Here is a 57,026-nt window from a genome sequence, read left to right as displayed (position 1 = left end):
CGCCGGAGAGACGCTCCTCCCCTTCGGCATGGTCTTCTTCGCGATCTGGTGGGCCTGGATGAACTTCACCTGGTTCGCCTCCGGCTACGACACGGATGACGTGCCGTACCGCCTGCTGACCCTCGCGCAGATGGCGGGCGTGCTGGTGCTCGCCGCGGGGGTGCCGTCGGCGTTCGAGGAGGGGGACTTCACCGCCATCACCGTCGGGTACGCCGTGATGAGGCTGGCACTGGTCGCGCAGTGGGTCCGCGTGGCGATGTCCTCGGCGGCCGATCGACGATCGGCCCTCCGCAGCGCGGTCGGCTTCACCCTCGTCCAGGTCGGCTGGCTGCTGCGGCTCCTGCTCCCCGAGCAGGCCGAGGTCGCGAGCTTCGTCCTGCTGGCGGCGCTCGAGCTCTGCGTCCCCCTGTACGCCGCCCGGGCGGGCGAGCCGAGCTGGCATCCGCACCACATCGCCGAGCGGTACGGGCTGTTCACGATCATCCTGCTGGGCGAGGGCGTGCTCGCGGCGGTGACCGGGATGCAGCGATCACTCGCGGAGCGCGGGGTCAGCTCACCACTCGTCCTCGTGTCGCTGGCGGCCCTCGTCCTCGTCTTCGCCCTGTGGTGGCTGTCGTACCTGCACCCGTCGGGCGAACTCCTCGAAGCGCGGCGGAGCCTGTCCTACCGGTGGGGCTACGCCCACTTCCTCGTCTTCGCGGCGCTCGCCGCCCTGGGGTCCGGTCTGGAGGCCGCGGTCGCAGCGACGGCGGGGCATCTCGAGGCGTCCGAGGTCGTGCTCGGGGCGGCGGTCGCCGTGCCCGTGGCCTCGTACCTGCTCCTGATGTGGCTGGTGCACGCTCCGCTGGGCAGCAGGCAGCCCCTGCACGCCGGGGTCGTGCTGCCCGCCGCGGCCGCAGTGCTCGTGGCGCCGACCCTCGCCCCGTCGATCGGGCCGGGAGGCACCGTCGCGGTGATCGCGGTCGTGTGCGCCGGACTCGTGGCGGTCGTCATCGGCCGCGAGCGAGCGCGCCGGCGTCGGTCGCCGGAGGAACGGCCCGGAGCGGCGGCCGACGTGCCGACCGACGGCACCGGGCGCACCTCCGGCTAGTCGATGCCCCTCGCCCGCGGAACCTCGGCTGCGCGGCCGGGATCCGTCGGCCGCCGCCACCCTCGCCCAGCCGAGGTTCTGCGAACCGGAGTGTGCTCGCGGCCGGGCGATACGCTCGAGGCCGCGGGCGCCGACGCGCCGCGGACGGGAGCGGCATGGCCACGGTGGACTCGGCGGAGCGGCGAGCGCGCCTGATCGGGCTCCTCGAGCGCGACGGCGCCGTGCGGCTCGACGAGGCGGCCGCCGAGCTCGACGTCTCGACCATGACCGTGCGCCGCGACCTCGCCGATCTCGAGGCCGAGGGCCGGCTCAGCCGGGTCCGCGGAGGGGCGGTGCCTGCTCTGCGTCCGCGCCCCTTCGCCGAGCGCCTCGCCGCCGGAGCCGCCGCCAAGCGCGAGATCGCGAGGAAGGCCGTCGACCTGGTGCCCGCCACCGGCGCCATCGCCGTCGACGCCTCCTCCACCGCGGGCACCCTGCTGAGCGCCGCCGCCGAATCCCCTCGACTGCTCGTCGCCACCAACTCGCTCGAGAACCACGCCTCGGCCCGCACCACGAGGGCGCGGGTGGTGCTCATCGGCGGCGAGCTGGAGGAGGAGACGGACAGCTTCGTCGGACCCCTCGCCTGCTCGAGCGCCGCCGAGCTGCACTACGACCGCTTCTTCACCTCCGCCTCCGCCGTCTCGACGGAAGGCACCAGCGAGGTCACCCTGCAGGAGGCGCAGGTCAAGCGCGTGTTCGTCTCCGCGTCGACCGAGACGGTGCTGCTGGTCGACTCGACCAAGCTCGAGCGCTCGGCGCTCGCCCGGGCGCTCGACTGGGACGCGATCAGCGTCATGGTGACCGAGCTCGCTCCGTCGGACGCACGGCTGGAGCCGTTCCGCGCACTGGTCGAGCTGCGCTGACCCGATCCTCGAGGGAACCCCGGATGGTCGAGACAGCCAGGAGCAGCGGGACGTCTCGACGGTCGGGGGTTCCCTCGACGGCTGCGCGCCGGTTCCACGGCGCCGGGCCGTTGACCCGGACCGCGCGTCCTGTTAGCTTCTGTAACAGTTAACAAGTTCGTTCAATCAGACGGAGAAGTCATGGCCTCGTCCTCGACCGCCGCGGAGCTCATCGCCCGCTCGAACCGCCTCGGCGCCGATCCGAAGAACACGAACTACGCGGGGGGCAACACCTCCGCGAAGGGTGTCGAGACCGACCCCGTCACCGGCGAGCCCGTCGAGCTGCTCTGGGTCAAGGGCTCCGGAGGAGACCTCGGCACCCTGACGGAGTCCGGCCTCGCCGTCCTCCGCCTCGACCGCCTGCGCGCGCTCGTCAACGTCTACCCCGGCCTCGACCGCGAGGACGAGATGGTCGCCGCGTTCGACTACACGCTCCACGGCAAGGGCGGCGCCGCCCCCTCGATCGACACCGCCATGCACGGCCTTGTCGACGCCGCGCACGTCGACCACCTGCACCCCGACTCCGGCATCGCCTTCGCGACCGCCGCCGACGGCGAGAAGCTCACCGCCGAGGCCTTCGGCGGCACCGTCGCCTGGGTCCCGTGGCGCCGCCCCGGCTTCCAGCTCGGCCTCGACATCGCCGCCATCAAGGACGCGAACCCCGGAGTGATCGGCGCGATCCTCGGCGGCCACGGCATCACCGCCTGGGGCGACACGAGCGAGGAGGCGGAGGCGAACTCGCTCCGCATCATCGAGACCGCGGCCGCCTACATCGCCGAGCACGGCGCTCCGGAGCCCTTCGGCCCCGCCCTCGAGGGCTACGCCGCCCTGCCCGAGGAGGAGCGCCGCGCCAAGGCCGCCGCCCTCGCCCCGCACCTGCGCGCCATCGCCTCGCACGACAGCCCTCGGGTCGGCCACTTCACCGACTCCCCCGAGGTGCTCGACTTCCTCGCGAGCACCGAGCACCCGCGCCTCGCCGCGCTCGGCACCTCCTGCCCCGACCACTTCCTCCGCACCAAGGTGAAGCCGCTGCTCGTCGACCTGCCGTCGACCGCCTCCGTCGCGGAGATCCTCGAGCGTCTCCCCGCGCTGCACGAGGCGTACCGCGCCGACTACCAGGCCTACTACGACGCTCACGCGACGCCCGAAGAGCCCTGCGATCCGCGGCGCCGACCCGCTGATCGTCCTCGTGCCGGGCGTGGGCATGTTCTCGTACGGAGCGAACAAGCAGACCGCCCGCGTCGCCGGCGAGTTCTACGTCAACGCGATCAACGTGATGCGCGGCGCCGAGGCCATCTCGACCTACGCGCCCATCGACGAGGCCGAGAAGTTCCGCATCGAGTACTGGGCGCTCGAGGAGGCGAAGCTGCAGCGGATGCCGAAGCCCAAGCCGCTCGCGTCCCGCATCGCACTGGTGACCGGAGCCGCCTCCGGCATCGGCAAGGCCATCGCCGTGCGCCTGGCCGCCGAGGGCGCCTGCGTCGTCATCGCCGACCTCGACCTCGCCAAGGCGCAGGCCGCCGCGGCCGAGCTCGGATCGACGGACGTCGCGATAGGAGTCGCCGCGAACGTCTCGGACGAGGCCGCCGTGCAGGCCGCGATCGACGCCACCGTGCTCGCGTTCGGCGGGCTCGACCTCGTCGTCAACAACGCCGGGCTCTCGCTCTCGAAGTCGCTCTTCGACACCACCGTCGCCGACTGGGACCTGCAGCACAACGTGATGGCGAAGGGCTCGTTCCTCGTCTCGAAGGCCGCGGCCCGCGTGCTCGTCGACCAGAAGCTCGGCGGCGACATCATCTACATCTCGTCGAAGAACTCGGTCTTCGCCGGCCCGAACAACATCGCGTACTCGGCCACCAAGGCCGACCAGGCCCACCAGGTGCGCCTGCTGGCCGCCGAGCTCGGCGAGCACGGCATCAAGGTGAACGGCATCAACCCCGACGGCGTCGTGCGCGGCTCCGGCATCTTCGCGTCGGGCTGGGGCGCGAACCGCGCCAAGACCTACGGCATCGAGGAGGAGGACCTGGGCAAGTTCTACGCCCAGCGCACGATCCTCAAGCGCGAGGTCGTCCCCGAGAACGTGGCCAACGCCGTGTTCGCGCTCTGCACGTCCGACTTCTCGCACACGACGGGGCTGCACGTCCCCGTTGACGCTGGAGTCGCGGCGGCGTTCCTCCGATGACCGCCACCGAAGGGCTCCTGCGATGAAGGCCGTCGCCGCTGTCGACCTCGGGGCGACCAGCGGACGCGTGATCCTCGGCTACGTCGGCCACGACGAGCTGCGGATGCGCCACGTCGCGCGGTTCCCGAACCAGCCGGTGCGCACCCACGAGGGCGACTCCTCCGCTCTGCACTGGAACATCCTGGAGCTGTACCGCTCGCTCACCGCGGGGCTGACGAACGCCCTCCGCGAGGAGCCGGAGGTCGTCTCGATCGGCGTCGACTCCTGGGCCGTCGACTACGCGCTGCTGCGCCAGGGGCGGATGCTCGGCGCCCCGTACCACTACCGCGACGAGCGGACGGCGCGCGGCGTCGCCGATGTGCACTCCCGCATCGGCGCGGAGGAGCTCTACCAGCGGAACGGCCTGCAGCACCTGCCGTTCAACACGCTGTTCCAGTTCGCGGCGGAGCGGGACGTGCTCGCGCTCGCCGATCAGGCGCTGCTCGTTCCGGATCTCATCGGCTACTGGCTGACCGGGGTCGCGGCGACCGAGATCACGAACGCCTCGACCACGGGCCTGCTGAGCCCGCACACCCGCGCGTGGGACGACGACCTCCTCACGCGCCTCGACCTTCCGCGCGGGATCCTCGCGCCGCTGATCGAGCCGGGCTCCCGGCTCGGCTCGCTCCTGCCCTCCGTCGCCGCCGATCTCGGCGCGCCGGAGAGCCTGGGCGTCGTCGCCGTCGGCTCCCACGACACGGCCTCGGCCGTCGTCGCGGTGCCTTCGACCGACGACAACGTGGCGTACATCTCGAGCGGAACCTGGTCGCTCGTCGGCGTCGAACTCGGAGAAGCCGGTGGTCTCGCTGGAGGGTCGGGCCGCCAACTTCACCAACGAGGGCGGCGTCGACGGGCGCATCCGCTACCTGAAGAACGTCTCGGGTCTGTGGCTGCTGTCCGAATCCATCCGCACCTGGGAGAAGCAGACGGGCGAGCGCATCGAGCTGCCGCTGCTGCTCTCCGAGGCCGCCGCGATCCGCGGGCCGATCACCACGTTCGACGCCGCCGACGAGCGCTTCGTCGCCCCGGGCAACATCCCGGGCCGCATCGTGGAGTGGTGCGTCGAGCGCGGCCTCGCCCAGCCGCGCACCCGGGCGGAGTTCGTGCGCTCGATCCTCGAGTCGCTCGCCGAGGCGTACGCGGTGACCCTCGAGCAGGCCTCGGCGCTCTCGGGCGTGCGGATCGACGCGGTGCACGTGGTCGGCGGAGGATCGCAGAACGAGCTGCTGTGCCAGCTGACCGCCGACCGCACGGGCCGCACCGTGCTCGCCGGCCCGGTCGAGGCGACCGCGATCGGCAACATCCTGGTGCAGGCGCGGGCGCAGGGACTCGTGACCGGGTCGCTGGAATCGCTTCGCGCGATCGTGCGGACCGCGTTCCCTCCGGTGCGGTACACGCCCCGAGCGCACTGACCCGTCTGCGCACGCGGACGCGGCGCCTCCGGATCACCTCCGGCTCGCAGGAATCCGTTCGGCTCGTCGGAGTCGGGGGATCCTGCGAGCCGGACGTGTTCCCGCGAGCCGGACGTGTTCTCACGAGCCGAACGTGCCCCCAGGAGCCGGAATCCGGCGAATCGGCGATCCGCCGCTCCCAGGCTCTTGCCAGGTCCGCACCGGTCCCGCTACGGTCGACGGAGCCGAACCAACGAAAGGAGCCAGGCATGCCGCACTTCGCGCACTTCACCGCCGGCTTCTCCGGCGTCCACTCCGCCTGACCGGTCGAGCCCCGCGCTCGTCATCGCTCAGACGGTGACGACGCTCGAGGCTCCCGGTCCCGCGGGTCCCCCGCACGGACCGTCGTCCCGTCCCGGACCTCCGCTGGTCCCGCACCGCCTCCGCGGCGGTGCCTCCGCGCGCCCTCGAGCGCGCTCCTCCTCGCGCCCTCGCGGCGCTCTTCGGCGCGCCCGCGCGCCTGCACGGCAAGGACACCTCATGAACACCGCACTCCGGGCGACCCGGTACGCCCACCCCCTCACCGCCGCCTCGCCGGCCTGCTCGACCGGCTCGCTCTGCGGGTCGGAGTCGCGCTCGTCGCGTGGAGCAGGCGGGAGCGCCGCCGGCCTCTCGACCACGCCGACGTCGCCGCCCTCCGCCGAGAGCGCGCCGACCTGCTCGAGCGCGAGCGGAGGCAGCAGCTCCTCCGCCTCGGGCGCTGACCGCGGCGCGGCTCCGGACGCCCGAGCGGCGTCCGGAGCCAGGGGCTGCCTCGCGCAGAGCCCTACCTGCCCCGCCGATCCCGGAGAGATCCGGGAGCGCTCGCCGAGTCGACGCAGTCCGGGCGCTGATCCTCCGCCGCACCCCGTTCGGCGTCCTGCCGCCCGCGCCGCTGCGCGCGAGTGGACGCGGAACGGGCCCGACGTCCCTCCCAGGGGCCGCGGAGTGACGACAGCCCGACCGCCCCCGAGGCGGCCCCGGGCACCCGCCCCCGGACCTACCCTCGGAGGATGCGCTCCCCTCGTCTCCTGCAGCAGGTCGTCGGCAAGCTCAGCGGGCAGACCCCCGCCGCGCCGGTCAGCCGGCGCACCCAGCGGGCGCTGCTCGCCGAGCAGACCGTGCGCGGCGTGCTCGACCTCGCCGTCCGGCTGGGCGAGACGCTGCTGTCGCTCGGGTCCGCGGCGGCCGAGGTCACCGAGACGATCCAGCGCGTCTGCCGCGCGTACGGCATCGAGGTCCAGGTCGACCTCACCTTCACGTCGATCCTCGTGGTGCACGACGGAGGCGAGGACTCGCCCAGCGTGAGCGTGCTGCGCGTGGTGCAGACCCGCAGCGCCGACTACGAGCGGCTCGCCCGGGTCACGGCGCTCGTCGCCGCGATCACCGAGGGCTCGCCCGAGGTGAGGGTGGCCGACGCCGTCGACTCCTCCGACGCGCGCGACGAGGCGCGGCACCAGTTCGAGGCGGCGCACGACCGGCTCGACGCGATCCTCGTGCAGCCGCACCGCTACCGCCGGGGCGTCGTCACGCTCACTCTGGCGCTGATGGCGGCGGGAGTCGCGCTGCTGCTGGGAGGCGGACCGCTCGTCGTCCTCGTCGCCGCGGCGACCGCCGCGCTCATCGACTCCGCCGGCCGGCTGCTCGGGCGCTGGGGGCTGCCCGCCTTCTTCCAGCAGATCGCCGGCGCCGCGATCGCGACGGGGGTCGCGGTGCTGCTGCTCGCGGTCGTGCCGCAGCTGCCGATCGAGCTGGCCGTGCTGCCTCCGGCGCTCGTCGTCGCGTCGGGGGTGGTCGTGCTCCTGGCCGGGCTCTCGTTCGTCGGCGCCGCGGACGACGCGATCAACGGGTTCCCGATCACCGCGGGCGGGCGGCTCCTGGAGGTCGGGCTGCTCACTCTCGGCATCGTGGTGGGCATCGCCGCGGTGCTCGACGTCGCGCGCACGCTCGGCGTCGACCTCGTGCTCGTCGACTCCTACGCCCGTCCCTGGCCGGCCGAGGTGCAGGTGCTCGGAGCGGGCGTCGCCGCCGGCGCCTGGGCGCTCTCGTCGCACACGCCCCGCGCGCGGCGCTCCTCACCGCGATCACCGGCGCCGGTGCCTGGCTCGCCTCCGACACGCTCCTCGATCTGGGCGCCGCACCCCTCATGGCCAGCGCCGTCCCCGCCCTCGCCATCGGCCTGCTGGGCGAGGCGCTGTCCGAGCGGATGCGGATTCCCGCCGTGGTGACCACGGCCTGCGCCATCGTCCCCCTACTCCCCGGCCTCACGCTCTACCGCGGCGTGCTCGACCTCACCTCGGGCGGCTCGCCGACCAGCGGGATCGACCTGCTGCTCCAGGCGGGCATGATCGCCGTCGGCCTCGCCGGGGGCGTCACCCTCGGCCGCCTCGCGTACCGCCGACTGCGCACCCCGGTCGTCCGCGCCGTCGCTCCCGTCCGCGCACGCACGCGCCGGGACCGCGGCCTCGAGGAGGCCCTGGCCGCCGACGTCCTCTACGCCGACGGCACCGCCTCCGCCGCCCCGGCGCCGGCCGGCGCCTCCGGTCCGCCCTCGATCGCCGCGGAGCCCCTCCCCCGCACGGGCACCCTTCCGATCGTCAGCACCATCGGACTCGCGGAGCCGCAGCCGTCGCCTCCGGACACGGGCGCGCCTGCGCGGGACCGCCCCTCGTCGAGCCGCCTCGACTCCGACGCCTAGGGCCCGGGGGAGACCGACTCGCGTGCTCCGCTCGCCCTGATCGCGCGTGCTCGCCGCGTCGATCCCGTGCCCACCAGGCCTCAGCGCGCCGGTCGGGGCGCCAGCAGGTCGGCGCACTCGCGCCCGGTCAGCCGGCGGACCCGGCGGCGGCTGACGCCGCCTACGCGACGGAGACGCCTCGTTGACAGGTGAAGGTCGGCTCACACCGTCCGGTCGTCGACTCGATCACCATGAACCGCCGCTGCTCGGCGCGGAAGACGAGCAGGTCAAGCAGGAGATGTCCTCGCCATCGACGCCGACGCGCATCCGGCGGCCGACGAACGAGAAGCGAGCGCCGAGTTCCCGGAGGGCGCTCGGGTCGGAGCGACTTCCTGCCTGTGAGCAGCACGCATTCTTCATCCGCGGACACGAGAACTCCGGACGATTCGAGCGCTTCGGGTGAGCAGGTCAGCTACATCGCACCACTCTTCTCCAAGCTTTCCGTTGAGTGGTTCTCCCTTGTTCACGCGCGGTCCCACTCCACGTATTCGGTGCCCCTTCGGCTCAAGTGCGTCGCTTCGAGGAGCCACCCGACGACCCGCGAGCGGCCGCGGTCGTCGGCACAGTCTTCGCTCTGTATGCAGGCCGCCCGCGCCGCCTGGCTCGAGAGCGACCAGCAGCGCCGTTCAGCACCTACCCCGCTCCGAAGTCGTCGTTCGACGTGCGCTCGCCCTGGGTTTCGCGACGCCCGAGGCGCTGGAACTTGGCGAACATGTCCTCGAGGAGGAAGCGGACGTCCACCGAGTCGGCTACGGCGACCGTCCGCCCTCGACCGAGCGGTTGGTCATGCGTCCGGGTTCCTCGAAGTGGCGCACCGGGTGGTGACGCCACCGTACGCCCACGGGGTGGAGCACGACGCCGATCGCCGGTGAGTCTCCGAGTGAACGCACTTCGTCTCCGAACTCGCTGCTGTACTCACGCACCTGCCCGACCAGGTAGTCGCCGATGGCGCCGAAGGGCGCGATCTTCTCGTCAAGTTCAGCGAAGCCGACGCCAACCATCGAGTACACCGTCCACGGAATCTGCTGGACGCGGATCCCTGATTGCAACACGATGTTCGCGGCGATCACGTCGTTGCTGAGGTTGTACTCGTAACCGAGACCCGCCGCATGGACCTCGTCGTAGGGGTCGCCGCCGATCCAGACGATCGTAACTTCCGGGTTCTCGACGATTCGCGGCTCCAGCAGGATCGCCGCGGCGACGTCGGTGAGCGGTCCCAACACTGCCACGAACAGCGGCCCCGGTCGCAGGCACTCGCGAGCGATCAACTGGGCCCCGTCGGACGGCAGCGGAGTCGCCGCATCCGTCATCGCTGTCGCGGCCCCGTTCTCGACGACGATGTCGCCGGTCATGTCGAGCAGACGCAGGAGCAGGTCCACCTCTGCTCGGCTGTCGAGCATGCTCGTGGCGGATGTCCGCTGACCGAAGTGCGCGGGCACGATGCCGACGATGTCGATCGAGGGCGAGAGGAGTGCGTGGACAATGGCGAACTGGTCGTCGACTTCGTTCTTCGCGTCTGAACTGATCAGCAGTCTTCTTCTCATGGTGTTTCTTCCGTCTAGTAGGGGTGTTTCGAGGAGACAGTGGATCGGTGGGTCACGAGGGCTGAACGACCGAGGATCGCGAGAAGTGGATACGGAGCTCCCGCTTGATTTCGTGGCTCGGACCAGCAACCACGACATGAGTACGCCGGGAGTCGTCCTCCGCATGTAGACCGACGACGACGTCGATGTCGACAGGGTCGACGACGAGCCGCAGGTCCGGTCGAGTGTGAGCGAGCTGCGAGGAGTCGACCATGAACCTCACTCGCGCCGCGGCGCCGCGTGCGAGTGACACCTCCTGGAAGCCCGCGAGCTGCTGGAAGGGCCGGGTCAGAGCCGCTTCCGCGGACGCGGAGGTAGAAGCTGCACGATCGTCGCGCCGTCCCGAGCACCCGTGTTCCGGATGTCGACCGCGACGGAGAGCTCGTCGCTGGTGCCGATCCGGGCTGGGACCTGAAGCTGTCCGAGCTCGAACGTCGTGGTGCTCAGACCGGATCCGAATGGATGAGCGGGCGTCGCCGGCATGTCGAGGTAGGCGGGCTGGTGCAGCTCCCCGGTAGCGGGACGGCCGCCGCTCCCGGTCGCGCGGTGGTGATAGATCGGGATCTGGCCGCCGTGCCGGGGGATCGAGTAGGGCAGCCGGCCGATCGGCAGGACGACTCCGGTGAGGATGTCGACGACGGCGCGAGCACCGTGCGGGCCTCGAAGCTCGAGACGATCAAAGCGCGGGCCTGCGTTGAGCTCGCGGGAGGGTGTACGGACGTCCTTGGACCAGCACGATCGCGAAGGGCCGGCCGGTCTCGGCGATCCGGTCGACGAGTTCGGCCTGGGCAGCGGGAAGGGCGATGTCCGCGGTGTCGCTGGCTTCCTCCGTCCGCTCGCCGCTGAACCACAGGCTGGCGCCGCCGAGGGCGAGGATCGTCAGGTCTGCCGCCCGAGACGCGTCGACCGCCTCCGCGATCACGGCGTCGCCCAGCCGCTCGGTGATGCCCGACCCTGTGGCGTGCACGACCTCGGCGCCGGCAGCGGACAGCGCCTCCGCGAGCGACAGGGTCCCGAGGCGCTCCCGGGCGAGGTGCTGCGCCTCGCCGGCGGGGAGGAGAGCCTGGTGCCAGGCGTCCGCGCGCTCGTCGACGCCGACCATCGTGATCTCGCCGCCGAGGTGTATCGCGTCCACGGCCTGGCGCCAGGACGGGTAGCTGTAGGCGGCGAACTGCAGCTCCGGTGCGTCCGCGTGCGGTCCCACGATCGCGATTCGCCGGCCACGCGGTTCGAGCGGCACGAGGCCGTCGTTCTCGAGGAGGACGACGCTGCGGCGGGCCAGCTCGAGGGAGAAGCTCATCACCTTCGGCCGCGATGGCGGGGAGGTCGATGACCTCCTGCGGATACGGCTGCTCGAACAGCCCGACGCGGAACTTCGCCGCCAGGACGCGGGCGACGGCGGTGTCCACGACGTCGACGGCGAGCCGACCGGACTCGACCTCCTCGACGAGTCGGTCGCCGTAGGCCGCGGGGCGGGGGAACTCGACGTCGAGCCCGGCCTCGATCGCGAGGCGGCCGGCCTCCGAGAGGTCCCGCGCGACGCCCTTGACCGTCATGAGCTGCTCGACGCTGGCGTAGTCGGCCGAGACGAAGCCGTCGAAGCCCAACTCGTCCCGCAGGAGACCCGTGAGGATCTCCCGGGAGGCGGCGACCGGTGCGCCGTCGATGTCGGAGTACGAGTTCATGATCGAGCCCAGCCCGGCGAGCTGGATGGCGGCTTCGAAGGGCACCGCGAACAGGTCCCGGAGTCGACGCGGCCCGACCGGGATGGTCGCGGCGTTCAGTCCGGCCTCAGGGGCCGCGTAGCCGAGGAAGTGCTTGCCGGTCGCGATCACGCCGTCGCGGAGGTCGTCGCCCTGCATGCCCCGGACGTAGGCGACCGAGTTGGCGGCGACGAGGTAGGGGTCCTCCCCGTAGGTCTCGTGCACCCTCCCCCAGCGCGGGTCGAGGGCGACGTCCATCACCGGGGAGAGGACGTGGCGCATCCCGACCCGACGCAGCTGATGCCGCATGAGGCGAGCCATCTGCTCGACGAGCTCGGGCTTCCAGGCTGCGGCCAGCCCGATCGCGGTGGGGAAGGTCATGTGGCCCCCCGCGAGCAGTCCGTTCAGCGCCTCCGCGTGGAAGAGCGCCGGGATGCCGAGGCGGGTGCGCTCGAGGAAGCGTCGTTGCAGTGCGATGACGTCGTCGGCGAGGAGACGCGGGTCGTCGCGGATGAGCTGCGCGACGTGACCGGGCGGGCGAGTGAGCACATCGTCGGCGGTGTCCAGATCCGATCCGTCGGGCCGGATCAGGTCGAAGGCCATGATGCCGGTCAGCTGGTGCGTCTTCTCGGGAAGTGTCATCACGCCCAGAAGGGCTCCGACCCGCTCGTCGACGGTCAGCGTGGCATCGAGGTGGTGCACGACGGCTCCTTCATCGGAGAGTGGGCCGCGGAGGCGGGAAGGTGCGCTCCGCTGTCCCGAGCGGAGCAGGGCCGACGGTGACGCCTCTTCACCCTGAAGGGCTGCTCGTTCGAGAGCAAGAGACGGTGCTCGAGGTGGGCATATTTTGCGCAATAAAGTATTCCGCCTTGCCCGCTCGGACCGGCTTTGACAACGTGAAGACGGACCGGATGACCATGCTGGCCGCCGAAGGAGTCGCCATGTCGCGCACGTCGTTCAACCAGGACTGGACGGTCCGGCCGAAGGTCAGCATCTTCAGCCAGCTCAACGACGATCCGGACGCGCGGACGCCGGTGACGCTCCCCCACGATGCGATGCTCGCGCTTCGTCGCGATCCCGCACTGTCGGAGGGGTCGGGGTACTTCCCCGGCGGAGTGGTCGAGTACCGCAAGGTGTTCTCCGTCCCCGACGAGTGGAGTCGCCGCCGCATCACGCTCGAACTGCAGGGCGTCTACCGTGACGCCGTCGTGCTGGTCAACGGCGCGTTCGCCGCCCAGCGGCCGAACGGCTACTCCGTCTTCCACGTCCCGCTGGACGCCTTCCTCCGCTACGGCCGCGAGAACGAGATCGTCGTCGAGGCACGCGCCCACCAGGACTCGCGCTGGTACTCGGGCTCGGCATCCACCGGGACACCGTCCTCTGCGTCACGGACCTCGCGCACCTCGCGACGGACGGCGTCCGGATCACCACGCCGGAGATCGACGACGACCAGGCCGTCGTGTCCCTCGCCGCCGCCGTGCAGAACGAGGACGTCGTCACACGGTTCTTGACGCTGCGCTCCTCCGTTCTCGACGGGAACGGGAAGGAGGTCGCGACTGTGTCGTCCCCGGTCACCGTGCAGCCCGGTGACTCCGCGGTCGCGCGCCAGAAGGCGTACGTGGCGCATCCGCTGCGATGGAGCGTCGAGCACCCGAACCTCTACCGTTCCGTTACCGAACTGTGGGACGGCGACGCCCTCATCGACTCCGTCGAGACCCCGTTCGGCATCCGCAGCCTCACCCTGGACCCCGTCCGCGGACTGCGCATCAACGGCGAGACCGTGAAGCTGCGCGGAGCCTGCATCCACCACGACAACGGCCTCCTCGGCGCGGCCGCGATCGGCCGAGCGGAGGAGCGCCGGATCGAGATCCTCAAGGAGGCCGGCTTCAACGCGATCCGTGCGTCCCACAATCCGCTGAGCATCGCGATGATCGAGGCCTGCGACCGCTTCGGCATGCTCGTGATCGACGAGACCTTCGACATGTGGACGACGGCGAAGAACGCGTTCGACTACTCCCTGGCGTTTCCCGAGTGGTGGGAGCGCGACGTCGAAGCCCTCGTCGCCAAGGACTTCAACCACCCGAGCGTCATCGTCTACTCCATCGGAAACGAGGTGCTCGACGCCGGCAACCCGCACGGCGCGCGCTGGGGACGCGCCCTCGCAGAGAAGGTCCGCGAACTGGACCCGACGAGATACACGACGAACGCCGTCAGCGGCTTCGTCGGGACGATCACCCAGCTCCTCCCCGAGCTGAAGAAGCGCGCCGGGGATCTGCGCGGGAAGGTCGGCGTGAACGACCTCCTCGGCGAGATGCATCACTTGTTCGACGAGATCAGCCTCTCGGAGCAGGTCACCGACCTGACCGAGGAGTCGCGCTCCGTGGTCGACGTCGTCGGCCACAACTACGCGCACAGCCGCTACCGTGACGACCTCGCGCGCTTCCCCGACCGTGTGGTCGTCGGCTCCGAGACGCTCGCGAACGAGATCGACGAGCTGTGGGCCCTCGTCGCCGAGAACCCCCACGTGATCGGCGACTTCACCTGGACGGGCTGGGACTACCTCGGCGAGGCGGGCATCGGCGGCACGCGCTTCGACGACGACGCCTATGCTCCGGTACCCCTGGCTGACCGCCTGGTGCGGCGACATTGACATCACGGAGCCACCGCCGCCCCGCCTCCTACTACCGCGAGATCGTCCTCGGGCTCCGCGACGAGCCCTACATCGCCGTCGACCGACCCCGCGGGTACGGCCGCACACCGCAGCGACTCGGCTGGGCCTGGACCGACTCGCTCTCCACGTGGGATCTGGGGGTGTCCGACGGAACGCCGGTCCCCCTCGAGGTTTACAGCGCGGCGGACGAGGTCGAGCTGCTGCTCGACGGCCGGCCGGTCGGCCGGGCAGCCGCCGGCCCTGCACAACGCTTCCGAGCGGCGTTCGAGGTCCCGTACGAGCGAGGAGAGCTGACCGCCGTCGCCTTCGTCGACGGTGTGGAGATCGGACGGACGGCCGTCCGATCCCCCCGAGGTCCTATCGTCCTGACCGCGCAGGCGGATCGCTCGAGGGATCAACGCCGACGACACGGACCTCGCGTACATCGCCGTCGAGCTGAGGGACGCGTCCGGCGTCCTGTCGACCTCGGCCGGGGCGAGCGTGCGCGTCGAGATCGAGGGGCCGGGCGTGCTGCAGGGCCTCGGTAGCGCAGAACCCGGTGACGGAGGAGGGTTTCCTCGCCGCGAGCACGAGCACGTATGAGGGCCGTGCCCTCGCGGTCGTCCGGCCGACCGAGCACCGGCGTGCTCCGCATCACAGTGAGCGCGGAAGGATTCGAGGACGTCCGGCTCGAGGTGCAGGCCGGCTGAGCGCGGCGAGTGCGCGCGGTCCTGGAGCGCCGCTGAGGTCCGGGCGGGAGTGCATCAGGGCTCGAAGCGAGCGGTCGTATTTGCGCAACGAGATCGGTCGCGAGCGAGCATCGTGCAACGCCGTGGACGGGCTACTGTCCCGCCCGGTTCCGTCCCGGAAACTCACGATTTTCCGGAAGAGGCATCCACGTGTCTGCAACGACCGCGTCCAACGCGCCCACTGAGCGAGGTCCCCGCCACTCTGATCGTCCTCCTCGGACTCCTCGCCGTTCTCGGTCCGCTCACGATCGATCTCTACCTCCCGGCCTTCCCCGAGATGCAGGGCGACCTGGCGACGTCACCCTCGCAGGTGCAACTCACGCTGACCGCCGCGACGATCGGCTTCGCGCTCGGGCAGCTCGTCGTCGAGGCCCTGGAGCGATGCGATCGGAGCGGCGACGACCGCTGCTCGTCGCCACATCCGCGCACGTTCTGGCGAGCATCGCCATCATCGCCGCGCCCGACATCACCTGGGTGCTGATGCTCCGAGTCGTCCAGGGGGCGGGCGCAGCGGGGGCGGCGTCGTCGCGACGGCGATGATCCGTGACGTGACCGAGGGTCGACAGCTCATCCGGGGACTCGCCAGGGTCGCGCTCTTCACCGGTATCGCGCCGATTGCAGCCCCGTTCGTCGGCGCGCAGCTGATGAGCGTGACGGACTGGCGTGGCATCTTCGCGGTCGTCGCGGTCTACGGAGCGTCGGTGGCCCTGCTCTGCCTGGTCCGGCTGCCCGAAACCCTTCCGCAGCACCGCCGGGCCGAGGCGATCGACCACGCAGGCGGTCTGGCACAGCTATCGGACGCTGCTGAGGAACCGGCTGATTCGTCGGCATCGCTCTCATCGGCGGGCTGATGGTGTCGTCGGTGTTCGCCCACCTGTCCAGCTCCTCGTTCCTCTTCCAGGAGGAGTACCGGCTGTCGCCGCAGAGCTACGAGGCGATCTCCGCGGTGAACGCGGTCGCGTTCGTGGTCGGCACCCAGGTCGCGGCGTTCTTCGCCCAGAGGGTACTCACCGGTCCGAGGTGCTGTGGTGCATCCTCCCTGATGGCGACCTCGGGCTCCTCCTCAGTCTCGTCTCGATCGGCTCGACCGAAGTGGCGCCCCTGGTCGGCGTGATGATCGTGTTCTTCACCCTCGCAGGCGGCTGCGGTCCCTGCTTGGGCGCGATCGCTCTCGCCGATCAAGCGGAACGGGCAGGGACGGCTGCAGCACTCCTCGGTGCGGCGAACTTCGGCCTCGCCGGCATCGCGGCTCCGATCGTCGGCGCGCTCGGACTCACGAGTGCGGTGCCCCTCGGGCTGGTGATCTCCTCTGCGATGACCCTCGCGACCGTTCTACTCGGAGCACTCGTGAGTCGTAATTCTGCAGCGACGGCTTGCGCAAGCCGTGACCACGCCACAGTGCGATCGGACGGGGGCCACGAGCTGCCGCCTTCCACCGCGGCCCTGAGTCTTCGCCGATCCTCGCCGCCCTTCTCTCTTCTTCCCTCTCTAGGAGCATCACCATGAACGACACCCTGCACCGCCGACTCGTCAACGGCCGATACCTGCTGCACGGCCGCCCCTACCTCATCGTCGCGGGAGAACTTCACAACTCGGGTGCGAGCGCACCCTCTCGTCATCCGGGAGTCCCTCGACGCAGCCGTCCGCCTGGGAGTGGACACGGTTCTCGCCTCGGTCGCGTGGGAGGACGTGGAGCCCGAAGAGGGTCGATTCGACTTCTCCCTCGTCGACTCTCTGCTGGACGCCGCCCGCGAGCGCTCTCTGCGCCTCGTCCCCCTGTGGTTCGGCACCTGGAAGAACGGGATGTCGACTTACGCGCCCTCGTGGGTCAAGCGAGACCGCGAGCGCTTCCCCCGCATGGTGAACTCGGTCGGCGAAGTCCTCGAGTCCCGTCTCTCCGTTCTGCGACGCCGCCCGCGATGCGGACGGCCGTGCCTTCGCCGCGCTGCTGCAGCACCTCGCCTCCACCGATGACGGCGAGACCGTCCTGATGGTGCAGGTCGAGGAGCGAGGTCGGCGTCCTCAGCGACACCCGCGACCGGAGCGAACTCGCCGAGAAGCACTGGAACCTGCCGGTGCCCGCCGACGTGCGTTCTGCCGTCCTGAACGGCGGCGAGGGACGACTGCGTGACGCGCTCGAGGCCTCGACCTCGGGAGCAGAAAACTGGCTCGGCCTCTTCGGGGCGGAAGCGGAGGAGGCCTTCATGGCGGCGGCCTACGCGACCTACGTCGAGAGCGTCGCGTCGCAGGGCAAGGCCGAGTTCGACATCCCGCTCTTCGTCAACGCATGGGTCGATGTCGACCCGGCCGGCGGCAACACCGGCGGGGCCGGAGCCAACGCCCTCGCCGGCGGTGCTCAGCCAGGTGTCTACCCGAGCGGTGGACCGCTACGGCACACCGCCGTTCTCTGGCAGGCGCTCGCGCCGTCGCTCGACTTCCTGGCGCCCGATCTCTACTTCGGCGACTTCGACGCGATCGCGAGCGAATACCGCGAGCAGAACGGCGTCCTCTTCATCCCCGAGCTGCAGTGCAATCGCACCGGCGTCGAGCAGCTCTTCCGCGCCGTCGGAGAACTCGGAGCCATCGGCGCCGCGCCTTTCGCGTTCGATCTGATGACGCCGGACGACCCCTCTTACGAGGCCTTCCAGGACACGTTCCGACTCCTCGGCGCCCTTCGGACGGTCCTGGCCGATCACCCGGAGGCTGAGCTCCGCGGCTTCACTCTCTTGGAGGGTTCGGCGACACGGCAGCTCTTCGACGGACGACTCGAGGTCTCGTCCGCGCACATGACCGACGTCTTCCCCGCCGAGCAGAACGGAGTGGGCTGCATCGCGACGTCTGACACCCGACTCCTATGTCATCATCGGGCGGGGCTTCGCGGTTCGACCGCTGGATGCCGAGGGAGCGCGGGCCGGGTGGCTCTCGGTGGAGGAGCTGACACTGATCGACGATCAGCTGCTCGTCCGCAGGCGCTACAACGGGGACGAGACCGGGAGCGGCGAATGGGTGCGGCTCCCGACGCTCCACCAGCAGCAGTCCGAGCTGTTCCCCATCCGCCAGAACATCCGCTCGACCGGGGTGCTCCGAGCGGTCACTTACACGGGCTGAGAGGACTGGATGATCGCGCCCCGACCGAGGAGGGCCGCGGTCCTGCTCCGTCTCGGCCGTCCGCAGGGTACGAGGACATTCGGCTCGGTAGAGAGGCCGGATCCAGTGGCGCAGGCTTCGTGGTCCGAGAGCGGAGAAATGCGGCCGGGATCGTCCGCCGTCCGCGCTCGGCCGCGGGATCCCAGGGACCTCGCACTCGAGGACGAGCCTGATCGCCATCCACGGACGAGCCGGCAGCGGGACACGTACCGTTCCCTCGTGTCGACCGGTGAGCGGCGTCGCTGTGCAGTTCCATGTGTCCAGGACGTCGATGCGAGCCGTCGACCCCTCGGGGATCTGCACGTCCCGGAAAAGCGGTCGCCGGTCCGCGAAGTAGATGAGCACGTACTGCTCCGCCACTCCCCGCGGACGGCGTCGAAGTCGGAGGACAGCGGCTCGAAGGTCGTCCGTCGGCGACTCGGCGACGATCTGCTCGAGGAAGCGCAGCTTGCCCGGCACGGCGCCGGTCAGGGTCCCGCCTTTCGCCCAGAAGATCACGTGGTCGTCGCGGTAGAAGGTCTCGCCATGCGTCAGGTAGCCGCCGCGCAGGGTGCCGAGCCAGTGCCGGGACAGCGCCGCTTCAGCGGTGAGGTTGCCCCAGCCCTGGTCGAGATCGCCCTCGTAGCCGAATTCATCGATGACCACCGGCTTGCCCCAGCGGTGGCGCCACTTGTCGACGTTCGCCGCCGTCGAGTCGCCGTTCTGGATGCTGGCGTGCGTGGCCCAAGGAGCGGAGTAGTCGAAGATCTCGACCCAGTTGTGGATGGAGAGCGGATGGCCGACGGGATCGTTCTTCTGCACGAGGTCGGCGAGTCGGTCCCAGTCCTCGGCGGTCTTGCTGAGGAGCAGGTCGTACTCGTTCGCCATCGACCACCACACGTTCGGGAACGCGGACAGGCGTCGAACGACGTAGGAGATGTAGCGGTCGTCCGCAGCACGTCCGAGGTCGGCGAACCCCAGCGGTCGTAGGGGTGGAAGAGGATCAGATCGGCCTGGATCCCGAGCTCGTCGAGCTGGCGGATCCTCTTCTCGGAGGTGACGGAAGTAGTCGAGGTCGAAACGGGTCGTGTCCCACGCCCCGTCGTCAGCCCGCTCGAAGACGAACTCCTCCGGTTCGTTCTCGTTGTAGAGGAACGACTTCGGGAAGAGCCCCATCCGCAGCTTCGTAAAGGGCGTGCCCGCGAGCGAGTTCAGCGTCTCCTCCTGGAGCTGCTGATCCTGGTGCGTCCAGGCGTAGGCCGTCGTCCCGACAGGACGATACGGCGTGCCGTCCGCGTGCTCGAAGTGGAACGCGTCCGCCACCCACACCGGACCGTGTCCGTGGCCGGCGGCGACCTCGATCTCCCCCTGCACACCGTCGAGCGACCGCGCCGTCGAAGCGCTCTCGAACGACCAGACACCGGCGGCCGGCGGGAGGAAGCGGAGGACGTACCGGCCCTCGCCGTCATAGAAGCCGCCGACCCGGACCTCGGTGTCGTCGCCTCGGAAGACGGCGGTGAGCTCGACGTCGACGAACGGGTTCCCGACGCGGGGCCCGGTGAGGACGACGTCGACCGGAGCATCCGTCGACGTCCTCGCCGGGAGCTCGACCAACGCCGATGCTCGCGGCACGGACGGCCCCTCGAGATCCGGATCCACGAGCATCGCCGGGGACTCGCCTCGCCGCACAGTCCGGGTCGGTGATCGTGGAGACGAGGGCGATGACCTCCTCCGCGAGCTCCTCCTCGACACCGAGGGCGGCGCGTATCGTCGTCCCCAGTGGGAAGTCGGCGCCGATCTCGACCCACGGCGAGGTGAGGAAGCGCGGTGCGACCCTGGTGATCGCGGCGCGTGCCGCCTCCGAGGCGAGGACATCGCTGAGGCGCGATCGGGCGCTGAAGACGGGCATGAGGACCTCTCTTGTCGACGCTGCGCGGCGCGAAGAGGTGACGGTCCTCGTCCACCAGCTCTCTCATGCTCTCGTTCCCGGTCGAACTCCTTCAACGGCGCACCGACTTTTGCGCAATGCGTGGTGGTCGTTGCGGCGGCTCCTCCCCGGGCTCAACGGACTGCGGGTGACGCGGGACCTTTCAGCGAGCTCGAGAGCGTCGACTCTCTGACGATCAGCTCGGTCGGCAGTTCTATTCGCTCGTGATGCTGCTCGTTCCGCTCGCGCAACTCGCCCACCCCGTTCGACCGCACGCGCGGCCATGGCGCGCAGTGGCTGACGGACGGACGTGAGGAGCGGTGACACCAGCGAGGCGCGTGGTTCGTCGTTGAAGCCGACGACGCTGATGTCGTCCGGGATGCGGCGCCCGAGTCGCCTGGCCACCTCGTAGACGACGAGCGCCATCTCGTCGTTGCAGGCGAAGACGCCCACCGGCGCTCGGTGCGACGCGAAAGCGCGCATCAGCTCCTCGGTCACGGTGGCGTTGCTCCAGTCCGAATTCAGGTGCTCCACCCGCGCGCCTGGTCGATGCTCGGCAAGGGCCGCTCGGAAGCCCTCTTCTCGTGCCCGGCCGAATCGGTACTGCGGAACTCCGGACACGATCACGAAGTGGTCGACGCCCGTGCTAGCGAGATGCACGCCGGCGTCGTAGCCGCCCTGCCGATCGGTGGTGCCGACGCTGGGTAGTTCCCCCTCGGGATCCGATCGCGGATCGAGGAGGAGAACCGGGATCCGCAGACCCTGCAGCTCAGCCAGCTGTCGGGCGGTCGGACGGATGATTCCGGACGATCACCCCGGAAGGACGTCGTGCCGCTAGCGCGCGTCGGCCAGTCCTCGGCGGGGTTCTCACGCTCGAGCGTGAGCACCAGATCGAGATTGAGACGGAAGGCCGCGTCGCGGCGCCGGAGGTGACGGCCGTCGTCCAGGCGTCGTCGAAGCTGCCGAGGACCAGCTCGATCAGATGAGGATCCAGAGTCCGGGGCCGGCCTCGCCCTCGCTCCTTGCGCAGGTATCCCAGGGAGTCGGCAGCGTCCTCACTCGCTCGCGGGTGGCGCGGAGAGGTCCCCGCGCCCGGCGAGAGCACGGGAGGCGGTTGCGACCGATACTCCCGACGCGGTGGCGACGTCCTTCAGTGTCGGTTCGGTCGACTCCATACCCGCTCCTCAACTTCCTTGCGCAATAAGCATTGTCTCTCCTCAAGAGTGGGTGTGGACGGAATTGCGCAATAAACAGACCTTACATTGATCAGGTGAAACTCCCCACTTAGTCTCCTGACGCGGCCTGATCCGACAGCACAGATCTCGACCGCCCGGCTCACGAGCCGAGATCCCTCACAACAAAGGAGTTGCAATGCGATCGACCCGACGCCGCGCGGCGATGGCGCTGGCACTGCCCACCGCCGCAGTCCTCGCCCTCTCGGCTTGCGCCCCGGTGGAGGAACGACCGCCTCCTCCGGCGGCGACAACACCCTCACCCTCGGCATGACCGCGGACATCCCCGGACTGAGCGTCCTCATCCAGCCCGCCTATCAGGGCTGGTTCGCCGATGCCGCCTGGGACACCCTCCTCATCTGCGACGAGTTCGGAAAGCCCTCCCCACAGCTCGCCGAGGAATGGGAGTACAACGAAGACCGGTCGTCCGCGACCCTGAAGCTGCGCGAGGGAGTGAAGTTCTCTGACGGTTCGGACTTCGATGCCGCAGACGTCGAGGCGAGCCTTACAGCCGCTGGCGAGGTGAGCGCTCGATTCGAGGGGCTCACGTACGACAGCCCTGACGCGAATACCATCACCATCAATTTCCCCCAGCCCATCCCCACCCTCGACCTCATCATGTGCGAAGCGAACATCACCTCGTCCGAGGCGATCGAAAGCGGCAACCTGGACAACGAGGTCGTCGGCTCCGGCCCCTACACCTACCAGCCCGGCGACAGCACCGTCGGCTCCACCTACACGCTCACCAAGAACCCCGACTACTGGGACGCCGAGACCTACCCCTACGACAAGCTCGTCCTCAAGGTCTTCACCAACGAGACCGCTGCACTCAACGCGCTGAAGACGGACCAGATCAACGGCACTCTCGTGTCCGCTGCGACCGTCGACGAGGCGAAGAGCTCGGGTCAGGACATCGTCACTCTGCGAGGTGTGACCACCCGCCTGCTTCTGACCGACCACAACGGAGAGAAGATCCCCGCGCTCGGTGACCTCCGTGTGCGCCAGGCGATGAACATGGTCTTCGACCGCGACTCCATCGCCGAGCAGCTCTACCGCGGCTACGCCGACCCTGCGTTCCAGATCTTCCGTCCCGGCAGCGATGCCTACCTCGACGATGCGACGGACCCGTACCCGTACGACGTCGAGAAGGCGAAGGCGCTCATGGCCGAAGCCGGCTACGCCGATGGCTTCACGCTGCAGATCCCGTTCCTCGAGGGCCAGAACCACGACCTGCTGTTCCCCTACATCACCGCGCAGCTGGCGGAGCTGAACATCACCGTCGAGCAGGCGAACCTGTCCGGTCCGGACGCGATCACGAACCTCCTCAGCGGCGACTACCCCGTTCCGCTCTGGCAGCTCGGCAACTACGGCGAGTCGCTCCAGGACATCAAGGACTACGTCCTCCCCGACGGTATCTGGAACGTGTCGCACCAGACCGACGCGACCATCGACGGCCTCTGGCAGCAGATCCTCGCGGGAACCCCCGAGGAGCGGGTCGCTGCCGAGCAGGAGATCAACCAGTACATCATCGACCAGGCCTGGTTCGTACCGATGGCCTATCCCGACGGCTTCTACGCTCACAGCCCGAGCGTCGAGATCCCGACCGTCTCCGACTTCGCAGCGCTGCACCCCCTGCTGCGCGACTTCCAGTAATCGACGTCGACGGGCCCCACCATGCTGCTCTCTTTGCAAAAAGCCTTCTCCGAGCACTCGCGGTACTGCTCCTCGTGAGCTTCGCCACCTTCAGCCTGATGTTCAGCAACGGCACCGGCATCGCCCGGTCCGTGCTCGGGCCGACCGCTTCGGACGAACAGGTTCAGGCGGAAGTGGCACGACTGGGGCTCGATCGACCGCTCGTCGTCCAGTACATCGACTGGCTCTCCGGAGCCGTCGGGGGCGACCTCGGGTCCTCCTATCTCACCGGACAGTCGGTGACGGATGCGCTCTCGTCACGCGTTCCCGTGACGCTCTCGCTCATCCTCATCACCCTCCTCATCACGACCGTCATCAGCGTGCTCCTCGGCGTGACGGCGGCGCTCTACGGAGGCTGGATCGACCGCCTGGTCCAGTTCATCTCCGTCCTCGGCGCCGCCGTCCCGCCGTTCATCGTGGCGATCGGACTCGTCTTCGCTTTCGCGATCGCTGTGCCCTACTTCCCCGCCACCGGCTACATCAAGGCGACGGACAGCGTGCAGGGGTGGATCTGGGCGCTCACCCTCCCCGTTCTCGCCCTCATCGTCGGGAGCGTGGCCAATCGCCGCCGCGCAGTTCCGTGGAGCCGTCGCCGACACCCTGTCTCGGGACTTCGTCCGCACGCTGCGCGCTCGCGGCATTCCGGAGTCGCAGCTCGTGTTCCGGCACGTCCTGCGCAACGCAGCCGGCCCGGGTCTCGTCGCCCTCGGTCTGCTCACGCTGGGCCTGTTCGGAGGCACCCTCTTCATCGAGGAGGTGTTCGCGCTTCCCGGCGTCGGCCAGCTCGCCAACCTCTCCGCTCAGGCGGGAGACGTGCCGATGGTGATGGGAACGGTCATCTTCGTGATCGTCCTCGTGCTCGTCGTCAACTTCCTCACCGATCTCCTCAGTGCCGCCCTCAACCCGAAAGCGCGGATCCGATGACCATCGACCAGCACGGGGTGGATCCGGTCGCCGACGGAACCGCAGCTCTCGTCGCACCGCGGCGCCGCTCGACCTTCGGCTCCCTGCTCCGCAACCCTCTCGCCGCGATCAGCCTCGTCTTCCTCCTGGCCGTCGTCATCATCGGCCTCGCCAGCACCTGGATCGCCCCCTTCGCCCCCAACGCGACCGATCTCGCATCGACGAACGCGGCGCCCTTCACAGAGGGACATCTCTTCGGAGCCGACGCCTCGGGTCGCGACATCCTCTCGCGCCTGATGTGGGGAACTCAGCAGACGATCATCGCCTGCGTCCTCGTCCTGGGCGTCTCGCTCCTGCTCGGCCTCACCTTCGGGCTGATCGCCGGCTACTACCGCGGCAAGGCCGAGGCGATCATCAACTTCGTCTCGGACGTGGTCCAGTCCCTGCCCGGCATCGTCATGCTGATCGCCCTGTACGCACTGACCGGCCCGAACATCCCCGCGGCCATGACCGTCCTCGGCGTGATCGTCGCCCCGTCCTTCTACCGCCTCGTGCGCTCGGTCGTCGTCTCGGTACGCTCCGAGCTCTACATCGACGCGGCGAAGGTCGTCGGCTTGTCCGATTTCCGGATCGTGGGTCGGCACGTCCTCTCCGCAGTCCGCGCTCCCGTGATCGTGCAGAGCTCCTTCGTCCTCGCGACTGCGATCGCGATCCTCGCCGGCGTCGACTTCCTCGGTCTCGGCGATCCATCGCAGCCCTCCTGGGGTCGGATCCTGCAGGAGGCATTCAACAACATCTACACGAACCCGGCGAACGTCCTCTGGCCGGCCCTGCTGATCAGCATGTCGATCCTGGCGCTCGTCCTGCTCGGAAACGGCCTTCGCGACACTCTCCAGGCCTCCAACCGCAGTGCCGTGCTCAAGCCCGCCCGACGCAAGGCGCTCCTGCGCTCGGCACACGACGAGCGCGTCGCCGGTGCCAACGATCTGACGCCTCGACGCGACGACATCCTGACGATCCGCGACCTCCGAGTCGGGTGCCCCCGGACAGCGCAGGAAGTGACAGAGGTCGTGCACGGCGTCGACTTCGATCTCAGCCGCGGCGAGATCCACGGGCTGGTCGGTGAATCCGGCTCCGGGAAGTCCCAGATCGCCTTCTCCATCCTCGGCATCCTTCCCCGCGAGGCGGTCGTCCTCGGCGGCAGCGTCTTCTTCGAGGGCAAGGACCTGCTCGCCGACAAGGCACGTCTGCGCAAGGTCCGCGGTCGGAGCATCGCCTACATCCCGCAAGAGCCGATGTCGAACCTCGACCCGTCCTTCACCGTCGGAGCCCAGCTCGTCTACGGCCTCCGAGCCGCTACCGGAGCCTCGAAGAAGGATGCGCGGGACCAGCTGTCCGCACTTCTGAAGCGAGTGGGGATCACGGACGCGGAACGCGTCATGAAGCTCTACCCGCACGAGATCTCCGGCGGCATGGCGCAGCGCGTCCTGATCTGCGGCGCAGTCGCATCGAACCCGCAGCTGATCATCGCCGACGAACCGACCACCGCTCTCGACGTCACCGTCCAGGCCGAGGTGCTCGAACTGCTCCGCGAACTGAGCACGGAACGAGGACTCGCCATGATCATCGTCACCCACAATCTCGGCGTCGTCGCCGACATCTGCGACACGGTCAGCGTGATGCGGGCGGGACGCATCGTCGAGACAGGCACTGTCGACGAGCTCTTCGCCGCACCACAGAACCCGTATACGCAGGACCTCCTGGCCTCCTCGCGTCAGGTCGAACTCCTGGAGGTGTCCGATGACTGAACCGCTCCTGCGCATCGCCGACCTGGCCGTCCGCTACGGAGGCAAGCGCGGCGGGAAGACGGTCATCGAGAACGTCTCCCTCGATCTGGCCGCTGGAGAGACCGTCAGCCTCGTCGGCGAATCCGGATCCGGGAAGACGACGATCGGCCGCGCCATCCTCGGACTCGCACCCGTCACGGGAGGCTCCATCGAGTTCCGCGGGCAGCGGATCGACTCGCTCTCGCGAGCGCGCCGGCGCGTCATCGCCAAGGACATCCAGGTCATCTTCCAAGACCCGTACTCCTCCCTGAACCCTTCGATGACGATCGAGAGCATCCTGGTCGAGCCACTCCGCGCCGCCGGAGCCTCCACCGGACGCACCCGCGTCCGCGAACTGCTCGACGCCGTCGGACTCCCCGACGACGCCGCCGGGCAGTACCTGGGGAGTTCTCCGGCGGCCAGCGACAGCGCGTCGCCATCGCTCGCGCCCTCGCCATGGAACCCGCGGTGATCGTCTGCGACGAACCGACGAGCGCCCTGGACGTGACCACGCAGGCCCGCGTCCTCGCACTGCTCAAGGCACTGCAGCAGGACACCGGCGTCGCCTACCTCTTCATCAGCCACGACCTCGGCGTCGTGCACTCCATCAGCGACCGCATCGCCGTCCTCAACGGCGGGCACATCGTGGAACTCGGAGACGCCCACCAGGTCGCGACGTCTCCCCAGCACCCGTACACACGTCGGCTGCAGATGGCCGCCCCCGTCGCCGACCCACCGCGACAGCGCGCCCGCCGACAGGCCCGCCTCGACGCACTCGCCGCACCGGTTCCCGCGGACGGCACGACCTCCACCTGAGTGGAGCCGCGAGGCCGCCGCCTCACCCGTAAGGAAACCGATGGCTCATTCAGCCACCCCAACCGCTCCCCGACTCGACCACCGCACCGACACCGGCAACGTTCTCGGACTCGCCGGCAGGACACCCGCGCTGTCCTGGACCGTGCCCTCAGCCGACCCCGACTACACGCAGCTCCGATACGAGATCGAGATCGCTAGGGAAAGCGGAACGCGCAGCTTCACCGTCGACACGGCGGATCAGGTGCTCGTCCCGTGGCCCGACGAGCCCCTCCTCTCCCGCGAGAGAATCGCGGTCCGCGTGCCGTGTCGCCCAGGACGAGTGGAGCGGATGGAGCGAGCCGACCACCGCGGAGGCCGGACTCTTCGATGAATCCGACTGGACGGCGCACTTCATCAGCCCGGTCGAGAAGGGTGGTCTTCGCCAGGCCGCTCCCGAGCTGCGTGGAGTCCTCGCAGTTCCCGCAGGAGTGGTCAGCGCGCGTCTCTACGCGACAGCGCACGGCATCTACTCCGCACGGCTGAACGGCCAGCCAGTGGACGACAGCGTCCCTCGCCCCCGGATGGACCGCCTACCAGCACCGCCTGCGCTACCAGGTCTACGACGTCACGGATCTCGTCGTCGAAGGGGCGAACACCCTCGACGTCGTGCTCGGCAACGGCTGGTGGCGCGGACGCTTCGGATTCCTCGGAGAGCGGGCCATCTACGGCGACCGCCTCGCCCTCCTTGCACAGCTCGAGGTGACGACCGCCGACGGCACCCTCCTCGTCCTCGACACGGACGAGCGGTGGACCGCGCGTTCCACCGGCATCCTCGCCGACGACATCTACGACGGACGAGACCACCGACCTCCGCATCGATGGCTCCTCCCCTTTCGATGGAGCAGTCGAGCAGGTGGACGCCGATCTCACCCGGCTCGTCGGAGCCGACGGTCCACCGATGCGTGAAACCGAAGAGATCCCCGCCGTCTCGGTGTGGACGACGCCCAGTGGCGCGACTCTCGTGGACTTCGGGCAGAACGTGGTGGGCTGGGTGCGGATCACGGCCGAGAACGGCCAGGCCGGCGACGAGGTGATCATCCGGCACGCGGAGGTCCTCGAAGCGGGCGAACTCGGAACCGGACCACTGCGCGACAGGCGAGCGACGGACATCTACTGCCTCAGCGGCGCCAACTCGGAGATTCTCGAGCCGTCCCTCACCTTCCACGGCTTCCGCTACGCCGAGATCACCGGCCTGCGCGACATCCAGACGAAGGACGTGCACGCCGTCGTCATCGGCACCGACCTGCGGAGGACCGGCTGGTTCGACTCCTCCGACCCGATGCTGAACCGCCTGCACGAGAACGTGGTCTGGGGAATGCGCGGCAACTTCCTCGACGTGCCGACCGACTGCCCGCAGCAGGACGAACGGCTCGGCTGGACCGGAGACATCCAGGCCTTCGCCCCGACCGCGACGTTCCTCTTCGACAGCGCCGGATTCCTCACCTCGTGGCTCGCCGACCTCGCCGCCGAGCAGGCGCCGGACGGCAGCGTTCCGCACGTCGTCCCGGACATCCTGCGAACGGCGCTCACCTCCGCACCCGCAGCCGCCTGGGGCGACGCCGCGACAGTGGTCCCCTGGGTCCTCTGGCAGCGCACCGGCTACCGGCATCCTGCGACAGCAGTACGCCAGCATGCGCGCCTGGGTCGACAAGGTGGCAGCCTCGCCGGCGACGATCTCATCTGGCGCGGCGGCTTCCAGTACGGCGACTGGCTCGACCCGACAGCACCCCACGACGACGCGGCGGAAGCGAAAGCGGATCCGGACGTCGTCGCGACGGCCTACTTCGCGCACTCCGCACGACTCCTCGCCGACACGGCCCGAGAACTCGGACACTCGGGGGACGCAGACCGATACAGCGACCTCGCCGACGCCGTGAGTGACGCCTTCCGCCGAGAATTCGTGACCCCCGCCGGCCGCATCCTCTCCGACGCTCAGACCGTTACGTCCTCGCCCTCGGGTGGGACCTCCTCCCCGCCCGGAGCCGAGCGGCGGCCGGCGCCCGCCTCGCCGACCTCGTGCGCACCGGAGCCTTCCGAATCGCCACCGGCTTCATCGGCACCCCGCTGATCACCGACGCACTCGCGAACGCCGGCTACCGGGCCTCGCCCCACCGCCTGCTCCAGCGAGACGAAGGCACCGTCCTGGCTGTACCCGATCACGATGGGCGCCACCACCGTCTGGGAGCGCTGGGACGGCCTTCTGCCGGACGGGACGATCAACCCCAGCGGAACTGTGCCTCCGCCGACCACTGCGCCCTCGGCAGCGTCATCGACTGGATGCGCCGCCACTCGCCGGCCTCGCCCCGCGCGAGCCCGGCTACCGCCTCATCGAGGTCAAGCCGCTCCGCCGGCTCACCTCGATCGAGCGTCGACGTGGCTACCTCACTCCGTGCGGCGAAGGCGGCCGCCAGCAGCGCGCAGAGGGGACGGCACCCTGACCTTCGACGTGACCGTCCCGGTCGGAGCGAGTGCTGAAGTGACGCTGCCTGGTGAATCGTCCCCGCTACTCGTGCGGCACGGCCACCACATCTGGACGATCGCCGACGAGGAGCAGAGCCCGGACGTCGCCGAGAATGCCGTGCGCGAGCTCGTGGGCGACCCCGAGCGCTGGGCGGAATTCGAAGCGACAGCACTCGACGCGGGGCTCGCCCCTGGCGACGTCCCGCCTCGCCACTCCCTTCTCGGCCCCTTCCTGGACCGACCCGTCGACGACCTCCTCCCGGCGGTGTGGACGAAGGGGTGGCCCTCGCCTGCAGCGCTCCAGATCCTCGCCGATGTCCTCGCCCTGCTGCCTCGTCGAGCAGCACACCGGCAGCCGCCCCCGCACAGGCCACACCCGGAGAGCCACGACGAGCCGCGATCGAGCACCTCGCGCCAGAGCACCTCCGCTGGCCACCAGGCCGAGGGTGAGGCTGCGCGCGGAGGAGGTGGCTCTCGAGGAAGAGATCTCGCCGAGCAGCGCGGTGAGGCCGATCATCCCCGGGTTCTTCCCCGACCCGGCCATCCTGCCGGAAGGGCGAGGACTACTACCTCGCCCACGTCGAGCTTCCGAGTACGTCCCCGGCGCCCCCATCTTCCACAGCCGCGACCTCATCACCTGGGGGCGGATCGGCAACATCCTGACCACGAGGGACCAGTTCCGCCGCCGGCGCGACAGGGCCCTCCACCGGGATCTACGGCTCGACCCTGCGCGCACCACGGCGGACGGCTACCGGTTCATCACCTACCAACGTCGGCGATTTCGAATCCGGCCAGGTGATCGTGCACGCCGAGGATCCCGCCGGACCGTGGAGCGACCCCGTCTTCGATTCCCGAAGCGCCGGGCATCGACCCCGACCTGTGCTGGGACGACGAAGAGCGGGCAAGTGCTATCTCCTCGCTGGCACCTGCTCGACTTCTGCCGTCGGAGGACAGGGGATCCATGCCAAGCGCCGATCGATCCGGAGACGGGGTCCTTCCACTCGAGCCCGACTACCCGATCTGGCGGGGCAGCGGCAGCGCGAGGCCGCGGAGGTCCGCATCTTCTACCACATCGGCTCGTACTGAGTGCCTGCTCCTCGCTGAGGGCGGCGCCGAGCGAGGGCGCTGCGTCACCGTCGCGCGCGGCACCTCGCCACGCGGCCCCCTTCGAGGGCGATCCCCGCAATCCCGTCTTCACCCGCACGCAGCAGCTCACACTCGGTGCAGAACGTCGCAGCCACGCCGACCTCGATGCCGACGCCGACGGGAGGGAGTGGGCTGCCGTCTGCCTCGGAGCCAGGCCACGGGGATCCACACCGGGATTCCACGTCCTCGGTCGCGAGACGTTCCTCGCGGGCATCGACTGGATCGACGGCTGGCCTGTGTTTGAGGAGGACCGCTTCCGCATCCCTGCGGCCGAGACGGCGTTCCATGACGATTTCACCTCCGAGCAGCTTGACCCGCTTGATGGGTGGTCCCCGATGGTGAGCCGGAGTCCCTCGTCGTCAGCACAGCTACCGGGCTTGCTTTCCGCAGCAGCGGTCAGGCGGTCGATCATCTCTGCTGCCGGGTCCGCGACTTCTCCTGGCGGGCGGAGGCGGATGTCTCCATCGATGGGTCGTTCGGCCTCCGACTCGACGACCGGCACTGGTGCGGGCTCGTCCTCGAGGACGGTCGCGTCCGGGTGATCGTGAGGATCGGCGACCTGCGGCAGGAGACCGCGGGCGTCCAGGTCACAGGTGAAGATGTGATCCTCGTGCTCGGAAACGGTGGAACCGAAGACTCGTCCGGTAGCCGTTCGGCTACGCCGGCCCGGACGACGTCGTCCTCTCCGTGCGCTCGGGCGGGGTCTCGACCGAGCTCGCCCGGCTCGACGGTCGCTACTTCTCCACGGAGGTCGCCGCCGGCTTCACCGGACGCACACTCGCTGTCGGCTCCCACTCCCCGCAGGGCACATCGGTCCGATCTCCTACAGGCCGACGACCGACCTGGAGCACCGCGGCTCCCGACGGACCCGAGTCCTCGGGACCCTGCTGGCCGCGCTGCTCACGGGGCCAGCGGGGATGAGCTCCTCGCCAGTGAGTCCGGCTAGCTCAACTCAGAGCGCACCATCACGGCCCAAGCAACGACGACAGCTCTGCCCGACGAGTCTTCCGGCTGCGCCGGCAGAACTGCTCGTCCGCGGACTACTTCACGATGACGCGGACTCTCGCGAGGTTCGCCACGTTCGCGAAGGGCTCGCCGTATCGCCGTCGCGCTGCGACGCGACCTGCCACCGTCACGAAGTACGTGCCGGGCTTCGAGAAGGTCGTGCTGTTCGTCGTCGTCACGCTCGCGGCAGGCGACGTCAAGGTCGAAGGTCCGTACTCCCCGAGCCGCGCAGGTCCCACTCGGCGCTGACGATCGATCCGGTGCCGGTGGGAGCCTGCGCCTTCGCGGTGAAGGTCACCTTCTCGCCGACGCGTACCTCGATCCTGTCCTTCCCAGCCGCGGTCAGGGTCACTACGGGCTGAACGCCCTCGCGCTGCGATGCCGTCGCCGGCACGAGGACCTGGTTCTGCAAGACGGAGTACCGCGTGGATGCGGGAGGAGCGATTCCGCGCTCGGCCCAGGCGCTCACATCGCGCAGAGCCTGCTCGACACTGTCCGTGAACTCGACGAGCCGGGAGGCCTTCTCGCCGGTGACCGGACCCTCCTGGTGATCCGCGTGATCGTTGAAGTAGACGCGGAAGGTGTCGTCGAACGAAGCTCGAGGACGCCTTCGACCTTGTCGGCGTACCACGTCGCACCCCACGGCACGGCGTCGCTGTCGTAGAGGTTCTCGACGACGATCGCCTTCATCGTCACGGCACCGCTTAGGCGGCGCCGCCCGTGGTGACGTTCGCGATGATCGGGGAGACCTGAACCGGGCGCTGGGGGTAGATCGGCGTTCCGTCCGCCTTGCGGAACTGGTCCCACTGCGTGAACTCGCGGCTGGTGGGGACCTGATGGCGGTGGTAGCCGAACATCGCGAGGTGCCAGAGGTTGTCGATGCGCACCGAGCTGCCGACCGCCAGAGCCGAGACGACCGCGGGATCCGCGTCGGCGTTGAGGATGAAGACGTCCGTGTTCGCATCGAAGGTGCCCGTCAGACGACCGACCGGAGCGGCTCCGGCTGAACCCTGCAGCGTGAAGTCCGTGGTCTTGTCCGCGCCGGCCGGGACACCGCTGAGGGCGATGCTCGTGCGGCCGTCAGCGCCGACGCTGACAGCCGTCACCGTCCCAGTGGTGTCGAACTTCGCGGCGCGGGTCTTGTCGCCGAGCTCGGACTTCTCGGTTCCGAGGTAGCCGGGCAGGGACCAGAAATCCGCAGCGTACGTGCGGTCGATGTTCCTCACGGTGTCGACGAAGATGCCGTCGTCGGAGAGGTCGACGTAGTCGAAGTCCTCCCAGGCGCGCGGAGAGTGCTCGAAGCGGGTCACCTGCACGGCGAGAGTCTTCTGGAGCGCCGTCAGGCCCAGCGACGGAGTCGATCCGGCCACCGACCGATGCGATGTCCCGATCTGCGCGGCCTTGTCCTTGAGGACGAAGCCCGCGAGTGCTCGCATGCTGGCGGTGATTCGCGAACGACACCGGCGTCGCGAGAATGGATGGCACGGCACCCTGCCACACGTCTCGCGTGTTCTCTGCTGCACCGACCGACTGGTAGGAGCCACCGCTGCCGCCGTAGACGTACCCGTAGATCGTCCGGTGCGGCGCGGCCATGGTACTCGGCGGCGACAGTACGGGCGATTTTCGCGGCGGCGGCGTCGTGGCGGTAGCCGACCGTGCCGGTCGTCTGGACCGTGTAGCCGCCGCTCGCGGCACCGAAGGCGACGACGCGGTCCTCCGCGTTCTCGTCCTGGATCGGGTAGACCCTCTGGAAGAAGCGGCCTTCCCACTGCGCGGCCGGCGGCAGGTAGATCGTGAAGCGCGTCTGCGTCCCGTCGAAGTGCCCCATGACCTTCCGGACAGGCACCGGACTCTGCACATCGGTCGTGCTGTCGATGACAGGGGTGGAGTAGAGCGGGTCGACGCGGGTCGCGTCGACGCAGGACTGCACCGGTCGGGCCGGTCGGGCATGCCGCAGCCTCCGCGCTGCGGTGACGGGCGGTGCTGCCGCGAGCCCGAGGATGAGTGTGGCGGCGGCGACGGTTCCGAGCAGGGCGCGCCGTGCGTTCCGGTCGCTCGGGGTTCGCGATGACCGGCTCACCGGTCGTGGAACGCCAGTGTTCATGGTGATCTCTCCATCTTCATCGGTGGATGGGAGAAGTCGCGGCGCCGGTCGCGCTGAGCTCGGGCCGTGACTGCTCCAGGGCCTCCTCTCATCGTCGCTACAACGGTGCGGAGGTGCGGCCGACGCTAGAAGAGGCGGTGTGAGTCGTCAAAAGCGTTGCGCAAATACTGATCGGAGAACATCACGGCGATGAGGCGATGGGCGGAGACGTCAGAGAAGGTGAGTCAGTGCCGCCGTCGACGCGGAAGAACGCCGGTGGCGTAGCTCGACTCGTCGCTGACGAGGGAGACCATGATCCCCTCGACGTCCACGGCGGAGCCGGGGCGGTCGCGCGGGATGCGTGGGGTGATCGCCGCTCGGGCGTCCGCGTCGCCGGAGATCGCGGTGACGAGCGGCGTCTCGGTGTAGCCGGGGACGACGGTGTTGACGCACGTGGAGATCAACCCCCGACGAGATGGCGTCACCGCAGCCGCATTCCTGACCCGAGCGGCCGCCTACTTCGCCCGACGGGGCATCACCCGTATCCACCGCGTCCTCTCGGACGACTCCTTCGCATTCCGCTCAGCCGTCGCAGACCTCGGGGCACGACAGAAGTGCATCACGCACCACTGCCCCTGGCAGAACGGGAGAGTCGAACGCTTCAACCGCACCCTCGCCGCCGACTGGGCCTATCGGCAACCGTTCACCAGCGACCAAGCCCGCACCGCCGCCCTTGCACCCTGGATCAGCACTACAACACTGGCCGTATCCCTCGAGCCATGGCCTACACTCGCGGCACGTGTGTCACCAACGAGCTGACCCAGCACACGTGGCGCCGCGGGAGACCAGCTCGCGCGGTCCGCTCGTCCTGATCGCACGAGCTGCGGCGTCGATCCGTGCCCACCCAGTCGTCAGCGCGCCGATCGCGGCGGCAGCAGGTCGACGCACTCGCCCCGGAGCGGAGTGAGGATCGCCTCCGCGACGTCCTCGAGCTGATCGAGCTGCGAGTCCTCGAGCAGGGCGAACACCCGTGCGCGGACCTCGGCGACGTGCCCGGGCTCGACCTCGGCGAGGAGGCCTCGCGCCCGCGGCCGTCAGCCTCGCGAGCGTGCGCCGCGCATCCGAGGGTCGGTGCTGCGGGCGAGGAGGCCGCGCTTCTCGAGTCGCCCCACGATGCGCGACAGGTGCGACGGAGTGACGCTGGCCGTCGCGGCCAGGCGGCTCATGTGGATCTCGCGGTCCTCGCCGAGCGAGAGGCAGCGCAGCACCCCGAACTCGGCGTGGCTGAGATCGGCGGCCTGCTCGAGGTAGGCGTCGAGCTCGGCGGGCAGCCACATCATGACGCCCACCAGCAGGGTCCAGGTCGGTCCTGCTGGGGCGAGAGTCGATCGGCCGCGGTCACCCTCGCAGACTACATTCACTTGCCACGGAAAGCATTCGGGGATAGCTTCCTCCGCAGCAAGCATCCGCTGCTGCGAACCCCGTCAGAAAGCAGAACCCCGTGCGCGCTGCCCGCTTCCACTCCTACCGGTGCCCCGACGTCCTCACCGTCGAGGAAGCCCCCGAGCCCCGCGCCGGCGAGGAGGCGGTGCGGATCCGCGTGCTCGCGACGAGCGTGAATCCGATCGACGTCCTGCTCCGCGCCGGCCACCTCGCCCCCTACCTGCCCCTTGACCTGCCGGCGATCCCCGGTCGCGACGCCGTCGGCGTCGTCGACGAGGTCGGCGCCGGAGTGACGGACGCGCAGGTCGGCGATCTCGTCTTCGGACTGGGCCGGAGTGAGCGACACGACGGCCGAGTACGCGGTCCTCACCGCCTGGAGCAGCGTCCCCGAGCAGTGGTCGACCGAGCAGGCCGCGGCGGCCGGGCTCGCCTCCGCCACGGCGGCCGCCGCCCTCGGTGCTCTGGGCGACCTCGACGGCGCGACGCTGCTCATCGAGGGCGCCTCGGGCGCCGGTCGGCAGCGCGGCCGCCGCGTTCGCCCTCGCCGCCGGCGCGACCGTGATCGGCCGGCGCGCGGAGAGCAACCTCGCGTTCCTCGACGCGCTCGGAGTCGCCGCCACGACCTACGGCCCGGGGTCTCGCCGAGCGGGTGGCCCGGCTCGCACCCCACGGTGTGGACGCCGCACTGCACTCGGCCCCGTCCGACTCCCTGCCGGACCTGCTGGCGATCGTGGGCGACCCCTCCCGCGTCGTCACCGTGATCGACGACCGCGGCGCCGCCCGGCTGGGCCTGCGGAAGGTCGACGCCCGCAACGAGTCGGCGCTGCTGCGGCACGCCGCCGCGCTGGGCGGCAGCGGCCTCTACACGCCGCGCGTCGACCACGTGCTCCCGCTGGCCGACATCGCCCGCGCGCACACCGTCGCCGAGAGCGGCAGCGGCAAGGTGGTCGTCCTCGTGCGGCCCTAGACCGCCCCGTCCCCCGCCGTGCCCCCCGTCCCCGGGGCGGTCACGCCCGAGGACCCCCGCTCGGGCGACGCGGGGTCCGTCTCGTAGGGAGGATCCGTCTCGTGCCCGGTCGCTCCTCCGCCGGCTCCGCGCTCGGTCTGACGGAAGGACCACGGGACCGCCTTGCTCGACTCCACGACCCTCCAGGTCGCCTTCGGGGTCACCACTCTCACCCTCTTCCCTGCTCTTCGCCCTCGTCACGTTCGCACCACCCGGTCGGCCTTCAGCTTCTGGTGGTGCACCGCGCTCGCGCTGTTCATGGGCGGCTCGCTCGCCTACCTGCGCGACGGCACGCCGGGCAGGTGTGGGCGAATCCGCTGGGCAACGGCCTGATCGTCGCGGGCGCCGCGAGCGTGTGGATGGGCAGCCGCTCGCTGCGCGGCCGGCCGACGCCGTGGTGGCTCGTGATCGCTCCGACGGTGCTGGTCGTCTCGGTCTCGGCGTTCGACTCGCCCGCCGTGAACGACTGGTCGGGGCCCGCTCTACCTCGCCCTCATGGCGACCCTGATCGGGCTGTCGACCCGCGAGATCGCCCTCCTCGCCGCCGGGCACTCGCGACGCGCTGGCCGCTGCTGCTCTCCTCCGAGCCCTCGCGGCCTACTACGCGGTGCGGTTCGGCGTGTTCTGGCGGTCGGTCCGCAGGCGTGCTGTTCCGCGACCTGGTTCGGCACGCCGTCGACGACCCTCATCACCCTGGTGCTGCTGGTCGTGGTGTCGTTCAGCATGGCGTCGCTCAGCGGCGAGCAGGTCGCGAGGATGCTCACCGCCCGGGCCGCCCGGACCCGGCGGGAGCTCGCCGACGGCGGAGGGGTGCAGCGCCGCCTGCAGCCCAAGTCGGTCCCGGACCTCCCGGGTTACGAGGTGGCGGGCGCCTGCGTGCCCAGCGGCGCGGTCAGCGGCGACTTCTTCGACTGGCAGCGCACCTCCGACGGTCTCGTCGTCACGCTCGCCGACGTCATGGGCAAGGGCGTCGGAGCGGCGATGATCGCGGCGACAGTCCGCGCGGCGCTGCGGATCACCCCGCCCTCGCTCGATCCGGGGAGCACGATGGCCCTCGTCGACCGCGCGGTGGAGCCCGACCTCGATGCGAACGAGGCCTTCGTCACGCTGCTGCACCGCGGCTCGACGCCGCGACCGGCGATGTCACCGCGGTCGACGCCGGTCACGGCCTCGGGGTGATCTGCCGGGCCGACGGCTCCCGCGAGCGCGTCCCCTCGCACAACCTGCCGCTCGGCGTCCTCGGCACGCAGGAGTGGGAGACGAGCGCCTTCCGACTGGGCCCCGGCGATCTGCTGCTGATCTGCAGCGACGGGGTGCTCGACCTGTTCGACGGGACGATGGAGGCGCTGGAGCGCGTGGCCGACGCCGCTGCGGCCGCCGCGCCCACCGCCTCGGCGGCGGTCGCGAGCATCACCCGGCTGGCGTCCGCGGGCGTGCTGCCGGACGACGTGACCGTGGTCGCGATCCGCCGGGCGGCGGGCTGAGCGCGCGGCGCCTCGCATCGGGCAGAATCGAGCGACCGGCGCCCTCTCCGGGACCGGTCGGCTTCCAGGGGACCACATGACTCGCACGCGCTCACGGCACCTCGTCCCGCTCCTGCTCGGCGCCTGCCTCGCCCTCGGGGCGACGGGATGCGCGGGAGCCGCCCCGTCCGCGTCGGACGCCCCGACTCCTCCCCCAGCGCGGAGGGAGCCGTCGTGTACCCGATGCCGGATCTCGGCCCGTCCCCGGCGCCGGCGCCCCTCGACGCCGACCGGCTCGAGGAGCTCCGGATCGAGCCAGCAGGACGAGCAGTGGCAGGCGGCGTCGTCGCCGGCTACCCGAGCGCCGTGCGGCCCGCGGACCCGTTCCTGCAGTACCGCGAGGAGGCCGCCGCCCCGGAGCTCGTCGACTGCCTCGGGCGGCGGGGTCCCCGTCGACATCGGCACGGACGCCGACGGCGAGGGACCCGCCGGGCTGATGGTGAGCCCCGTGGACGAGGCGGAGTCCGTCGCCTCGTTCACCTGCTGGAGCACCTACCCGACCACTCCGATCGCGCCGATGACGGCGGAGCAGATCGACTACCTCTACAGCTACCTGACCCAGTACCTCGTCCTGCTACGAGGCGAACGGAGCGACGATCCCGCCGCTCCGTCGCGCGCCGACTTCGTCGCGCAGTGGCCGCAGCAGGGCTGGTTCCCGACCACCGCCGAGTCCTCGTTCACGCTCGAGGAGGAGGCGGCGATCGAGGAGGCGTGCGTCCGCCCGATCTGACCCGTCAGCGCGGTCGGCGCTGCTCGACCGGAGGCAGCGGCGGGACGCCGCCGGCGGCCCGGACTGGTACCAGTAGGCGGTGCTCGGGAGATCGTCCTGCCGCTCGAACAGCCCGTGGTCCCAGGCCCCGATCTGCTGCAGCGTCACGCGGAGGCGCTCGTCGAAGTAGATCGGGTCGGGCAGGTGCCAGCGGTAGAGCGCATGCATCGGCACCGCCTCCGTCGAGAACGGCGAGGCCCTGGTGACGTCGCGCGTGCTGTGGAAGGGGTAGCCGAAGTACGGCGCGCTGAAGGTGAGGATCTCAGGTTCGGGGTCGGCGCGGGCTCGTCCTGGAACGCCCACGCACCGCCCGCGTAGTCCTCGGACCGGTGCTGCACAGGCTCGGGAACTCGTCGTCGTCGTCGACGAAGAACTTCATCTCGCCCTCGCCCCACCAGTAGCGCTGGAGGGAGGCCAGCGCGATGTAGGTGCCGAGGTAGGTGCCCCGGCCCTCCACGCCGTCGAGCACGACGCGATCCTTCCCAGTGCGGTGGTGCCGTCCGAGCGCCGCCACTGGGCGTGGAAGTACTCGGTGCCGGCGTCCAGGGCGTCGCCCGTCGTGTAGTCGACCTGGAAGAACACGTGCGGCAGGTCGCCGCCGTGCTGGTTCTCGAGGGTGAGGCGGGCGCAGCGGCGGAACGGCATGGGGATGTAGCTGTATCATCCCCCCGGTCGGCGCGACGACGATCGGGATCGAGGTCACCAGCGCCCGGGTCGCGAAGCCGTTGCAGAAGAAGTCGCCGAGGGGGACCTCGACGGCGGGCTGGTCGGAGTCGTCCCAGTACGCCCGGAGGACCAGATCGCGCAGGACGAAGGGACCTGCCCTCGGTGCGGTCGGCCACGGTGATCCAGATGTGCCTGATCACCCCCGGGCCCTCGATCTCGGCCAGGGTCAGCGTCTCGCCCGCGGCCAGCAGGCAGGAACGCCGTGCCGGCCGGGACCGAGATCGGAGGCGGTCCTGGCCGCCGCGCCCGACGCTCCGGTCGGGTTCTCGGCGTTGATGGAGCGGCTGCGGACGCCGCGCTCGCGGGTGGTGGTGCGCAGGGGATGTTCATCGGTACTCCTCGGAGACGGAGGTGGGCAGGAGGGTGGGGCGGATCACTTGACGGCTCCCGCGGTGACGCCGCGGCTCAACGTCCGCTGGAAGAGCAGGAAGAAGATCAGCGTGGGGATGAGCGAGAGCAGCGAGCCCGCGTTCACGACCGTGATGTCGATCGAGTGCTGGCCCCGCAGGGTCGACAGGGCGATCGGGACGGTCTGGGAGGCCGGGTCGCTGAGCAGGATGAGCGGGATGTAGAACTCGTTCCAGGTCCAGATGAAGAAGAACACCAGCAGCACCGAGAGCGTCGGCCGGAGCACCGGGAACACCACGCGCCACAGGATCTGCCAGCGGCCGGCGCCGTCGATCGCCGCGGCCTCGAGCAGCTCCTTGGGGACGGTGGCCATCACGCTCGCGAGGATGTAGGTGCCGAACGCGCCCTGCAGCACCGTGAAGACGATGATCACGGCCCACGGGGTGTTCAGCGTGCCGGTGGCCTGCGCCCCGTAGAAGAGCGGGTAGATGAGCGCCTCGTGCGGGAGCATCGTCGAGATCAGGAGCAGCGCCAGCACGATGCCGCTTCCGCGGATCCGGCCGACGCCGATCGCGTAGGCCGCCAGGAGCGCGACGCCGACGCCGGCCACGGCGACGACACCCGAGATGAGCAGCGAGTTGCCCAGCGCCACCGGGTAGTCGACCCGCCCCAGATACGAGGTGAACGCCTCGAGGGTGAAGGACGTCGGGAAGGCGAGGGCCCGTTCGCGGGTAGTCCGCTCCGGTCTTGAAGGCGTTGAGCACGAGCAGCCAGAACGGAGCGAGCATCAGCAGGGCGAAGGCGGCCGCCAGCACGAGCATCAGCCAGTGCATCAGGGTGCGGCGGAAGCGGTGCTCCGCGCGGGAGCGTCCACGGCGGTCATCGCACCACCACCCTCGCCGTCTCGCGCCGCTGCCACCAGAGCAGGACGCCGGCGATCGCGAAGATCAGGACCGACATCAACGTGGCGATCGTCGACCCGTAGCCGACCTGCGACAGCTCAGAAGTTGCGGTACGCGTAGTAGGAGGGCACGACGGTCAGGCTCTCGGGCCCGCCGCCGGTCAGGATCAGGATCGGCGCGAAGCACCTTGAGTGCGCCGACGGTGGCGGTGAGGACCACGATGAAGACCTCCGGACGGATCTGCGGGACGGTGATGGCCGTGAAGCGCCGCCACCAGCCGGCGCCGTCGAGCTCGGCGGCCTCGTAGAGCTCGGGGTCGACCCGCTGGAGCGCGGCCATGAAGATGACGACCGGGTAGCCGATCTGCAGCCAGACGAGCATCAGCATCACGGCGTAGATCGCCGTGGTCGGATCGCCAGAGCCAGTCGGGCGGATCCGAGATCCCGATGGCGCGGAGGGCGGCGTTGAGGCTTCCGTCACCGAGTCGAGGATCCAGCTCCAGATGAAGCCGGCCACCGCGATCGGCAGGATCTGCGGCAGGTAGAAGGTGGCCCGGAGGAACGAGGCCGCGCGGGCGCCGAAGCTCCTCGCCGAGGTAGTCGAAGAGCAGCGCGGCCAGGACGATGCCGATCGCGGTCGGGATGACGACGATCGCCACGATCATCGCCACCGAGTTCGAGAACGACTGCCAGAACTGCTCGTCGGCCAGCAGCGCGGTGTAGTTGCCGAGGCCGTTCCAGCGCATCGGCGCCAGCCCGCCCTTCCAGCGGAACAGGCTGAAGAAGACGTTCATGGCGAAGGGGGCCACCACCACGACGACGAAGCCGACGGCGATGGGGAGGAGGTAGAGCCAGTAGCCGGCGCGGCCCGCCGCCCCGGTCGGCGCGCCGCGGGGCGCGCCGACCGGGGCGGCGGCCGCGGGGGGCGCCGCCGGAGGACGGGGTGGTGCGGAGGTCATGATGGTCCTTCCGTGGATCCGGGTCAGCCCTCTTCGACGACCGCGCGGCCGTCGTCGTAGAACTCCTGCAGCTTCTGCAGGTACTCGTCGGCGGTCTCGTTGCCGTTGGACATCGCCTGCATGTTGTTCTGGATGAAGTCGAGGAGCCCGGGGACCAGGTAGTCCGGGTAGAAGGTCAGGGCGTCGTCCGCGACGGAGCTCGTCGAAGCGCGCGGTGAACTCCTGGGTGAGCGGGTCCTCGATGGTGGCGGTGTCGCCCGCCAGCGGGAGCCCGCCCTTCCCGCCGATGAGGTTCTGCACCTCGTCGCTCAGCGTGATGTCGATCCAGTCGGCCGCGAGGTCCTTGTCGCCGGCCTTCGCGGGGATGCCCCAGAGGTGCCCCGACGAGCCCATCGAGAGGTCCGCCCCGGGGAGGGTGAAGTAGCCCCACGGGAGACTCGGCCTGCTCGCCGATGCGGGCGAACTCGCCGTTGTTCCAGATGAGCATCGCCGCGTCCTGGCCGAGGAAGTTCACCGTGGCCTGCTCGAACGAGAGCCCCCGAGGTCCTCGACCGTACCTTCTCGATCCAGTCCTGGAAGCGCTGCGTGCCCGACGCCCACGGGTCCTGGCTGAAGTCGATGTCCTTCCGCAGGAACATGAAGTCGTCGATGGGGGTGCGGTCGTCCCCGGCGGCCTGCGAGACCAGCGAGTACCAGACCCACATCTGGTTGAAGCCCTGACTGGTCGCCGCCGAGCTCCGGATCGGGGTGACACCTCCTGCGCGAGGAGCTCGTCCATCGCGGCCTCGAAGTCCTCGATCGTGGTCGGCGGCTCGGTGATGCCGGCCTTCGCGAAGAGGTCCTTGTTGTGAGTAGGCATCGTACTCGCCGATGTTCGGGACGCCGTACCAGTCGCCGGAGCCGGCGTTGCCGCTCTCGTCGTAGCGGGCGAAGGACGACATCCCGCCCGACACCTTCTCGTCCCAGCCGCGCTCCTCGACGAGGTCGGTGATCGGGTCGAGCAGGCCCTGCGCGGCGAGCTGGCCGCCGTCGGAGTTGCCCTTGTTGAACTCGATCACGTCGGGGACGTCGTTGCCGGTCAGCAGGATCTTGGCGTTCTGCCGGATCGCGTCGAAGCTCGTGGTCTGGTAGTCGACCTCGACATCGGGGTGCTGCTCCTCGAAGAGCTCGACCGCGCGCGCCCAGCCCTGACCCTGCGCCGAGTCGGGGTTCTCGTACTGCAGGATCGTGAAGGTCCCGTCGCCTCTCGGCTGCTCCGCCGGCGGACGAGCAGGAGACCAGGGTGGTCGCGCTCAGAAGTGCGGCGGCGGCGAGGGCGAGTGCGCGACGGGGTCGTCGGGGGTGTCTCATGCCAGCTTCCTTGCTTTCGTGATGGGGAGGGACTGCCGCGGGCGTGCGCCCATGGCAGGGGTCGGAGGGTCGCCGCAGGCGCGACGACGGGAGGAGGTGAGCGGGTGATCCTCGGATCGGCAGTGCGGGTCGGCGGGAGGGCGGCGCGAGGGCGCCCGGACGACGGCGGCGGGTCAGCCCGGCGGCCCGACCGACTCGCGCAGGACGAGCGGGCAGCGCATCAGCCGGTGCTCGTACGGGAGCGAGGACTCGCCGCGGATCCGCAGCACGGCCCGCTCCATCGCCCAGGCGCCCATCTCGGCGTGGGGCAGGGCGACGCTGGCGAGTCCGGGAGGACCGAGTCGGCGACGGCGATCTGGTTGTCGAAGCCCACGATCGAGAGGTCCTCTGGCACGCGCAGGCCGGCCGTCCCGCCGCCTGGTAGAACGCGAACGCGAGCCGGTCCGAGAAGCGAGACCGCGGTCGGCCGGTCGGAGAGGGAGAGGAGTGCGGTGGCGGAAGGGAATCCGTCGCGCGTCTCCGGACCCGGGGCCGCCACGACGATCGACTCGTCGAGCGCGATGCCCGCGTCGGCGAGCGCCCGCTCGTAGCCGCGGCGGCGCAGGGTGGCGGCGATGTAGCGCTCGTCCGCGACGCCGCAGTAGGCGATGCGGCGGTGCCCGCGCCTCGAGGAGGTGCCGGACGGCGTCGTAGCCGCCCTGCTCCTCGTCGGGGACGACGAGGTCGACGTCGGTCCGGTCGGCGGAGCGTCCGTCGAGGACGACGACGGGCACCGACGTCGGCACCAGGGGCAGCTCGACGTCGCGGTGGAACTCGGCAGCGGAAGACGAGGGCCTCGATGTCGCGCTGCAGCAGCGACTTGACCGCCGCCGAGTCGAGGTCGTGGTTGCCGCCGGAGTCGATCAGCATGAGCAGGTAGCCGAGCGTCCAGGCGGTGTCCTGCGCGCCGCGCACCATGCCCCCGCGAACGGGATGCTCGCGACGCCGTCGAGCATGCCGATGGTGTGCGACTTCCGGGTCTTCAGACCGCGGGCCAGGAGGTTGGGCACGTAGCCCATGTCGTCCGCGGTCCTGCGGATCGTCGCCGCGACCGAGGGTTCACCCGACCGCGGTCGCGGTCGTTGAGGACGAGCGACACGGTCGACGCGGACACGCCCACGTGCCGTGCGATGTCCTTCAGCGTCAGCATCGACACTCCCTCCGTCAAACGATTGATGCGACCGTAAAGTCGTCAATCGCGTTGACGCAACGGACGAGTCGATCGTGATCGAACTCAGCTTCCGAGGGGGTGCGGCGCCCCGGATCCGACGGCCGAGCGGGTCGATCCGGCACTGCTGACGTGCAGCAGATCGGCGGGCCGGAGCATCCTCGGCCCGGAGCGTGGAGATCCTCGCTCCGTCGACTCACACCACGCTGATCCACAACATCCCGACGGACTGCACGTCCGGGCACGCACAGCTGTCCGGGGGTCTGCTCACCACGGATTCCGCACTGCGACGAGGACGAGAGCGGTCATCGTGTCGACCGTGCTGGCGCCCGCGCCCTCCACTCTCGACTTCCACTGAGCGCACGCCTCTTCGCCGGGACCCGTCGACGAGTTCCCGCCGAGTCGAGCGGATCCGACGCCCCGGCGACTCGTTACGCTCACCACATGGGTCGGGGGATCACGAGTGTCAGTGCATCCATCGGGGCCGCGCTGCTGCTGCTCGTCTCGCTGTCAGGATGCGTGACGCCTCGCGAGTCGCCCGACGCTGCCGCGGGAACGACTCCGACGTCTGCAGAACCAGTGCCGGAGCTAGCCCGCGCCGGCAGCGACGGTCGAAGCCGACGTGCTGGCTTCAGCTCGACCGACGCCCTCAGCCGCATCGACGTGCGCGCCGATCGAGCTGTACGAGCCGTGGTCGTCCGAACGACCATCGGTGTCGTCGTTGGGTGGGCAGCGCCTGCGCATCCCGTCGGACCAGGGTCCGCGGGAGCACGCGAACGGCGACGTCGTGGCGGACGAGGCCGGCCGACCAGTCGCCTATGTCGTCGCACCCGATGACGTGTGGACCGTCGTGTGCTGGCCGTTTCTGCCTCCGCGTCGACTACATCAACGCACTCAACCAGGTGCGGCCGGAACTCGGCATTCACGTTGTACGCCAGGAGACACCCTGAACCTCAGCCCGTACACCGTGACATCGGTCGGATCGGAGAACGGCGAGGTCTCCGACAACAGCCCGCCTGATCCCCTGCCCGAACAGAAGTAGCGTCGACCGTCGCTCGTCCTCGGGCCGAATCCTGCGGTGCGGACCAGTGCGTCGTCTGAGATCGTCGCTCGAGGACCGACCGGATCGCCGATCCCCGGACGCTCACGCGGTCCGGGTGGTCGGTCCACGCGGCGCGGATGCGGTCCAGGGTCCGCAGCGTCGCGGCGGTGCGGCGCTGGTCCGGCCCCGGATCGGCGCCGCGGACCAGGTCCACGAAGCGGGCCACCTCCGGGGCGAGCAGGTGCGCCGGGGGCGGGATCTCGCGCACCGTCGGCGCGGCGCCGTCGACCGGTCGGACGGTGATCGAGCAGGGCGCGACGACGCGGTCGATCTCCAGCGTGGCGTCCTCTCCCTGGATCGTGCTCGACGCGAACGAGGTCGTGATCTTCGAGACGCTCACATCGACGACGACGTCGCCGTAGTCGAGGAGCGCGATCCCCGCGCCGTCGACTCCCCCGCCACGGCCACGCGCAGGCCGGCGACTCCGCGGGGCTCGCCGAACAGCCCGATCACCGTATTCACGGCGTAGACACCGAGATCGAGGAGGGCCCCGCCGCCGTCCGGGTCGAAGGTCGAGCTGGACTCGCCGCGCAGCACCGCGGGGTACCGGGAGGAGACCTTCTCGAACCGGAACGAGGCGCGACGGAGGCGACCGGCGAGGGGCAGAAGGCGCTCCAGCTCGAGCGTGCCGGGGTCGTAGGCGGATCGAACAGCCTCCATCAGGACGACACCGGCTCGGTCGGCCTGCGCGACGAGGTCCGCCCACGCGGGCGCGTCCGTCACTCCCGGCTTCTCCACCAGGACGTGCTTGCCCTGCTCGATCGCGAGACGCACGTGCTCGGCGTGCAGCCGATTCGGGGTCGCGACGTACACGGCGTCGATGTCGTCGAGCGCCAGCGCGCGCTCGAGATCGGTCGGAGCGGGAACCGCACCGACGCTGTCCGCCAGGATCCTCGCCCGACCCGCGTCGCGGGAGTGCACCGCGTCGACGCGGATCCCGGAGACCACGTCCACCGCGCGGCAGAACCCGGTCGTGATCGTCCCGTGCCCACGGTCAGTACTCGGATCATCCGCCGGCCCTCCTCACGACCTCGGGCCGACGTCCGGACCCGGCGTCCGTGCGGTGGGACGCGTCGTGCGACCGTAGGGGCGTCGGACGCGTCGACGCGAGACCCCGTGCCGAGACCCGCCCCGGTGCCGGCTCATGCCCGGGGCCCGCGACCGCGCAGGCGGAGCCCCGCCGCCACCCCTCGGAGCCGCTCCGTCCAGCGGTCGGTGAGAGTCGTTCGAGAGGGCCAGTGCCTCGGCGCCCGGGTCAGCTCCGGCGCTCGTGTTCCGGATGGCGCGCAGCGCGCGCTCCTCCGGCGTGGGCTCGGGGTTCCGCGGCTCCTCGCCCGGATCGGTGGGCGGCTGCGTCGGGACCATGGCCTCCACCCTAGGCTCGCGCGTTCCTGCGAGCCCAGGCCGAACACCGCCCCGCCGTGGCGACTCCGGGGAAGTTAGGTTAGGTTGGCCTTCGCAGCCCACGTACCCTCCCTGCCGAAGGACACCAGTGCCCGCCATCCGCACCCCGCCGCCTCACCGCCGTCGCCTCGCTCGGCCTCACCGCCCTGCTCTCACGGCCTGCTCCGGAGGCGCCGACGCCGGCTCCGACTCCGCCCCCTCTGGCGCGTCGGCCGGCTTCCCCGTCACCGTCGAGCACGCCTTCGGCGAGACCACCGTCGAGTCGGCCGACCGCGTCGTCGCCACCAGCTGGACCAACCAGGACGTCGCGCTCGCGCTGGGCGTTGTTCCCGTCGGCTTCGCCCGCGCCTCCTACGGCGACGAGGACGGCGACGGGCTGCTGGCCTGGACGAAGGAGGCCCTCGACGCGAGCGGCGCCGAGACTCCCGAGCTCTTCGACGAGACCGACGGCGTGCCCTTCGAGGCGATCGCCGACCTCGCGCCCGACGTGATCCTCTCGGCCTACTCCAGCATCTCGCAGGAGGACTACGACACGATGTCGCAGATCGCCCCGACCGTCGCGTACCCGGGTCTGCCCTGGGGCACGACGTGGCAGGACTCCGCGAAGCTCGACGGCGCCGCCCTCGGGCTCGCGGACGAGGCCGAGGCGAAGAGTCGCCGAGGTCGAGGACGAGATCGCCTCCACGGTGGCCGAGCACCCCTCTCCTCGAGGGGACGACCTTCACCTACGGCTGGTACGACCCCACCGACGCCAGCTCCTTCACCTGCTACACGCCGAACGACGCGCGGGTGAAGTACGTCGAGGACCTCGGCCTCGAGGTCGCGCCCAGCGTCGTCGAGCTCTCGGGCGACTCCGAGGCGTTCAGCGGCACCCTCAGCTCCGAGAACGCCGACCAGCTCGACGCCGACGTGCTCATCGTCTACGGCGACGAGACCACCTTCGCGGCCCTGCAGGCCGACCCGCTGCTCTCGAAGATCCCGGCCGTCGCGCGCAGCTCGGTCTACGTCCTCACCGACGGCTCGTCCCTCGCGATGGCGACCTCCTCGCCCAACCTGCTGAGCATCGCCGTGGGGTCTCGACGAGTACGGCGGGGATGCGGCGGCCGCCGACAAGGTGTCGTGAGCACCGGCGCCTCCGCTCCTCCCCGGCGCCCCGCCCGCGACGACACTCGCGGGCGGGGCGCCGCGCCTGCGCCCCCTCGGGCTCGGCGCCGTCGTCGTCGCGCTCGCCCTGGCCTCGATCGCCTCGCTCGTCTACGGCTCGCGCGAGATCCGCTCGCCGAGATCTGGCCGGCGCTCACCGCGCCCGACCCCGCCTCGATCGTCGACGCCGCCGTGCAGGGCCGCGTCCCGCGCACCGTGCTCGCTCTGCTGGTCGGCGCCTCCCTCGGGCTCGCCGGGGCGGTCATGCAGGGCATGACCCGCAATCCGCTCGCCGACCCGGGCATCCTGGGGCTGAACGCGGGTGCGTCCCTCGCGGTGGTCCTGGGCATCTCGGTCCTCGGAGTGACGACCCTCCCGCAGTTCGTCTGGCTCGCGTTCCTCGGCGCGGCGGCCGCCGGGGCCTTCGTCTACGCCGTGGCGTCGCTCGGCCGCGACGGAGCGACTCCGCTCACGCTCGCCCTCGCCGGAGCCGCGACCGCCGCCGCGCTCACCTCTCTGATCAGCGCCGTGCTGCTCACGCAGGACGAGACGCTCAACCGCTTCCGCTTCTGGCAGGTCGGCGGCGTCGGCGGCGCCGAGACGACCGGGATCCTGCAGGTGCTGCCGTTCCTCGCCGTCGGCGCGGTGCTCGCGCTCGGCAGCGCGCGCGGCCTGGACGCCCTGGCGCTGGGCGACGACCTCGCGACAGGTCTCGGCCGCCGTGTGGCCGCATCCGCCTGGTCGCCGGCATCGCCACCGTGCTGCTCTGCGGCGCCGCGACCGCCGTCGCAGGGCCCATCGGATTCATCGGCCTCGTGGTCCCGCACCTCGCGCGCCGGTTGACCGGTCCCGCGCACACGTGGCTGCTGCCCGCCTCCGCCCTGCTCGGCGCCCTGCTCCTGCTCACCGCCGACGTCGTCGAGCGCGTCGTCGCGCGGCCCAGCGACGTCGAGGTCGGCATCGTCACCGCCCTGATCCGGAGCGCCCGTGCTGATCGCGATCGTGCGCCGCTCGAAGGTGAGGGCCCTGTGAGTGCTGCCACGTCACTCCGCTCGTCCGGTGACGGTTCCGCAGTGGCGCCGGGCATCATCGCCGGGCGGACCCGGCGCGCCCGCCGCACCGCGTTCGGCTGCGCGGTCCTCGCCGCCGTCGCGCTCGCACTCGTGCTCGTGTCGCTGAGCGTCGGCAGCACCTTCTACTCCCCGTCGAGGTCGTGCGGGTGATCCTCGGCGACACGGTGCCCGGGGCGTCGTTCACCGTCGGCACCCTGCGCCTGCCTCGGACCCTCACCGCGGTGCTGGTCGGCACGGGCTTCGGCATGGGCGGCGTGATCTTCCAGACGCTGCTGCGCAGCGCACTCGCCAGCCCCGACATCATCGGCATCACGTCCGGGGCGAGCGCCGCGACGCCGTCGTCGCGATCGCGTTCCTCGGGCTGTCGGGCGTCGCCGTCTCGGTGATCGCCGTCGTCGCCGGCCTCCTGACCGCGCTCGCCATCGCCGGGCTGGCGGGGCGGGGCGGAGTCGCGGGGGCGCGCCTGATCCTGATCGGCATCGGGGTGGGCGCGATGCTCCAGAGCGTCATCGCGTACGTGCAGACGCGGGCCGACTTCGAGGACGTGCAGGAGTCGCTGCGCTGGCTGACCGGCAGCCTCAACTCGGCGATGTGGGAGGGCGTGCCGCCGCTCGCGCTGGCGATGCTGGTGCTGGTGCCGCTGGCGCTGCTGCTCTCGGGGCGGCTGCAGGTGCTCCAGCTCGACGACGACTCCGCCACCGCGCTCGGCGCCTCCGTCGGGCGCGACCGCACGGCGCTGCTCGCGGTGGCCGTGGGCCTCGTCTCGGTCGCGACCGCCGCCACGGGGCCGATCGCGTTCATCGCGTTCGTGTCGGGTCCGATCGCCCGGCGCATCGTTCCGGAGGCGCGGTCGCTGCTCGTGCCGTCCGCCCTCGTCGGCGTGGTGGTCGTGCTCGCGGCCGACCTCGTCGCCCAGTACGTCGCGGGGCTCGCCTTCTCGGGCGCCCGCTTCCCCGTCGGAGTGGTGACCGGTGCGCTCGGCGCGCCGTTCCTGCTCTGGCTCCTCGCCCGACGCACCCGCACCGGAGGCACCCTGTGACCGCATCGCCCACGTCCGCGACCCCGGGGGTCGCCTCCGCCCACCGCTCGCTCGCGGTCGACGGCGTGACGCTCGCCTACGACGAGCGCGTCGTCGTCGACGGCCTCTCGCTCGAAGTGCCGACGGGAGCGATCAGTGTGATCGTCGGAGCGAACGCCTGCGGCGAGTCGACGCTCCTGCGCGCGATGGCGCGGCTGATCACCCCGCGCGCCGGAGCGGGTCCTGCTCGACGGGCGGGCGATCCACAGGCTGCCGACCAAGCAGGTCGCGACGCAGGTGGGCCTGCTGCCGCAGACCCCGATCGCGCCGGAGGGCATCGCGGTCTCGGACCTGGTGGCGCGCGGCCGCTACCCGCACCGCGGCTGGTTCGGACGCGGCTCCTCCGCCGACGACGACGCGATCGTCGAGGACGCCCTGCGCGCCACCGGAACCCTCGAGATCGCCGACCGCCCGGTCGACGAGCTCTCGGGCGGCCAGCGCCAGCGCGTCTGGATCGCCCTGGCACTCACCCAGCGCACCGACGTGCTCCTGCTCGACGAGCCGACCACGTACCTCGACGTCTCGCACCAGATCGAGGTGCTCGACCTGCTCACCGACCTCAATCGCTCGCGCGGCACGACGATCGTGATCGTGCTGCACGACCTGAACCTCGCGGCGCGGTACGCCGATCACCTCTTCGCCGTACGGGCCGGCGCGCTGTACGCCTCGGGCACGCCGGCCGAGGTCGTGACGTCGGAGGTCGTGCGCGCGGTGTTCGGGATGGAGTCGCGGATCATCGAGGACCCGGTCTCGCGCACGCCGCTGGTGCTGCCGATCGGGCGGCACCACTCGGGCTGACGTCCTGGTCCATCCTCGAAAGTCGTCGTACTCGAGCGCGAGTACGACCTTCTACTGCGGAGTCGACGCGTCCGCGAGTGCCGGCGGGGCGCATCCGGGGCGCGAGTGGTCGCGGGACGGGGCCTGCTCGGAGTCCGGGCCCGGCCCGCGTCGACTCGGGCGTGCGGCACGACGCGACTCGACTCGGAACGGGGCTCGGTCCGGGTCCAGAGCCCGCCCCGCGTCGACTCCACCGCGCAGCCCGACCCGAGTGGACTCGAACCGGGGCCCGTCCCGACCCCGGAGCCCGCCCCGCGTCGACTCGGCGGCCGCGAGAACGGAGTGGGACGGCCGCGCTCCCGCTCGGTCCGCGTCCAGCACCACCCGCCCGTCGAGCCCCAGCCGCTCCAGGAACGCCTCGTCGTGGCTCACCACGACCAGCCCGCCCCGCCAGGCCGCGAGCACCTCCACGAGATGGTCGGTCGTCGCCAGATCGAGGTCGTTGGTCGGCTCGTCGAGCACGAGGAGCTGCGGAGCCGGCTGCGCGAGCACGAGTCCGGCGAGGGCGGCGCGGAACCGCTCCTCCCGACAGGGTCGCCGCCGTCCGGTCGACGATCGCGCCCCGGAGCAGCAGCCGGGCCAGCGCGTTGCGCAGCTCGCCGGCCGGCACGGCGGGGGCCGCGCGCGCGACGTGCTCGAGCACCGTGCGGTCGTCGTCGAGCAGTCCCTCCCGGCGCTGCGGGAGCCGGCCGATCCGGTCGGTGAGCGCGGTGGCGTGCGTGTCGGCGATCGGATGCGGCCGCGCCTCCGCCCGCACGAGCTGCTCGAGCAGCGTGGTCTTGCCCGTGCCGTTCGCGCCGACCACGGCGATCCGCTCGGATCCCTGCAGCACCGTGGTGCGGCGCGCGCACCGTGATCTCGGCGAGCCGCCGCCCGGCTGGCACCCCCGGGTCCGGCAGCTCGATGCGGACCGCGTCGTCGTCCAGCACCGCGCGCAGCGCGGCGTCGACCTGTTCGCGGGCGCGCGCCTCCGCCTCGCCGTGACCCGAGCGGAGCCGCCCGGCCGTTCCCTCGGCCCTGTTCTTCCGTGCGTTCGCGAGGATCTTCGGCATCGACCTCGCCGATCGGGCGCCCGCCCTCGCCCGCCGCGCGATGGTCGTCTCGGCCTCGATCCGCTGCGCTTCTCGGCGCGCAGCAGCTGATCGGCGTCGCGCAGATCGCGCTCGGCCGCCGCCCGCTCGACGGCGAGGCGCTCCTCGAAGTCCGAGAACGTGCCTCCGGAGGTGCGGAGCGCACCGCCCCGCAGCTCGGCGATCTCGTCGACGTGCTCGAGCAGCTCGCGGTCGTGGCTGACCACGATCAGCGTGCCGCTCCACCGGTCGACCAGGTCGAGCAGCAGGCCGCGCGACCGCCGGTCGAGGTCGTTGGTGGGCTCGTCGAGCACGGCGATCGGCTTGTTCCGGAGGAGGACGCCCGTCACCGCGGTGAGGACCGCCTGCCCGCCCGAGAGGGTCGCGACGGGCCGACGCAGATCTTCCGGAAGCCCTGCCTCCCCGAGCGCCGCGACCGCCCGGGCGTCGAGGTCCCAGTCGTCGTCGAGCACGTCGAAGTGCCGCGGATCGGCGTCCCCGCCGAGGATCGCGTGCAGGGCGTCGAGCTTCCCGCCGGATCCCGAGCAGATCGGCGACGGTGTCGTCGGGCCCGCGCCGGAGCCGCTGCGGCAGCAGGTCGACCGGCCCCGTCGTCGAGACGGAGCCGTGCGTGGGGGCGAGGTCGCCCGTGACGAGCCGGACGAGCGTCGACTTGCCGGCGCCGTTGGCCCCGACGAGCCCGATGCGGCCACGGCCGAACGCGGTGGTGACCCGGTCGAGGACGACGTCGCCGTCGGGCCAGGCGAACGAGGCAGTCGGTGAGGACGACGGAGGGTGTGGTGATGGAGGGCACGGTTGCTCCCGGTGATGGTGTGTCGGCGCGCGACGACCACCGGGCTCCCGGCATGCGGGAGCCTCGCCCTCAGCGGGCGGGCACGGGGGTCGTCAGTGCGAGGTCAGCGTCTGCGTCGTGGACGCGGTACCGGTGCTGATGCGCAAAGGACCGTCTTCCGTGCGGGGAGCCCCGTGTCCGCGAGCCGTCCGGTCGGCCGGTGAGGTGGCCGCACCGACGTCGCGGCTCGCGACGAGGTACTCGAGCACGGTACGCGCGGGGCGCGGGAGGGCGCAAGGTGTGGCGCCGCGACGACGCGCCCCTTCATCGGGCGCGACACCTGCTCGGCCGTCCTTTCCGGGATCGGGGGGTTCTCCGACCTCCGAGGAACCGGATCCGACCGCTGCGGAGAACCAGCCCCTCGTGGCCGACGCCTCACCTGTAGTCGGCGCTTCACGGCCGGTCGCCGTGCCGATGAGCACCGTCTCGGTGTCGGCCCCGTCGAAGTGCGCCGCGCCGGCTGGAACCCAGAGGAAGGAACCAGCGGGATACCGCTCGAGACACGAGCGGTCGAACGTCTCGCCGTCACCCAGCAGGAGCTCTCCGCGCGCGACGAAGAGATGAGCGGCAGCGCTGTTCGAGTGAGGTGCGTCGAAGAACAGCAGCGGGATCCAGAACGCGTAGGTGAACTGAACGCCCGCGTCCCAAGTGCCGACGAGTTCTGCGCGCAGGAGCGGTGCCGGGTCCGCGATGCTTTCCAGCGACTCGTCCGGGGTCCGCTCTCGCGACGCAACCGACACGATCGGAGGCACGGCGCGCACGGCGCGTGGCAGAACGGAGCAGCGATGCTCGCACGAGCAGTACGACAGTGGTCACCGGATCCGGGCAGCGAATCGGCGGGTTGCCTGAAATCTGAATTGCACTCAAGCAACAGCGCAGCGCAGCGCCTTTCGAGAGCGTCGCCGAAATGCGGAAGGGCCGGCCCCCGCGGGCGCCGGCCCTCTCCGACCAGCTCGAGCTAGTCTTCAGCACTCTGCCCGCGAAGCAGCCATACGACCCCCAGACGTGCAGAGCGAGGAACGCGATGAAGAGTCCAATGAATCCGGCGAAGAAGAATGCCGGGTCGGTATCTGCCGATGTGGGATTAGCTAGAGCCCACACCACCTCTGGCAATGCGTATGCGGCCATCAATGACAGCGAAAAGTCAGCACCAACGGCAACAGGACGGCGATCTTCTTCATCAGCTGACTCTCTTTCTCAAGGGGCGGCAGTCGGCAGTGACGTGGACGGTAGCACCTCAGCAGGCATAGGTGTGCATCGTGTAGTTGAAGCTGTTGTGAATCTGGTGCCACCTGCCATCGCCGCGCACGCGAGCGGGTGCCTGCTTGGTTCCGGCCTCGGTGTACCACCAGGCGCAGGCACCTGGCATGAGCTTGTAGGCGTCGGCGTCCACCATGAACGACTTCGACGACTGGCCGGGCGACAGAGCGGCGATCTTGCCGGACGGCGCTGAGCCGCTCCATGCAGAGCCGACGAACACGGTACGTGTCGAGTCCTTTGCGCTGTGGACGATGCCACACCACCTCGAAGCTGCATTCGGAAGCCTGGGCAGAGGTGGCGATGACCGCCCCTGCGCCGAGCACCCCGAAGATCACTGCCGTAGCCGCGGCCACCTTCGTGAAGCGGCTCTCTCTCGAGGGTTTTCTGCTCAAGAACACGCGATTCCCCCAATCCCTCAGCGATGTGTTGGTGCTGATGCGAGGAACGCTAACTAAACATGACGACTTCTCATATGAGAGGGGTTTCAGGCAGAACGATGTGGCATGAATGGAGACGCGAGTGGCGCAGGTCGGACAAGAATCGTCACTGCAAGCAGTTTCTCGCCACCGCATTTCTTCACCTCAAGGGGAGAAATCGCGAGATTCTGCCATCGTCTGCCGTGAATTGAGATGCGTCATTCGGCGGCTAGGCGAAGTAGTCCGTCGTCGACTACCGTGGTGGCTCGGTTCGTGCGTTCCAAGCGCATGTGCACCACATCCACTCTCGCAACGCACGGCGCTCCCGCACGGAATAAGAGCTGACTGCAGCTCACCACCAGATCGAACGGGTCACCTGTGCGGCGCCATGCCGGCTTGATTCGCCTCGGGCCGATCGGTCACGCCGAGTCTTCTCGTCACATCGCAGTGCCTCAGCGGCTCTGCGCGGGAGCAGAGGGACAGGGCTGCATCGGCTTCGATCGGTCTGTCGACTTCAGACCCGGTTCAAGGCGTCTTCGCCGGGCACTCCTCGCGGCAAGCACCTCAAGAAGACCCCCTGCAGCAGCATCTGCGGGCACCCCGTCGCTACTACTGTCATCGAGCACGGCCCGCACCGCGCGCGCCGCAGGACGGGGCAGCATGATCGCGATCGATCTCATCGGCAAGGACGGCACTGGTCACCGGATCCGGGCAGGGCATCGGGCTGGCGATCGCCGTCGAGGCTCGCACGGGCCGGCGCGGACGTGGTCGTCAGCGCCCGCTCGCGGGGCTCGATCGACACGGCGGTCGCGGAGGTGCTGCAGCAGCAGTTCCGGAGGCGACCGTCCGCGGAGTCGCCGCCGACCTCGCCACCGACGACGGCAGCGCGGCGCTGCTCGAGGCCGTTCCGACCGTCGACGTCCTCGTCAACAACCTCGGGATCTTCGGCAGCGCCGATCCGCTGACGATCAGCGACGACGAGTGGCGGCGCTACTTCGAGGTGAACGTGCTGACCGGGGTGCGCCTGACCCGCGCGTACCTGCCCGGCATGATCGAGCGGGGCTGGGGGCGCGTGCAGCACATCGGCAGCGACTCCGCCGTCGCGACGCCGGCCGAGATGATCCACTACGGGGTGTCGAAGACGGCGCTGCTCGGAGTCTCGCGGGGCTTCGCGAAGGCGGCAGCGGGCAGCGGAGTCACGGTGAACAGCGTGCTCGCGGGCCCGACGCACACGGGTGGGGTCGAGGACTTCGTGCGCGAGCTGGTCGACGCGTCGCTCCCGTGGGACGAGGCGCAGCGCGATTTCATGCGGCTGCACCGGCCGAACTCGCTGCTGCAGCGGCTGATCGAACCGGAGGAGATCGCCAACATGGTCGTCTACCTCGCGTCGCCGCTCGCCTCGGCGACCACGGGCGCGGCCGTGCGGGTCGACGGCGGGTACATCGACGCGATCGTGCCGTGACCACCGCCTGACGCACCCCTCGGCAGCACCTCCGGCTCGCGAGAACCGGTTCGGCTCGTGGAAACCGGTTCGGCTCGTCGGAACCGGCGGGATCTGCGAGCCGAACTCGATTCCGCGAGCTGGACGTGAGACCGGCGCGAACGCGACCGGGGCACGTGCGACCCGCGCGAGCCCTACCCGCGGTCGCTCGCGGACCGATCCCGCCCCGACTACGCTACGAACCGGCGCGACCGATCCGCCGGTCCGCCACTCCCCGCCGATGCGCTCCTGCACGAGCGGCGCCGCCGGGTCCTCGAGGCGCGCGAGCAGCGCCTCCACTCCCCTCCGCCCCAGCTCGTGCGCCGGCGAGACGAGCACGTCGAGCTCGGGATCGCCGAAGTCGGCGACATCCGGGGTCGAGGCGAGCAGCACGATCGACACGTCCTCCGGCACGCTCACTCCGCGGTGCCGCAGCTCGTGCGCGAGGCCGAGGGCGATCGCCTCCGTCGAACACGAGCACCGCCGTCGCGTCGCCGAGCTCCTCGGCGAGCGCGCGTCCGCCGCGAGCCGACTCCTCGGCCTCGAGCCAGCACTCCTGGAGAGACCCCGCTCCCCCGACACGCGGCGGAACGTCTCGCGGGCGCGGGCGTTCGCTCCGAAGCCCTCGACACGCTCGGGACCGCCGAGCACCAGGGCGATGCGCTCGTGGCCGAGCGACGACAGGCGCGCGAGCGACTCCTCGACCATGCCCTCGATGTCGATGTCGACCCAGTCGAGGGCGGAGGGACGCGCGTGCGCCCGATGAGCGCGAAAGGCGTTCCGGAGGCGCGCAGCACGTCGACCCGGTCGTCGTCGAGGGCCACCTCCATCAGCACCACGCCGTCGACGAGACCGTCGGCGCGGAGGCCGGCGAGGCGCTCGGAGGAGTCGAGCGAGGGCCAGAGCACGATCGAGTAGCCGCGCTCGGCCGCCGCCTCGGCCGCTCCCGCGAAGAAGAGGGTGGCGGTGTTGAGCAGGCGCGGGCGCACCAGCGGGAACACGACCGCGAGGATCATCGAGCGGCGGCGAGCGAGCGCTCGGGCGAGGGCGTGCGGGCGGTAGTCGAGCTCGGCCATCGCGTCGACGACGCGCTGACGCGTCTCGGCGGTCACGGGCTTGGAGTCGTTGACGACGAACGAGACGGTGGCGATCGAGACGCCGGCGCGCTCGGCGACGTCGCGCATGGTCGCCATGGTGCTCCTCCGCTCGTCGCCCCTCGCGGTTGACGAGCGACGGTGACGTCCATCATCCTGGACGTCGCGGTAAAAGCGGTTAACCGACCACCGCGACCACGTCAGTGCCGACCCGGTGAAGGACCCTCCCGTGACCACTCCCTCCTCCCCGTCCGCGTACTCGTCTGGGGCGAGAACCGCCACGAGCAGATCGAGGAGGAGGTGCGCGCGATCTACCCCGACGGCATGCACACGACGATCGCCGCGGGCATCTCCGAGAACCTCGGCGAGCGCGCGCAGGTGTCGACCACGACGCTCGACGAGCCCGAGCACGGAATGACCGAGGACGTCCTCGCCGCCACCGACGTGCTCGTCTGGTGGGGGCACGCCGCGCACGGCGAGGTCGCCGACGAGGTCGTCGAGCGCGTGCACCGGCACGTGCTGTCGGGCATGGGACTGCTGGTGCTCCACTCCGGCCACTGGTCGAAGATCTTCGGGAAGCTCATGGGCACGACCTGCACGCTGCGCTGGCGATCGGAGCAGGACC

At 70.5% G+C, this 57,026-nt stretch carries 50 protein-coding genes and 17 pseudogenes (2 of these 67 cut by a window edge); 38 read left to right on the top strand and 29 right to left on the bottom strand.

Translation table 11 applies throughout. The features are described from left to right. The 7 genes and pseudogenes from AC0CII_RS18565 to AC0CII_RS18535 form a co-directional block, all read left to right on the top strand. A protein-coding gene (locus AC0CII_RS18565) for a low temperature requirement protein A (protein ID WP_465230283.1) crosses the window boundary here: on the top strand, window positions 1-1,090 show its 3' portion. Its footprint begins 161 nt before the window's first position; only the last 1,090 of its 1,251 coding nucleotides appear in the window; its start codon lies off the left edge, out of view; the stop codon is at window positions 1,088-1,090. A gap of 155 nt (window positions 1,091-1,245) precedes the next feature. Further along, window positions 1,246-1,992, top strand: coding sequence for a DeoR/GlpR family DNA-binding transcription regulator (locus AC0CII_RS18560; RefSeq protein WP_465226844.1), 747 nt, complete (start codon window positions 1,246-1,248; stop codon window positions 1,990-1,992). A 180-nt stretch (window positions 1,993-2,172) separates the two neighbouring features. Continuing rightward, a pseudogene (locus AC0CII_RS18555) lies at window positions 2,173-4,213 on the top strand (bifunctional aldolase/short-chain dehydrogenase). Window positions 4,214-4,235: 22 nt separating this feature from the next. Then, window positions 4,236-4,907, top strand: a pseudogene (locus AC0CII_RS18550) (FGGY family carbohydrate kinase); the annotation flags it as partial. 142 nt (window positions 4,908-5,049) lie between these two features. After that, window positions 5,050-5,664: an FGGY-family carbohydrate kinase gene (locus tag AC0CII_RS18545; RefSeq protein WP_465231004.1), complete on the top strand. Its 615-nt coding sequence runs from the start codon at window positions 5,050-5,052 to the stop codon at window positions 5,662-5,664. A 1,031-nt stretch (window positions 5,665-6,695) separates the two neighbouring features. Continuing rightward, a pseudogene (locus tag AC0CII_RS18540) lies at window positions 6,696-7,607 on the top strand (threonine/serine exporter family protein); the annotation flags it as partial. Window positions 7,608-7,669: 62 nt separating this feature from the next. Continuing rightward, window positions 7,670-8,380, top strand: coding sequence for a threonine/serine exporter family protein (locus tag AC0CII_RS18535; protein ID WP_465231003.1), 711 nt, complete (start codon window positions 7,670-7,672; stop codon window positions 8,378-8,380). A 788-nt stretch (window positions 8,381-9,168) separates the two neighbouring features. Here AC0CII_RS18535 and AC0CII_RS18530 read toward each other — a convergent pair. From AC0CII_RS18530 to AC0CII_RS18515, 4 genes and pseudogenes are all read right to left on the bottom strand, one after another. After that, window positions 9,169-9,963, bottom strand: a complete 795-nt coding sequence (locus tag AC0CII_RS18530) for a nucleoside hydrolase (RefSeq protein WP_465230282.1) — start codon at window positions 9,961-9,963, stop codon at window positions 9,169-9,171. 52 nt (window positions 9,964-10,015) lie between these two features. Then, entirely contained in the window at window positions 10,016-10,255 is a 240-nt protein-coding gene (locus AC0CII_RS18525) for a hypothetical protein (protein WP_465230281.1), read from the bottom strand. A 423-nt stretch (window positions 10,256-10,678) separates the two neighbouring features. Next, window positions 10,679-11,302 carry a glycoside hydrolase family 3 protein gene (locus tag AC0CII_RS18520; protein ID WP_465231002.1) on the bottom strand — a complete coding sequence of 208 codons (624 nt, stop codon included), beginning with the start codon at window positions 11,300-11,302 and terminating at the stop codon, window positions 10,679-10,681. Between the two features lie 139 nt (window positions 11,303-11,441). Beyond that, window positions 11,442-12,308, bottom strand: a pseudogene (locus AC0CII_RS18515) (glycoside hydrolase family 3 protein); the annotation flags it as partial. A 140-nt stretch (window positions 12,309-12,448) separates the two neighbouring features. On the opposite strand from AC0CII_RS18515, the gene AC0CII_RS18510 reads away from it, so the two are divergent. The 8 genes and pseudogenes from AC0CII_RS18510 (at window position 12,449) to AC0CII_RS18475 (ending at window position 17,078) form a co-directional block, all read left to right on the top strand. Then, window positions 12,449-13,216 carry a hypothetical protein gene (locus tag AC0CII_RS18510; RefSeq protein ID WP_465230280.1) on the top strand — a complete coding sequence of 256 codons (768 nt, stop codon included), beginning with the start codon at window positions 12,449-12,451 and terminating at the stop codon, window positions 13,214-13,216. Further along, window positions 13,165-14,355 carry a glycoside hydrolase family 2 TIM barrel-domain containing protein gene (locus tag AC0CII_RS18505; RefSeq protein WP_465230279.1) on the top strand — a complete coding sequence of 397 codons (1,191 nt, stop codon included), beginning with the start codon at window positions 13,165-13,167 and terminating at the stop codon, window positions 14,353-14,355. The genes AC0CII_RS18510 and AC0CII_RS18505 overlap by 52 nt, the downstream gene beginning before the upstream one ends. 161 nt (window positions 14,356-14,516) lie before the next feature. Beyond that, window positions 14,517-14,642: pseudogene (locus AC0CII_RS18500) on the top strand (DUF4982 domain-containing protein); the annotation flags it as partial. Between the two features lie 115 nt (window positions 14,643-14,757). Continuing rightward, a complete protein-coding gene (locus AC0CII_RS18495; RefSeq protein WP_465231001.1) occupies window positions 14,758-14,958 on the top strand; it encodes a hypothetical protein in 201 nt (66 codons plus the stop codon). Window positions 14,959-15,485: 527 nt separating this feature from the next. After that, entirely contained in the window at window positions 15,486-15,644 is a 159-nt protein-coding gene (locus AC0CII_RS18490; protein WP_465230278.1) for a hypothetical protein, read from the top strand. Then, window positions 15,641-15,955: an MFS transporter gene (locus AC0CII_RS18485; RefSeq protein ID WP_465230277.1), complete on the top strand. Its 315-nt coding sequence runs from the start codon at window positions 15,641-15,643 to the stop codon at window positions 15,953-15,955. The genes AC0CII_RS18490 and AC0CII_RS18485 overlap by 4 nt, the downstream gene beginning before the upstream one ends. Beyond that, a complete protein-coding gene (locus AC0CII_RS18480) occupies window positions 15,955-16,218 on the top strand; it encodes a hypothetical protein (protein WP_465230276.1) in 264 nt (87 codons plus the stop codon). Before AC0CII_RS18485 ends, AC0CII_RS18480 begins: the two co-directional genes overlap by 1 nt. A gap of 482 nt (window positions 16,219-16,700) precedes the next feature. Continuing rightward, window positions 16,701-17,078, top strand: coding sequence for a beta-galactosidase (locus AC0CII_RS18475; protein ID WP_465230275.1), 378 nt, complete (start codon window positions 16,701-16,703; stop codon window positions 17,076-17,078). Window positions 17,079-17,491: 413 nt separating this feature from the next. On the opposite strand, the gene AC0CII_RS18470 is transcribed toward AC0CII_RS18475, so the two are convergent. The 4 genes from AC0CII_RS18470 to AC0CII_RS18455 form a co-directional block, all read right to left on the bottom strand. Then, window positions 17,492-17,800 (bottom strand): hypothetical protein, encoded by a 309-nt coding sequence (locus AC0CII_RS18470; protein WP_465230274.1) that lies wholly within the window; start codon window positions 17,798-17,800, stop codon window positions 17,492-17,494. A 22-nt stretch (window positions 17,801-17,822) separates the two neighbouring features. After that, window positions 17,823-19,844, bottom strand: coding sequence for a DUF5605 domain-containing protein (locus AC0CII_RS18465; protein ID WP_465230273.1), 2,022 nt, complete (start codon window positions 19,842-19,844; stop codon window positions 17,823-17,825). 358 nt (window positions 19,845-20,202) lie between these two features. After that, a complete protein-coding gene (locus AC0CII_RS18460) occupies window positions 20,203-20,910 on the bottom strand; it encodes a substrate-binding domain-containing protein (RefSeq protein ID WP_465231000.1) in 708 nt (235 codons plus the stop codon). Between the two features lie 302 nt (window positions 20,911-21,212). Beyond that, window positions 21,213-21,332: a LacI family DNA-binding transcriptional regulator gene (locus AC0CII_RS18455; RefSeq protein WP_465230272.1), complete on the bottom strand. Its 120-nt coding sequence runs from the start codon at window positions 21,330-21,332 to the stop codon at window positions 21,213-21,215. Window positions 21,333-21,599: 267 nt separating this feature from the next. Here AC0CII_RS18455 and AC0CII_RS18450 point away from each other — a divergent pair, with 267 nt between their 5' ends. The 10 genes and pseudogenes from AC0CII_RS18450 to AC0CII_RS18405 form a co-directional block, all read left to right on the top strand. Beyond that, window positions 21,600-23,042: an ABC transporter substrate-binding protein gene (locus AC0CII_RS18450; RefSeq protein ID WP_465230271.1), complete on the top strand. Its 1,443-nt coding sequence runs from the start codon at window positions 21,600-21,602 to the stop codon at window positions 23,040-23,042. Between the two features lie 98 nt (window positions 23,043-23,140). Beyond that, window positions 23,141-23,305 (top strand): annotated as a pseudogene (locus AC0CII_RS18445) (ABC transporter permease); the annotation flags it as partial. A gap of 226 nt (window positions 23,306-23,531) precedes the next feature. After that, window positions 23,532-24,005 (top strand): ABC transporter permease subunit, encoded by a 474-nt coding sequence (locus AC0CII_RS18440; protein ID WP_465230999.1) that lies wholly within the window; start codon window positions 23,532-23,534, stop codon window positions 24,003-24,005. After that, window positions 24,002-25,792, top strand: coding sequence for a dipeptide/oligopeptide/nickel ABC transporter permease/ATP-binding protein (locus tag AC0CII_RS18435; RefSeq protein WP_465230998.1), 1,791 nt, complete (start codon window positions 24,002-24,004; stop codon window positions 25,790-25,792). Before AC0CII_RS18440 ends, AC0CII_RS18435 begins: the two co-directional genes overlap by 4 nt. Beyond that, window positions 25,785-26,282: an ATP-binding cassette domain-containing protein gene (locus tag AC0CII_RS18430; protein ID WP_465230270.1), complete on the top strand. Its 498-nt coding sequence runs from the start codon at window positions 25,785-25,787 to the stop codon at window positions 26,280-26,282. The genes AC0CII_RS18435 and AC0CII_RS18430 overlap by 8 nt, the downstream gene beginning before the upstream one ends. Then, window positions 26,249-26,626, top strand: a complete 378-nt coding sequence (locus AC0CII_RS18425; protein WP_465230997.1) for an ABC transporter ATP-binding protein — start codon at window positions 26,249-26,251, stop codon at window positions 26,624-26,626. Before AC0CII_RS18430 ends, AC0CII_RS18425 begins: the two co-directional genes overlap by 34 nt. Window positions 26,627-26,666: 40 nt before the next feature. Continuing rightward, window positions 26,667-26,996, top strand: a complete 330-nt coding sequence (locus tag AC0CII_RS18420; RefSeq protein ID WP_465230269.1) for a glycoside hydrolase family 78 protein — start codon at window positions 26,667-26,669, stop codon at window positions 26,994-26,996. 212 nt (window positions 26,997-27,208) lie between these two features. Next, a complete protein-coding gene (locus AC0CII_RS18415) occupies window positions 27,209-27,571 on the top strand; it encodes an alpha-L-rhamnosidase N-terminal domain-containing protein (protein ID WP_465230996.1) in 363 nt (120 codons plus the stop codon). After that, window positions 27,564-28,891: pseudogene (locus AC0CII_RS18410) on the top strand (family 78 glycoside hydrolase catalytic domain); the annotation flags it as partial. The gene AC0CII_RS18415 and the pseudogene AC0CII_RS18410, both read left to right, overlap by 8 nt. Next, window positions 28,800-29,924 (top strand): annotated as a pseudogene (locus AC0CII_RS18405) (alpha-L-rhamnosidase-related protein); the annotation flags it as partial. The pseudogenes AC0CII_RS18410 and AC0CII_RS18405, both read left to right, overlap by 92 nt. A 1,387-nt stretch (window positions 29,925-31,311) precedes the next feature. Here the strand turns inward: AC0CII_RS18405 and AC0CII_RS18400 are convergent. The 4 genes from AC0CII_RS18400 to AC0CII_RS18385 all read right to left on the bottom strand — a co-directional run bounded on the left by AC0CII_RS18400 (window position 31,312) and on the right by AC0CII_RS18385 (window position 33,844). Beyond that, complete coding sequence (locus tag AC0CII_RS18400; RefSeq protein ID WP_465230268.1) at window positions 31,312-31,455, bottom strand: hypothetical protein; 144 nt, start codon at window positions 31,453-31,455, stop codon at window positions 31,312-31,314. A 17-nt stretch (window positions 31,456-31,472) separates the two neighbouring features. After that, on the bottom strand, window positions 31,473-31,919 hold the full coding sequence (locus AC0CII_RS18395; protein ID WP_465230267.1) for a hypothetical protein: 447 nt from the start codon (window positions 31,917-31,919) through the stop codon (window positions 31,473-31,475). Between the two features lie 61 nt (window positions 31,920-31,980). Next, window positions 31,981-32,712, bottom strand: coding sequence for a hypothetical protein (locus tag AC0CII_RS18390; RefSeq protein WP_465230266.1), 732 nt, complete (start codon window positions 32,710-32,712; stop codon window positions 31,981-31,983). An 892-nt stretch (window positions 32,713-33,604) separates the two neighbouring features. Further along, window positions 33,605-33,844 (bottom strand): SDR family oxidoreductase, encoded by a 240-nt coding sequence (locus tag AC0CII_RS18385; RefSeq protein ID WP_465230265.1) that lies wholly within the window; start codon window positions 33,842-33,844, stop codon window positions 33,605-33,607. Here AC0CII_RS18385 and AC0CII_RS18380 point away from each other — a divergent pair. Continuing rightward, window positions 33,798-34,178: pseudogene (locus AC0CII_RS18380) on the top strand (integrase core domain-containing protein); the annotation flags it as partial. The gene AC0CII_RS18385 and the pseudogene AC0CII_RS18380 sit on opposite strands and share 47 nt — an antisense overlap. A gap of 275 nt (window positions 34,179-34,453) precedes the next feature. On the opposite strand, the gene AC0CII_RS18375 reads toward AC0CII_RS18380, so the two are convergent. Continuing rightward, on the bottom strand, window positions 34,454-34,699 hold the full coding sequence (locus tag AC0CII_RS18375) for a MarR family transcriptional regulator (RefSeq protein WP_465230995.1): 246 nt from the start codon (window positions 34,697-34,699) through the stop codon (window positions 34,454-34,456). A gap of 161 nt (window positions 34,700-34,860) precedes the next feature. Between AC0CII_RS18375 and AC0CII_RS18370 the strand changes: the two are divergent. The 5 genes and pseudogenes from AC0CII_RS18370 (at window position 34,861) to AC0CII_RS18350 (ending at window position 38,061) form a co-directional block, all read left to right on the top strand. After that, window positions 34,861-35,769 (top strand): annotated as a pseudogene (locus tag AC0CII_RS18370) (alcohol dehydrogenase catalytic domain-containing protein). A 162-nt stretch (window positions 35,770-35,931) separates the two neighbouring features. After that, a complete protein-coding gene (locus AC0CII_RS18365) occupies window positions 35,932-36,141 on the top strand; it encodes a hypothetical protein (RefSeq protein WP_465230264.1) in 210 nt (69 codons plus the stop codon). A gap of 162 nt (window positions 36,142-36,303) precedes the next feature. Continuing rightward, on the top strand, window positions 36,304-36,987 hold the full coding sequence (locus AC0CII_RS18360) for a PP2C family protein-serine/threonine phosphatase (RefSeq protein WP_465230263.1): 684 nt from the start codon (window positions 36,304-36,306) through the stop codon (window positions 36,985-36,987). After that, window positions 36,984-37,292, top strand: a complete 309-nt coding sequence (locus tag AC0CII_RS18355) for a SpoIIE family protein phosphatase (RefSeq protein WP_465230262.1) — start codon at window positions 36,984-36,986, stop codon at window positions 37,290-37,292. Before AC0CII_RS18360 ends, AC0CII_RS18355 begins: the two co-directional genes overlap by 4 nt. A gap of 76 nt (window positions 37,293-37,368) precedes the next feature. Beyond that, window positions 37,369-38,061, top strand: coding sequence for a hypothetical protein (locus AC0CII_RS18350; protein ID WP_465230261.1), 693 nt, complete (start codon window positions 37,369-37,371; stop codon window positions 38,059-38,061). A gap of 123 nt (window positions 38,062-38,184) precedes the next feature. On the opposite strand, the pseudogene AC0CII_RS18345 reads toward AC0CII_RS18350, so the two are convergent. From AC0CII_RS18345 to AC0CII_RS18300, 10 genes and pseudogenes are all read right to left on the bottom strand, one after another. Beyond that, a pseudogene (locus AC0CII_RS18345) lies at window positions 38,185-38,403 on the bottom strand (DUF2961 domain-containing protein); the annotation flags it as partial. Further along, entirely contained in the window at window positions 38,363-38,899 is a 537-nt protein-coding gene (locus AC0CII_RS18340; protein WP_465230994.1) for a DUF2961 domain-containing protein, read from the bottom strand. The gene AC0CII_RS18340 and the pseudogene AC0CII_RS18345, both read right to left, overlap by 41 nt. Before the next feature lie 300 nt (window positions 38,900-39,199). Beyond that, window positions 39,200-39,826 carry a carbohydrate ABC transporter permease gene (locus tag AC0CII_RS18335; protein ID WP_465230260.1) on the bottom strand — a complete coding sequence of 209 codons (627 nt, stop codon included), beginning with the start codon at window positions 39,824-39,826 and terminating at the stop codon, window positions 39,200-39,202. Window positions 39,827-40,133: 307 nt separating this feature from the next. Beyond that, window positions 40,134-40,616: a carbohydrate ABC transporter permease gene (locus tag AC0CII_RS18330; RefSeq protein WP_465230993.1), complete on the bottom strand. Its 483-nt coding sequence runs from the start codon at window positions 40,614-40,616 to the stop codon at window positions 40,134-40,136. A 726-nt stretch (window positions 40,617-41,342) separates the two neighbouring features. Next, window positions 41,343-42,257, bottom strand: coding sequence for an extracellular solute-binding protein (locus AC0CII_RS18325; protein WP_465230992.1), 915 nt, complete (start codon window positions 42,255-42,257; stop codon window positions 41,343-41,345). A gap of 347 nt (window positions 42,258-42,604) precedes the next feature. Further along, window positions 42,605-43,000 carry a substrate-binding domain-containing protein gene (locus AC0CII_RS18320; protein WP_465230991.1) on the bottom strand — a complete coding sequence of 132 codons (396 nt, stop codon included), beginning with the start codon at window positions 42,998-43,000 and terminating at the stop codon, window positions 42,605-42,607. Window positions 43,001-43,286: 286 nt separating this feature from the next. Further along, window positions 43,287-43,442, bottom strand: a complete 156-nt coding sequence (locus tag AC0CII_RS18315; RefSeq protein WP_465231131.1) for a hypothetical protein — start codon at window positions 43,440-43,442, stop codon at window positions 43,287-43,289. Next, entirely contained in the window at window positions 43,406-43,573 is a 168-nt protein-coding gene (locus tag AC0CII_RS18310) for a LacI family DNA-binding transcriptional regulator (RefSeq protein WP_465230259.1), read from the bottom strand. Before AC0CII_RS18310 ends, AC0CII_RS18315 begins: the two co-directional genes overlap by 37 nt. A 971-nt stretch (window positions 43,574-44,544) precedes the next feature. Further along, window positions 44,545-45,033 (bottom strand): hypothetical protein, encoded by a 489-nt coding sequence (locus AC0CII_RS18305; RefSeq protein ID WP_465230258.1) that lies wholly within the window; start codon window positions 45,031-45,033, stop codon window positions 44,545-44,547. Beyond that, window positions 45,030-45,671, bottom strand: a complete 642-nt coding sequence (locus tag AC0CII_RS18300; RefSeq protein ID WP_465230990.1) for a Gfo/Idh/MocA family protein — start codon at window positions 45,669-45,671, stop codon at window positions 45,030-45,032. Before AC0CII_RS18300 ends, AC0CII_RS18305 begins: the two co-directional genes overlap by 4 nt. A gap of 514 nt (window positions 45,672-46,185) precedes the next feature. On the opposite strand from AC0CII_RS18300, the gene AC0CII_RS18295 reads away from it, so the two are divergent. The 5 genes and pseudogenes from AC0CII_RS18295 to AC0CII_RS18275 all read left to right on the top strand — a co-directional run bounded on the left by AC0CII_RS18295 (window position 46,186) and on the right by AC0CII_RS18275 (window position 50,189). Further along, on the top strand, window positions 46,186-46,890 hold the full coding sequence (locus tag AC0CII_RS18295) for an ABC transporter substrate-binding protein (RefSeq protein WP_465230257.1): 705 nt from the start codon (window positions 46,186-46,188) through the stop codon (window positions 46,888-46,890). 239 nt (window positions 46,891-47,129) lie between these two features. After that, window positions 47,130-48,463 (top strand): annotated as a pseudogene (locus AC0CII_RS18290) (FecCD family ABC transporter permease). Then, complete coding sequence (locus AC0CII_RS18285; RefSeq protein ID WP_465230256.1) at window positions 48,454-48,699, top strand: iron chelate uptake ABC transporter family permease subunit; 246 nt, start codon at window positions 48,454-48,456, stop codon at window positions 48,697-48,699. Before AC0CII_RS18290 ends, AC0CII_RS18285 begins: the two are co-directional and overlap by 10 nt. Continuing rightward, a complete protein-coding gene (locus AC0CII_RS18280) occupies window positions 48,696-49,352 on the top strand; it encodes a FecCD family ABC transporter permease (protein ID WP_465230255.1) in 657 nt (218 codons plus the stop codon). The genes AC0CII_RS18285 and AC0CII_RS18280 overlap by 4 nt, the downstream gene beginning before the upstream one ends. Continuing rightward, window positions 49,349-50,189, top strand: a pseudogene (locus AC0CII_RS18275) (ABC transporter ATP-binding protein). Before AC0CII_RS18280 ends, AC0CII_RS18275 begins: the two are co-directional and overlap by 4 nt. On the opposite strand, the gene AC0CII_RS18270 reads toward AC0CII_RS18275, so the two are convergent. The 4 genes and pseudogenes from AC0CII_RS18270 to AC0CII_RS18255 all read right to left on the bottom strand — a co-directional run bounded on the left by AC0CII_RS18270 (window position 50,125) and on the right by AC0CII_RS18255 (window position 53,631). Next, window positions 50,125-51,033, bottom strand: coding sequence for a hypothetical protein (locus AC0CII_RS18270; RefSeq protein WP_465230989.1), 909 nt, complete (start codon window positions 51,031-51,033; stop codon window positions 50,125-50,127). The pseudogene AC0CII_RS18275 and the gene AC0CII_RS18270 sit on opposite strands and share 65 nt — an antisense overlap. A 919-nt stretch (window positions 51,034-51,952) precedes the next feature. Continuing rightward, window positions 51,953-52,003, bottom strand: a pseudogene (locus AC0CII_RS18265) (hypothetical protein); the annotation flags it as partial. Between the two features lie 201 nt (window positions 52,004-52,204). After that, window positions 52,205-52,891, bottom strand: coding sequence for a cupin domain-containing protein (locus AC0CII_RS18260; RefSeq protein WP_465230254.1), 687 nt, complete (start codon window positions 52,889-52,891; stop codon window positions 52,205-52,207). Between the two features lie 497 nt (window positions 52,892-53,388). Beyond that, the gene (locus AC0CII_RS18255; RefSeq protein ID WP_465230253.1) at window positions 53,389-53,631 is read right to left on the bottom strand and encodes a hypothetical protein; all 243 of its coding nucleotides are present in this window, start codon (window positions 53,629-53,631) and stop codon (window positions 53,389-53,391) included. A gap of 869 nt (window positions 53,632-54,500) precedes the next feature. Here AC0CII_RS18255 and AC0CII_RS18250 point away from each other — a divergent pair. Then, the gene (locus AC0CII_RS18250) at window positions 54,501-55,289 is read left to right on the top strand and encodes an SDR family NAD(P)-dependent oxidoreductase (protein ID WP_465230988.1); all 789 of its coding nucleotides are present in this window, start codon (window positions 54,501-54,503) and stop codon (window positions 55,287-55,289) included. Window positions 55,290-55,577: 288 nt separating this feature from the next. On the opposite strand, the pseudogene AC0CII_RS18245 reads toward AC0CII_RS18250, so the two are convergent. Next, window positions 55,578-56,015, bottom strand: a pseudogene (locus tag AC0CII_RS18245) (substrate-binding domain-containing protein); the annotation flags it as partial. 356 nt (window positions 56,016-56,371) lie between these two features. Beyond that, a pseudogene (locus AC0CII_RS18240) lies at window positions 56,372-56,491 on the bottom strand (LacI family DNA-binding transcriptional regulator); the annotation flags it as partial. A 198-nt stretch (window positions 56,492-56,689) separates the two neighbouring features. Between AC0CII_RS18240 and AC0CII_RS18235 the strand changes: the two are divergent. Next, window positions 56,690-57,026 (top strand): annotated as a pseudogene (locus AC0CII_RS18235) (ThuA domain-containing protein) (its annotated part continues 371 nt past the right edge of the window); the annotation flags it as partial.

It is taken from the genome of Rathayibacter sp. AC182 (assembly GCF_979253875.1).
The sequence above is the reverse complement of the archived record's forward strand: the minus strand, read 5'-3'. Positions and strand labels throughout refer to the sequence as shown.

Bases quoted from the DNA above. Each gene is read 5' to 3' on its own strand.
- AC0CII_RS18560 (WP_465226844.1), top strand. From the start codon at position 1,246: ATGGCCACGGTGGACTCGGCGGAGCGGCGAGCGCGCCTGATCGGGCTC.
- AC0CII_RS18530 (WP_465230282.1), bottom strand. From the start codon at position 9,963: ATGAGAAGAAGACTGCTGATCAGTTCAGACGCGAAGAACGAAGTCGAC.
- AC0CII_RS18520 (WP_465231002.1), bottom strand. From the start codon at position 11,302: ATGAGCTTCTCCCTCGAGCTGGCCCGCCGCAGCGTCGTCCTCCTCGAG.
- AC0CII_RS18490 (WP_465230278.1), top strand. From the start codon at position 15,486: ATGCGATCGGAGCGGCGACGACCGCTGCTCGTCGCCACATCCGCGCAC.
- AC0CII_RS18485 (WP_465230277.1), top strand. From the start codon at position 15,641: ATGATCCGTGACGTGACCGAGGGTCGACAGCTCATCCGGGGACTCGCC.
- AC0CII_RS18480 (WP_465230276.1), top strand. From the start codon at position 15,955: ATGGTGTCGTCGGTGTTCGCCCACCTGTCCAGCTCCTCGTTCCTCTTC.
- AC0CII_RS18455 (WP_465230272.1), bottom strand. From the start codon at position 21,332: ATGGAGTCGACCGAACCGACACTGAAGGACGTCGCCACCGCGTCGGGA.
- AC0CII_RS18435 (WP_465230998.1), top strand. From the start codon at position 24,002: ATGACCATCGACCAGCACGGGGTGGATCCGGTCGCCGACGGAACCGCA.
- AC0CII_RS18430 (WP_465230270.1), top strand. From the start codon at position 25,785: ATGACTGAACCGCTCCTGCGCATCGCCGACCTGGCCGTCCGCTACGGA.
- AC0CII_RS18420 (WP_465230269.1), top strand. From the start codon at position 26,667: ATGGCTCATTCAGCCACCCCAACCGCTCCCCGACTCGACCACCGCACC.
- AC0CII_RS18390 (WP_465230266.1), bottom strand. From the start codon at position 32,712: ATGCGAGCACTCGCGGGCTTCGTCCTCAAGGACAAGGCCGCGCAGATC.
- AC0CII_RS18375 (WP_465230995.1), bottom strand. From the start codon at position 34,699: ATGATGTGGCTGCCCGCCGAGCTCGACGCCTACCTCGAGCAGGCCGCC.
- AC0CII_RS18360 (WP_465230263.1), top strand. From the start codon at position 36,304: ATGGCGACCCTGATCGGGCTGTCGACCCGCGAGATCGCCCTCCTCGCC.
- AC0CII_RS18350 (WP_465230261.1), top strand. From the start codon at position 37,369: ATGACTCGCACGCGCTCACGGCACCTCGTCCCGCTCCTGCTCGGCGCC.
- AC0CII_RS18315 (WP_465231131.1), bottom strand. From the start codon at position 43,442: ATGGGCTACGTGCCCAACCTCCTGGCCCGCGGTCTGAAGACCCGGAAG.
- AC0CII_RS18310 (WP_465230259.1), bottom strand. From the start codon at position 43,573: ATGCTGACGCTGAAGGACATCGCACGGCACGTGGGCGTGTCCGCGTCG.